The following is a 57,173-nucleotide window of genomic DNA, read 5'->3' as shown; positions in this document are numbered from 1 at the left end:
GCTGTTTGCCTGCAAAGCGCATCGCATCAAGCACTTCCTGCCTCGTTACGACACCAAGCAGCTTGCGGTGCCTATCCACGATAGGCAGCAAATCAATGCCTTCTGCGGCCATCGTATGAGCAGCGGACGTGACTGTAATATTCGGAGCCGCCGTAATCGGCTGCTTGGTCATTACCTTATCGACAGCGCTGTCCTCTGGCGTGCCAATCGCATCCTTCGCCGTCATCATGCCAACGACCTTGCTTCTATCATCCACAACGGGAAAGCGTGAATAGCCGGTTGCGCGAGATAGCTTATGGAAATCGGCTATGGTATGCCCGATTCGAAGCACGTCAGCCGGCCTGCTGAACGTAACGATATCTTCAATCAGCATAATTTTTCGTTTTATGAGCCGATCGTACATAGCGCGGTTGATCATGGAGGCTACCGTAAACGTATCATGTCTGGAGCTAATAATCGGGAGAACGCGCTCATCAGCCAATTGGATCACTTCCGCGCTTGGCTCGAAGCCGCCGGTAATGAGAACGCCGGCACCCTCCTCCAGCGCACACCGATGCGCGTCAATTCGGTTACCCACAATCAACAGGCTGCCCTCGTCGATATAACGAAGCATCGCGTCAAGCTCCATCGCGCCTATGACGAATTTATGCAGCGTTTTATCAAGGCCAGCAGCCCCTCCAAACAGCTTTCCTTCCACGATTTCGGCAACCTCGCCAAAGGTAAGCTGGTCGAGCGCTTCCCGGCGCTTGCGGTCGATCCGAACCGTTCCGATTCGCTCCTTCGTGCTGACTAGGCCTGAGCTTTCCGCTTCCTTAAATGCCTTGTATGCCGTACCCTCGCTAACGCCAAGCTCCTTCGCAATGGCGCGTACTGAAATTTTCGTTCCAATCTTAAGGCTTTGAATATAATTCAAAATCTGTTCATGCTTCGTGCTTGTTTCATTACCCGGTACGATTGGAGCCACTTCACTAACCTCCGTCCAACTTGCTATCCTCTCCCCCTATTATAGGAGAAAGCTAACAACAAGTCATGCTCGTCCCGATTCATATCACTCTTATAGCTGCCATTGCAGCAGCACCTGCTCTACCTTCAGCTTGGCGTCAATGAATTGTCCCATGTTGCCCTTTAGCTTCCATTTTTTGAATAACTGCTGTATCGTTTGCGAGTTGATGGCACCCTCAGCGCCGGACATAATGAAGGCCTGCCAATCATAATCAATCGGAATCGGATAACGGAGCGCCAAAATGAGGAATTGATTCATTTCAATGGTTTGCGCTGGAATCTCTTCATAAATGCTAGAAAACAAAAACGAGCTATGCTCGCTGTACGGTCTAGAAATAGAATCGGATTTGAGCTCAAGCACATATTCAACGATCTGGGTATGAGGGTTTACACGACAACTGAAAGAGCCGCGGGCCGTTATCGCCTTATTTACACGTTGAGACAAGCGATAAGAGAATCGGACAAGGAAGGGAACGTTGTTATAGTAAGCGCGAACTTTTCTGAAAAACTCGAATTCATCAACCACTTGCAGTCCTCCTAGCGTCACGTTTCTTCCCTTCTATATCCTATCATTTTTCACGGAATTGGTAAATTGACCCTTTATAGGTAAACTTGTCGATAGAATGATACTTTTTACACAATTATAGTAAAGAGCCCATCTATTAGTCAATGATTATAGTCACTATTTTTAATATGCTCTATAGAGCGTTGTTGATAGGCAGGTAAAGTTTTATCGTTAGGCTGAGGTGACGGTATGAGTGAGATTGCAGGGCTTGTAGGAGAAAACATTCGTCTGCTGCGCAAAAAAAGAGGGCTAAGCCAAGAGCAGCTCGCTTTCCGCGCTGATATTAACGCTTCCTATATGGGACAAGTTGAACGCGGAGAGAAAAATCCGACCATTGACGTACTCAGCAAAATCGCGCTTGCACTGCAAACGCCGCTAGAGAAAATTGTGAATGTCATATCTAGCCCGGATGCTGTAGAAGAGCCTGAAGACGAGGGTTATGCGACCAAAATTGTTCATCAAATAAACGGTCTCAGCTTGAAAGAGCAGGAAGCCGTATATAAATTTGTCAAGCAGCTTGTACAATTCAAGGACATGCAATAAATGATCCATGTCCGCAAAGGGACTGTCTGGAAAGGCACGCAGATTATAAAAAAAGAAAAATAGCGGTACAGGAATAACTCTCCTGTACCGCTATTTTTTTTCATGTTATCCAAGCATCCCTGTTCAAAGCGGGCAAATGGCTGCCTAAAGCTAACCGCGAGCCCTTCTTGTTGCCTTCTGCAGCAGCTTCTGCTCCCAAAGCAGCGCCTTCGCCTTCTTAATGCGCGCCAGTTCTCTGCGCTTCTCGTCATTCATCACCAGCGCATTGACATGCGCCGTCACGATCACGAGCGCAAACAATATCCATACGAGACCAAATACACTCATCAAGCTCCACGGCGCGCTCAGCTCAAGACGCGGAAGCGCATATACGAGCATCGCAAGCGCAATAAGCAAATACAATACATGACGGCCTTTTCCGGAAAACATCACTCTCAGCTCCTCCATAGGGTCGTAAGCGGCTCACTCTCTTGTCCGCATTACCATTCTATGAGAAGTGGACAGGGGTTATGTCTCAAATTAATCTACGATAGACTTCAGCACATCGGACATGATCCGATTGACATCCTCGAATACGACGGCAAACCGGCGCTCCGCGTCCAGCAGCTTGCCGATCAACGGATTAAGCGTGATCACCTCGTAGAGCTTGTTCATTTTCTCCATGTCCTCAGCGGACGGCTCTTCGCCAGCCATCATTTTTTGCTGCAAAAAGTTTTGGCGCTCGCGAAAATCATCAAGCATCTCCTTCGCGGCAGGATCAGCCTCAGCAGCTTCCTTCGCAGCTTTCAGCAGCTTCGCTTCCTCGCTCTCTTTCAGCGCCTTCGCTAATTCATAAGCTTTGTCATAAATATTCATTAGTCTCTCTCCATTCATTCATTGTGATGGTATATGTCTACGTTTAATCATAACGCTTAATCAAATCATGAGCCAAGTCCCTGATGGAAAAGCACATGAAAACTACACAAGCATCATATCTTTTTGTGATTCACCAAGGGGTAGATGTCCTCATATGATGAAGTAATTCGTTTAAAAAACCTAGTTGCTGACCTCTTATCGTCATCCTCCTGCTTGGAAGGAGATTTATGATGCTCAAATCAAAAGTAGCCGTACAGGTGATCAGCTCCGGCATGCTTCCGGAAGATACGCTCATGCTTGGCGAAGCCTATGTAAAGCAATGGAAGATTCCACAAGGCCAGCACATTCAATTAAAATTCGGTGCCTTCCGGCATCATGTGAAGGTTATTCCTGTTGCAAAATACGATGGCATGAGGATGAGCCAAAGCTTGGCAAGACAAATGGGCTTCACAAATGGAGCATCGATCAGGCTGCAATATAAAGCCGGGACCGCCACACTGGTGCTTGGACCATTGATCGGCGTACTCGTCAGCCGTGATTATCCGCATACGCCGGATAAGCCATTCGGTTCCATTTCCATGTTTTGCAAGGAGCTGGTAGAAGCCAGTACGGCGCAAGGCGTATTCGTTTATTTCTTCACCCCTAGCCAAATCGGCACCAGTCTGGATACCGTTGACGGCTGGATCTATTCGGAGGGCTGGCAGCGGGTTAAAATGCCTATCCCCGACGTCGTCAATAACCGCCTGACGTCAAGAAAAATGGAGAACAGACCCAGCGTACAACATTTTATGAAAGAAGTAAAACTGCAGCACGAGACGGCCATTTTCAACGAAAAGTTTCTGGATAAGGTCGAGGTTTTTGACGCGCTGAAAAAGGATGAGACGCTCGCGCGGTACTTGCCTGAATCCCATTTGCTGCGCAACTATACGATGCTGAAGTCCATGTGCTCCCGCTACAGCAACGTTTTTCTCAAACCGGTCCGCGGCAGCTTAGGCAAAGGGATCATTCGCATTACGCGGCTCGATACGAACAATTATCAGGCATTGTACGCAACTTCCGCAGGAACGCGCAGGCAGCAGCATACGAGTCTGGTAAAGCTTTTCTCGTCCATTTCCGCCAAAATGAAAACCGTCCGCTACCAGGTCCAACAGGGTCTGCAGCTGATCGAAATCCAGAAGCGGCCCGTTGATTTCCGCGCGCTTGTCCAAAAAAACGCAAGCGGCAAATGGACCCTTACGTCCATCGTCGCACGCACAGCCGGCAACGATCATTTCGTCTCCAACCTTGCCCGGGGCGGAACGCTCAGCACGGCCTTGGAGGCCGTCACAAAATCAAATCTGCAAGCCGGGCTGAGCAGGAATGAAGCGGTGCAGCGGCTGCAGCAAGCGGCGCTGAATATCGCGCGCGGTGTAGACACACAAATTCCAGCGCATTTTGGCGAGCTTGGCATCGATTTGGCGCTTGATACCGGAGGCCGCGTATGGCTTCTTGAAGTCAATTCAAAGCCGTCGAAGAACGACAACACGCCGCTGAACGACAACAAGATTCGTCCATCCGTCCGTATGATGATCCAATATTCCCGGTTTTTATCGGGCTTTTAACGGAGGCGCCTATGCAGGCTCGAATGGTTATACTCGGAATCGTCGTCGCATCGATCAACCGGAAACCCTTGGAACATGAATCGGAGCCCGCCTTGCCGGAACCCCGCTTCTGCCAAGCGCTCAGCATGGCCGGCAAACCGCTTGGCATTCATGTCTATGTATTCTCAGAAGAAAGCCTGCAGCCGAAATCTGGACAGCTGTATGGTTATTGCTATGAGCAAGGCCGCTGGGCATGGCAGCAAGTTCCATTGCCGGATATTATCTATGATCGATGCTTCTTCACCGAAGCTAATCAGCGAACCCGCTGCCAAAGCATGCTGAACAGGTTATCGCAGAAGAAACCTTTTTTGATGCTTAACGGCACTCTTCCGGCTAAGCTTGACGTCTTTGACGCACTTAAAACAGATTCCTTGCTTGCGAAGCATATGCCTGCAACGATCCCCTATCAATCTGCAAATCAGGTCAAACAGATGGCTGATCGGCGTATCGACGGCATCGTGCTTAAGCCATCAGCCGGCATGCAGGGCAGAGGGATATTGCATATCAAGCGTTGTCCGCTCAGCCGAGCAACGAAGGTGAATGGGCGAACCCGCCAGAACCGTTCTTTCTCGATGACATTTACGGAGGATAGCGAATTGGAGCACTGGATAAACCGCTTTATCAACCGCTCATCCTACCTGCTTCAGCCTTACCTTTCGCTTAACGATGAGGACGGCAAGCCTTTTGACGTAAGAACACTTATGCAGAAGGATCACACAGGAAAATGGTCGCTGACCGGGGTAGTCTCTCGTACCGGGCAAGCGGGCTCTCTAACATCCAATCTGCACGGCGGCGGTGACGCCCGCCCGGCTGCTCAGCTGATCACTGCCAAATTTGGCAAGCAAAAAGCCGAACGTTTGCTAGAGCAGATCCATACAATAAGCAAGCAAACAGCGGAACGTCTTGAAAGCAAATTTGGCAGATTTGCCGAGCTCGGATTAGATTATGGCATTGAGCCAAGCGGTCAAATTTGGCTGATTGAAGCCAATTCGAAGCCAGGCCGTTCTTCCTTTCGAATCATTAGTGACCTAGAGGCCGCGCGGCTGTCAATCGAAAGACCACTCTTATATGCACGCTTATTGTCCAGGCGCTTGTCCCCGTACTTTGCAGCCAATGAATCCACAAACGGCCGTCACCGTTTAACAAGATCCGACAACCAATTACGGCCTTTCAACGTTCAGGAGGTTCATCGATGAGTTTGACAACTTGTAACGTACATTTCTCACAGCAGTCTAATAATATCGTATATTTGTCCAGCCCTCTGTTAAAGCATCTGAAGCTTTCAGGCAAAAAGTCGGTTCACCTCAAGCTGGGCAAAGAAGTCATTACAGCTGAAATCAAGCAGTTGAACCGGCCAGGCAATCATCTGTACTTGTCATCAGGGATACGGCAGTCCATTAGAGTGCCGAAATCCGGCAATGTATACGTGCTGAACACCGGCGACAACGAGGTGCAACTCGGTCCGCTTGTCGGCATCCTAAGCGATAATGGCATACGCTCAGAAAGCAATCCTTTTGGCGGAAGAACGAATTTCATTAAACAGATCATCCGCACCGGAGAGTCCAAAGCCTACCTTTTTGGCTTTACTCCGCATGATATCAATTGGCAGCAGGAAACGGTCAACGGCTATTTTCTTGACTCGCAGGGCGGCTGGTACCGCAAGATCGTACCGCTTCCGGACGTCGTTTACAACCGCCTTCCGAACCGCAAGGCGGAAACTTCCGCCTCGATCAACGCGCTGCGCGAGCGCTTCGTGCGCCGTAAAATCCCTTTTTTCAACTGGAGCTTCTTTAATAAAGCCGACGTTTACAAGCTTCTGGATAAAGATCCCGAAGCATTGGTTCATTTGCCGGAATCCGCATCTGGACCAACCTTGGACCAAATTAAGGAAATGCTCGAAAAACATCAGTTCCTTTATTTCAAACCGACCGCAGGCAGCCTTGGAATAGGCATATACAGACTGACCTATCATCCAAAACGCGGTTATTTCGCACGGTACCGCAAGGGCAGCCAAAACGTGCTGCTTCGTTTCTCGAACTTCAGCAGCTTGATGCGGATGCTGCAAACGAAGCATGGCCATAATCTCAATCACTATGTCGTTCAGCAAGGGATCAGGCTCGTTGAGATCGACGGCTGCCCTCTCGATTTCCGCTTTCATATGCATAAGAACGGCAAAAACGAATGGGTGCCAGCAGGCATTGGCGCGAAGAAGGCCGGCCGCGGCAGCGTAACGACACATGTGAAAAACGGCGGCTCGCTTATGACACCGGAGCAGGCGCTTGAGAAAACATTCGGTGCACAGTCAAGCACCGTGCTTGAAAAAGCGAAAAAAACAGCCATCAAGCTATCCGAAGCGATCGAACGCAATTATCCGCATCGGCTAGGCGAGCTGGGTCTGGATATTGGCATCGATAAAGACGGAGAAATATGGATGTTTGAGGCTAACGCTAAGCCAGGCCGTTCGATATTCAAGCATCCTGCGCTTCGCTCGGAGGGTCGCGCTTCGATATCTTATATTTTTGAACACTGCATGTACCTTAGCCGTTTTCATGGCCAGGGAGGTAATGACTGATGGACAGCAAGCATTCAGAGGATCATGACATAAAAGGAATGCGAGCTGGCAGGACCGTACTGGCTATTTTGACGATAGATGATGACGCTCAGCTCTTCCGAGGCAATCGCAGCAACTTCGCCGATTTGATTCGTACCGGTCAATCTATGGGGTTTATTGTCTATGTAGTGACGGTCAAAAACCTTCTTCTAACGAGGAACAGCCTAAAGGGTTTCGTATACAGCGCGGAGAATGACAGCTGGCAACAGCGTCTTCTCCCGTTTCCCGACATTATTTACAACCGCATACCGCTTAGGGAGGACGAAGAGCTGCCTGCCGTCAGGCAAAAGATTGAGGCTTGCCATAAGCATCCGCATGTGAAGCTCTTTAATCCATCCTTCTTCAACAAATGGGATCTCTTCGAATGGCTGCGGCTCTCAAAGTCGACCAAACCCTACATTCCAACAACGCGCAAGCTAATAACGGTAACAGGTCTTGGCCGAATGATGCGCAAACATTCTTACTTGTATTTAAAACCTGAGAGCGGGAAAGCCGGCAAAGGCATCATGACCATTAAGGTCGAAGCCGAGACGCAGCAGCCCTATCGGTTAAAAATTCAAGAAAACAAAAAGAGCGCCACCTATCAATGCTCTTCGATCAATAAGCTGTGGAGCCGGATTCAAAAGCAAAGCGGAGGGGAAGCCTACATCGCCCAGCAGGGCATCGATTTGGCCTCCTTCAACGAACGAAGATTCGACCTGCGCGCGCTGGTGCAAAAAAACCAGCGTGGCCAGTGGGACATTACAGGCATTGGCGCCCGGATAGCCGGAGCCTCTAGCATAACTACCCATGTGCCGCGGGGCGGCATGATCGAAGATCCTGAGAAGCTGCTTGTCAACTCATTTAATGAGGAGCAAGCGCGTAAATTGTTAATAAAGGCCAAAAACACAGCGGTGCTCATCGCCAAACAAATCGAGCGGGCATCCGGGCAGCTACTCGGCGAGATGTCGATGGATCTGGGTATCGACAGCGTCGGAAACATGTGGTTTTTCGAAGCGAATTCTAAACCCATGAAATTTGATGAGCCTCATATTCGTCAAAAATCGTTGGAACGCATTTTTCATTACGGAGCTTATTTGGCTAGAATGAAATCGGAAAAAGCGGGAGGCGCGTAACATGGAGCTGGAGCTGCTTACACCAGAGGGTTGGTTGCTGGAGCAAAAAAGACTTATCGGCTTTGCCATCCGTTTTGGGGATAAGCGGCTCGCTGTCTCTACCATACATGCGCTTCGCAAGCTGGACGGTTCCTTACTTAAAGAAGCTCGCAACGGAACATTTGGCGCAGTTGCTGTGATCGCAAAGCATAGCAGCCGCATCGCTGGCTTTGGCTTTGCCGAGGACGGCGGCGAGGGAGCCTGCATGGTCGTTGTTCATCCCGAAGCAAGGAGCCTTGGAGTCGGCAGCGCCCTCGTTCAAGCGATGATAGCGCGCCTTGGGAAGCTTGCCTGCAACGTGGCGACTGACAATACGGCCAGCATGGCGCTTTGCTTTCGCCTTGGCATGACAGCCGTATCGATGCACAGAGGTCCGACAGGCAAACCGACGCTTCGATTCGAGAGAAACGACGCGCATGCTGCTGACGCTCCACAACCATTAATGAAGCTGGCTGCCGAGCTAGATGGATCGAAGGAAACGCAACAATAATCAAGCATGTACCTGCCAAGGAGCAGCGCATAAGCGCTGCTCCTTGGCAGTTTTTTTTCTTTGGCTTTCTGAGAAAACGTTATTGATGACATAAAACATGATTACAGGTCATAGCCGTTCAAGTACTATTGTTGATCCAATAAGCGAGCAAGCTCTCTGAAATCGGCAATCAGCACATCCGCACCGTCAAGCTCTGCCGCCCGGCCATAGGTCGCGTATGCGCAGCCGATCGTTTGGAGGCCATTTCCTTTTCCAGCTTCAACATCCGATGAACGGTCGCCGACCATCCAAGCGGATTTAACCCCATGATCCTTGAGCAGACGTGCTACCAGATCGACCTTGCTTGCCGTTGCGTACTCTCCCGCGCTGTACAAACCGTCAAATAGCTCGGCAATGCCTCTGTGACGTGCGACACCCTTCACATAATCCTCTAGCCCATTGCTTGCCACAAACAGCTTCACTCCGCGATCCTTCAGCTCGCGCAGCGTCTCTTCGACATAAGGATACAGCCGGCCTTCTCCTCGGATCAAACCTTCCATCTCGTATTGGAGCAGCAGAACATCCGCACGCTGACGCGCAGCCTCCGAGCTGCCTGGCATAACCTGACGCCAAATATCTTCCAGCAGCATGCCTAGGCAGCTGAGCAAACGTTCCACTGGCGGCGTCTCATGCTCGTAGAGCCCCTCCTCCCGAAGCGTCTCGAACACGCGGTGATGCACGGGCACAAGCAGCGTATCCGTTTCAAACAACGTTCCATCCATATCAAATATGACAGCCTCAGGCACTTGAAGCTTATGTTCGCTCATGATCCAAATCCCCCTTCAAAGTCTGCTCTTATCATACTGGAATAGGGGAAAGCATCGCAAGCTTGAACGCAGGTTTCTACGGTTCTTCACCTTAATCAGGAACAGCGTAAATGAATTCACGTACCGGGATGGAAAGGTTACTTATAGCTGAAAAGCGAAGCGGGAAGCATCGCGATTCTCCCGATCGCATAAGGTCCGAGATAGGCGCCGCTTGCGAGAAAAACGGGATTCTCAAGCACGCGGTGCACCTCTGTCATAAATAACGTGCCGTCCGCAATCGTCCCCAAAACGGCATCTGCCGACACAACAAAAAACAAAAAAGCCGCTGCTACGGCTATCCCGTCAAAAATACGGCTGATTGTGCCGCTCATTTTGCTAATCCATGCTATTAATGCAGAACCAACCGCAAGTCCCGCACCGATCATGATCATCATGTCCTTCACCTCTAGAATCAGGTTCGGTTATTTTAGCGCGGCTTAAACCTAAGCTCACTGCATGAAAAACAGACAAGATGAATAAATAGCATACAGGTTGTTTACATATGATAAAAGATTGAAATCCATTTGGATGGAGGGTTTGCTATGAAAAATCATTTTCGATGGTTGAACGTCATCGGCCTCGCTGCCGTGCTTATTGTGAATGGACTGGCAGAATGGCTCCCGATTAACGGCAAAACGACCGGAGAGTTATCCGCTAAATATCCCGTGCTGATCACGCCTGCGCCTTACGCTTTCTCCATTTGGTCCGTCATCTACCTGCTCTTAATCGGATTCGTCGCTTATCAGCTTAGGCAGCAGGCCGCAAGCAGCAAAATCGTTCAGAGCATCGGGCCGTGGTTTTTAATCAGCTGTCTCTTCAATTGCGCTTGGATCCTCGCCTGGCATTATGAGAAGCTGACGGCCAGCGTTTTCATCATGCTAGCGCTTCTCCTATCGCTTATTGCCATTTATACCGCCGTTCGAAGGGATAAGCCTTCACCGGCTCGCGGCGAACGTTTTTTGGTTTGGCTTCCATTCAGCATATACCTTGGCTGGATTTGCACCGCAACGATTGTGAACATCGCGGTCGTCTTGTATGCTGCCGGAAGGAATGGCCCCCTCATGACAGACATTGCTTGGACCGTTATCCTGTTAGCCGCAGCCAGCCTGCTTGCTCTTGTCATCGGCTTCAAATATCAAGATGCCGCTATCATCCTTGTATTCATTTGGTCGTTTATCGCAATTGCGGTTAAGCAGGGGCAGCAGCCCGAGGTTAGCCTCGCAGCATGGATCGGCGCAGCAGTCCTGGCAGCGGCAGCCGCCGTCCTATTAATGAAAGCGAGCAAAAGGAATTCCGCAGCGTATTGAAAATTAGAACCGAATATGTCACACTGTGTGGTGGGTGTTAGGACTAATTGCCCCTTGCAGGAAAGGACGTGACGGTTCACGTATGACAAAATGGCTGCTTCGTTCGATGACAGAATTAAGTTCGCGCAAATGGATATCCAGCTTAACCGGAAGATTCGCGCAATCGGCTGCCAGCCGCCCTTTTATTTCCCGGTTCGCTAAGACATACGGCATTAAGATCGAGGAAGCAGAAAAACCTCTATCCCAATATATGACATTAAATGAATTTTTCACTCGGCGGTTGAAGCCTGGGCTTCGCGAGATTCACGAGGGCATTGACTCGCTCGTAAGTCCCGTTGATGCTCTTATCACGGGAGCAGGGCCGATAAGCAGCGGTACAATCGTCAACGTCAAAGGTCAGGACTATACGATCGAAGAGCTTCTTAACCGTTCCCCGCGAACGGCTAATTATATGAATGGCTATTATATCGTCCTCTATTTAAGTCCGACGGATTATCACCGCATTCACACCCCTGTCAGCGGGCGGATTGTGGAGCGCGAGCATGTTCTCGGCAGAGTGTATCCCGTAAATGACTTTGGGCTGCGGCATATGCGCAGAGTGCTAAGCCGCAACGAGCGGCTGATTACGTACATGCAGCATTCTGCTGGAGAGACGGCTGTCGTCAAAGTAGGAGCCATGAATGTGAGCAGCATTCAATACGTACAGCCGTTGAGACCCGAAATGGCCAAGGGCGAGGAGCTGGCCTATTTCGAATTTGGCTCTACCGTCGTGCTGCTGCTGGAGGATGGAACGTTTACCCCGCGCGATAACGGCCTGTTAGGGATGAAGGTTCGAATGGGCGAGCGCCTGGGGGCCCTTCAAGACAATTAGCATACGCAAGCGCGTTGAACGCAAATAAAGAGGCTGTCTTCCGAGGTCATTGACCTTGAAAGACAGCCTCTTTTGCGCGCGAACATCAGATGAGCAGCAGCGCATTCTTCATTACTTACCGAATTTCTGACGGGCTGCGTCCCGTATACTGCTTGAATTGACGGCTGAAGAAAAAAATATCGCGATAGCCAAGCGCATCCGCTACCTCTGTCACATTCATCCCAGCATGCATGAGCAAATGCTGCGCCCGCTCGATTCTTGTACGAATCATATACGTTTGCACCGACATCCCGATCAGCTCCTTGAACTTCATCGAAAAATACCTTGGCGAAAGCTGCGCGCGCATCGCAAGATCCTCTACCCGGTGGGCGATGCTCGGGTTTTGCCGAACAAAGTTAGCCACCTCGTGAATGGCTTCCGTGAGCTGATTGCTTGCCTTCTTCTCAACCGGCAGCTGCTTGTCCTCTCTGAGCAAATGAATCATCAGCTGCTTGAGAACAAGCTGCGCCTCTTCCTCCGCCGCATAAGTCTGTACAAGGAACAGCCTTACATAACGGGAAAGCATATATTCGAAATCGACAGTATCGCTTAATTGCCTGTACCGATTCGGTACGGCATCGATCGTTTCGTTAATGGCAAAATGAATGTAGGATAATACGAGCGGCTTCTGCGGATTATGGGTAGCGCTTGTGTAATCGTTTGGCCTGAACAGGAAACAGCTCCCCGGTCCTACCTGATAGAGGGTGCCATTGACTTCTACTTCCCCTTCGCCGCTCCATACGTAAAATAAATCAAAATTGGCCATCGGCTTCTCGCGTCTCGCCCATCTCCAACCCGGCTCGCATACGATTTTTGCAAACGCAGGTAACAGGATGAACGATTCAGGCGAAATGTGCAGCATAGAGCAACCTCCTGTGCTAATCTATGCCGTTATCATACAACAGCACCAAACTTTTGTACAAGCTGCCCAAAAATTACGAAAAATTTTGGTTTGAGAATGGTTTGCAGCTTTAAAAAAATGTTATAATAGCACCCGACAAGCGTAAACGGCTAACGCCTGATTATACTCATTTCAAATGAATGATTTCGGAAGGATGGAATAAAGTCCATGAACCCACTTGCTCAGCAGTTAAACGAGACGTTGCAATCGGAGAGTCCGAACGTCTATGCGATGTTGTCAACCTTAGGCAAAGCGATTTATTTTCCAAAAGAGGGCATACTCAGTCAGTCCGCCGAAGCGAAGACGAAAGCAACTAAATTTAACGCTACGATCGGTATTGCAACAGAAGGCGGACAGCCGATGCACCTTAAGGTCATCCAGGATACGCTCTCTGCCTACAATCCGAAAGATATATATGAATATGCGCCGCCAGGCGGGAAGCCCGAGCTTCGCGCTGCTTGGCGTACGAAGATGATTAAGGATAATCCTTCCCTTGAATCAAAAGGTTTCGGCAATCCTGTAGTTACGAACGCACTGACGCATGGCCTTAGCATTGTAGCCGATTTGTTCGCAGATGCTGGCGATGCTGTTGTCATTCCAAATAAAAACTGGGAAAACTACGAGCTGACATTTGGTATCCGCCGCGGTGCCGAAATCGTAGAATACCCGCTCTATAATGATCAAACCCGCTTCAACAGCGCTGGCTTGCGCGAGGCATTGCTTGCTCAGAAGGATAAAGGGAAAGCGATCGTCGTGCTGAATTTCCCGAACAACCCTACGGGCTACACGCCAGGACCTACGGAAGGCGACGAGATTATCGCTGCGATCCGTGATGCCGCGGAAGCAGGAATCAATGTTGTAGCCGTAACCGACGATGCTTATTTTGGTTTGTTCTTCGAGGATTCCTTGCAGGAGTCTCTGTTCTCCAAGCTTGCCGACCTTCACCCGCGCGTCCTTGCAGTTAAAGTAGACGGCGCAACAAAAGAAGAATACGTATGGGGCTTCCGCGTGGGCTTCATCACTTACGCTTCAGCTTCGGCATCCGTTTTAGCTGCGCTAGAGCAAAAAACGACCGGCATCATTCGCGCTACGATCTCCAGCGGCCCTCATCCGTCGCAAACGTTCGTATTGCACGCTTTGAAATCGCCTGAGTTCGAAGCTCAAAAAGCAGAAAAATACGAGATCATGAAGCGCCGTGCCAACCGGGTCAAATCGTTGCTCGACAGCGGCCGATACGGCGATGTATGGGGCTATTATCCATTCAACTCCGGTTACTTTATGTGCCTCAAGCTGAGCCAAGTAACGGCTGAAGCGGTACGTGTCCGTTTGTTGAACGAATATGGCATCGGTACGATCGCTCTAGGCGAGACCGACCTGCGCGTTGCCTTCTCCTGCATCGAGGAAGAAAACCTCGAAGAGCTGTTCGATACGATCTTCAAAGCTGTTAATGAATTGATCGCTCAAAACGTATAATAAGCAAACGCCGCACACTAGCGGCCATTGCAGAATCCGAACATCGAAAAACCCCCTAAGCAGCATGTCTAACTGACGACGCTCCTTAGGGGGTTCTTTTTTTTGTTAATCCTCATCCTCATCCAAGCTGAGCTTCCTGCGCAGCCGACCTGGCCGAATAACCAAATACAGGAGCGCTGCTGCCGCCGCAACCAGCGAAGGAGCATAAACCCCCGATAAGGCTAACGGCAGAGCGACAAATAGCCAGAGCAGCGCCGCACAAATCAGCATGACCATTCGGTCAACCTTCAAATATTGCTCGATTCGCTGCTTTTCCGGCAGAGGATATACATGCTTCCAAACCGAGTGTCGATGGATATGGCGCAGCCCGCCTAGTTGAACGGCGATTAATCCCATAAAAATAACAAAGGTGATGACAGCGCCGTACCCGGACAGCGACACCGCCTCGGCAAACCAATAAATGATCAAGCAGCCGAGAAAGAGCAGCCGCAAAATAATGCCGCCCATTTCCGTCCTTAGCATGGATGCCGTATAGAGATAAACAAACGTATTCCGGCTCGAATAGGGAATTAGCCGAAGCACCCAAGTTAAATAGGATCTTTTGGCAATGCTCGATGGAAGGGTCGGTACGTCTATGAATAGTCCAAAAAAAACATAATAGCGCCTGCGCGTCCGTGCTTCCTCATCAATCAGCCTCTCCCAAGGAAAACGATGCTTGCTTGGAAGACGGTAAAGCAAGCCAAAAAAAACAACTACGAGCAAGGAAAACAACACGGCTTGCCATACCAGGCAAGTGAGCCACGCCGTAAGAATGGCAGCTGTCGCCAGCCAGCGCAGCAGACGCATAAGACGTCTCATGCTCGGCCAAGTCATCTGGCGCTCTTTCCATGCGCCCCACACATTTCCAGCTTTAAGCGCCGCTGCTGCTACTGCAAGCAGCCATCCCCCGCTAACGGCAGCACCTTGATTATAAATCGGCATGTAAAGAAGAAACACGAGTGCAGCGAGTACGAAACATGCCCTTGTTGTATAGCGGAACGACCGTCTTAAGTAACCTCCCATATTCGCTTCGCGCGGCATTAAAAATACGGTGTCCCCAAGTGCAAGCCAAGTTCGAAGCGGACTCCAGCACAGGACAAGCGTCAAAGCGATAACGCCGACTGTTGCGATGGGAAAGCTCGCTGGCATATGGTGAATCAAGTTGATATAGCCAAGAATCGATGAGATCACGATCAAGGACATAAATGCCGGAAAGCCGCTTTGCCCCATATAGCGAAAATAAGGCAGCGTTTCCTCGCGGAACGCCTTTGCCCTTTGAAGCCACATCGTCTCAAGCTTAGGTTCAGCAGTCATTAGGCTTGGCCCCCAGTAACAAGCTTATAGAAGGCATCCTCCAAAGAACCGCCGCGCAGATCCATCCCTGCAGCTTGCCTGACGTCCTCGAGCGTGCCTAAGGCGACAATTTTGCCGTGATGCATGACGATAAACCGATCGCAATACGTTTCGACTGTAGCCAAAATATGCGAGCTCATTAAAATAGCGGCCCCTTTGCGCTTCACCTCGACCAGCCGCTCAAGCAGGGAGCGAATGCCAAGCGGATCAAGCCCAAGAAACGGCTCGTCGATGATGTACAGAGGCGGCTCAGCCAGCAGCGCGTTCATGATCATAACCTTCTGCTTCATTCCTTTGGATAAGTGGGAGGCAAACGCTTTGCGCTTAGGCATCATCTGAAACTGGTTCAGCAGCTCGTCTTCCCGTGCCTCATAGTGCTTGTCCTGCACGCTATATGCCATGCCGGTCAGGCGCAAATGCTCCTCTACCGTCAGCTCATCGAACAGCACCGGCGTCTCCGGCACATAAGCAAATGCGCTGCGGTAGCGCTCCGTTTCTTGCTCCAGCGTAACGCCATCAACCTTTACCTCGCCGATCTGCGGCTTCATTAAGCCTAGTATATGCTTGATCGTCGTACTCTTGCCTGCGCCGTTCAGGCCGATAAGGCCTACCATTTCTCCAGCCTTCACCTCAAAGGAGATATCATGCAGCACAGGTCTTTTGGGGCTATAGCCGCCTGTTAAGCCATTTACCTGTAAAATAGGTTCCATCCTATCACCTTCAGCATCACAATTTGTTTTAACTAGTAAACAGCATACCGAATAATTCGCCTAATATCAAAAAAAAGGCATCACCCCAACGGGTGATGCCTCCTTAATTTTATAACTATTTGATTTCAATCGATTTTGCCGTATTATTATCGCCCTTCACCTGAACAAGCTGTCCAGCCTTAAGCAGCGAAGCGTCACCGGAAATCGCAACGTTTGAATCAACGTTATAAATGAAGACAACGGTTTGTGAATTTTCAACTCGGGAAATCGAGATCGTCGACAGTTTGGCTTGCGAGTTGAACGTAACCGAACCAATATACCCAAGCTCCGAGAATGAAGAAACGACAGGGGCCGATTTCGTAACCTCAATGAATACCACTTTATTCAGATACGTACGGACAAGCACCTCATCGCCTGCGCGCAGTGCGCTGAGTGGCGCTTTCTTATCATCGCGGAAAATGAATACATTCGAATCAATCGCCAATGCCGTTTCCGAGTTATCCGCTTTTACTACCGTCAGGCTGCCATTTGCAGGCGCTGCCTTCAGCTTGCCTGTGATCGCTTGCGCGTCGTGATCCGGCATTTCGGTATCCGTACGATCAAGCAGCGCGGCGAGCTCTGCGCGGCTAACCGGTTGATTTGGACGGAATGTTTTGCCATGCTTGTCATCATAGCCGGTAATAATCCCTTTCTTAAGGGCAAGGGCAACATAACCGACAGATCCGGCAGGAATCTCCTTAGCATCCTTGAAGTCAAGCTTCGTATTATTGAGAGCTTTGGCCTCGTCTTCCAGTTTAAGCGCTTTAACTAGTAGGATGGTCGACCATAGTCTTGTTGCATTCGCCTCCGGATTTACTTCCGTTTCCGTTTCCGAGAACAAGTCATTTTCAAGCGCGACAGCTACGTAGCCGACAGCCCAAGGATATTTGCTTTTGATTTTGTTAGCATCCTTGAATTGCAAATCCGTTTTCATCTCTTCGGCCGACTCCGCTTGAGCGCGAAGACCCATCAATCTGACGGCTGCAGTCAACGTTTCGATGCGGCTAATCTTTTGATTCGGCTTAAACGTGCCGTCCTCGTAGCCTGTGAATACACCCTTCGATGCAAGGCGCATGATGTATTCCATAGCCCATTTCAAATCATTCTCATCTTTGAAATTCCATGTAACTTTATAGTCGCCATCTTTATCTTTCTTATCGTTCTTATCCTGCTTGTCCTCATGACGGCCTTTATCATCATCACGATCTCCGTCATGTCCTTTACCTTTACCGCCATCTGCAAAAGCTGACGTTGCTCCGCCTGCAAGCATTAGCAGCGCAAGCGAGGAAATTGCTGTCTTTTTCCACATTGTTTGTTTCATTAAGAAAGCCACACTCCTTTTTCGATTAGCGGGTTTTGCCGCATTTTTTACCTTCGCCCATACGTTTCGGGTGAGGCTGATCGATTTAAGAGGGTGGCTGTCAAAATAATTTTATTTTATTTTATTGTTCCTTCTCGGCTTCGCGTTTCGCTTTCAACCATTTAGGCGCGCCCTTGTTCTTGCCTTCGCGCTTGCGCTCTACTTTTTTGGGAGCCGGCTTGGCTGCCGGCTTCGGTTTTGGAGCAGCGGCGCCCTTGATTGCAGCCTCGGGCCTTGCTTCCTTCGCTGTACCCGGAGCTTCCTTGCGCTCAATCGACCGTTTCGCCTGCTGCACGTCCGAACGTTCCGCCAGCTTCGCTTCATGATGAGCCGCGAATGGGCGCGTAGCCTCTCTCAGCTCTTCCGCTGTCAGCAGCTTTCCTCTGAACATCGTCCGCTCCGACAAATCGATGCCGAGCTGCTTACGGAATTTCTCCATAATAAACAGCTCCTGCGGCGTCACGATGGATACGACCGTTCCCGCTCGCCCCATCCGTCCGGTACGTCCCGCACGGTGCACATAATGGTCGGCATCCGCCGCCGGATCAAGTTGAATGACTAGCGTCAGTCCTTCAATATCCAGTCCGCGCGCGGCAACATCGGTCGCGAGCAGCAGCTGGCAGCGCCCATCGCGAAACCGCGCTAGCGTCGCAGCGCGGCGCTGCTTATCTGCATCGCCATACAGAGCTTCCACGGTGAAGCCCTCGTAGCTAAGCTTCGACTCCCAGTTCGAGATGTTATCCGTATCATTTAGGAATAGCAGCGCAGAAGCCGGATTCAGCAAGCGCACGAGCCGCCGTGCCGTATCGGTCTTGTCCCGTTTGTCGCTGACGATAAAATAATTGTCAATCGTCTGCGAGACGCGGTGCTCCGGCGTAATTTGGATGCGCTCCGGATTTTTCATCCAGCGTCCTTCAAAGCGTGCCATCTGATCGGGATACGTCGCGGAGAAAAACGCGATCTGCCGATCTTTGCCCACGCTATGCAAAATTATTTCGACCTCTTTCGTCGAGCCGAGCTGGAACACCTGATCCGCTTCATCAATAACGACGTTATTGACATCATTCAATCGAAGCTTGCGCAGCTTAAGCAGCTCATGAATGCGTCCCGGCGTTCCGATAACGAGCTGCGGGCGAAGCTTAAGCTTCTCCACTTGGCGCTTTAGGGCCGCCCCTCCGATCAACTGCTGAACACGTATGTTGATCGGCTCGGCATAAGCCTCCGCAACGCGTACGATTTGCATAGCCAGCTCTTGTGTCGGCGCCAAAATAATTGCCTGTATCGCGTTCGAATGCGAATTCAGCTTTTGAAGCAGCGGCAGCAAATAAGCCAGCGTCTTGCCGGTACCCGTCTGCGATCTTGCTGACACATTGCTTCCGCCTAGTAGAATCGGTATCGTCTCCGCTTGTACGTCGGTTGGCTCGACGATTCCGTTTGCCGCCAGCTTATCCGCGAGCAGCTCATTAATGCCTATTTCATTCCAAGTATACTTACTCATTCTTTAATCCTCTCTCATTCAAGCCTTTATTTTCGATTGATCAATCCGCCGAACAACAGGTCGATCGTCCGCGGCAGCAATTGATATAGCTTTATACCAATAGAAGCTGTTTTGGGCAGGTCCAGCTCAGCTTTCCTCCGCTCAATCAAACGAATGATTCGTTTGACAACGTACTCTGGCTTCATCATAAACCAATTCACATTTTTTACGTAAGAGCCGGAAGGATCAGCCAGCGAGAAAAAAGGAGTATCGATCGGCCCCGGATTAACTGCTGACACCTGTATCCCATGCTCGCGAAGCTCCATTCGGAGCGAATTCGTAAAGCCAAGCACAGCATGTTTCGTAGCGGTATAGCTGGTTGACTTTGCGGTGCCTATCTTTCCAGCGAGGGAAGCAATATTCACAATTTGTCCGCCGCCCTGCTTCACCATATGGGGGATGACAGCCTTCGTGCAGCGAACAATTCCCATATAGTTCGTATCCATCATTTGCTCAAAGCTTTCCACATTCATGCTCATAAAATACTCGAATTGCCCGTACCCTGCATTGTTCAGCAACACATCTATTTTACCGTATTTCGCAATGACGGCTTCTACCGTTTGCTTCACCTGCTCATTATCGGTAACATCCATTTGAAAGTATGAATGCTTGCCTTTAATGGCGCCGGAGATTTCTTTAAGCTTATCGACGTTGCGTCCTGTCAGCACAGGGATTGCGCCGCGCTCAGCAAGTCTTATTGCCGTAAGCGCCCCGATTCCGCTTGAAGCTCCGGAGATAAAAATCACTTTGTCTTTTAACATCCAACATCACCCATTTACAAGTTTACTTGATTGGTATTACAGACGCAAAAAAAGCTCCCTAAGGAGCCATTCCTGTGCTAAGATGCGATTAAAACTTGGATGTCAAGTTCTCCGATACCTTCCATAATGAGCGGAATCGTCAGCGCCTTTTGTGCGCTAAAGCCCGCTGATTGAGCAGACTGGATAACCTTCGGCGGCGTAATATCAACTCTAACGCCTTGGTTAAACAGCATCGTGCTGGCATTTCCGCTAATCATATTGCCAAGCTCAGAAATAGCACTCTTCACAATTTCGTCGATTTCAGAGATAACGTATCCGCCCATCATCGCAGAAACCATTTTCATAGCTACTTCTTCGCTAAGCCCGAATACAATGTCACCGTTCATCTGTCCGTTGAGTCCAATTTGAATCCAAATATAGTTCTCTACAAACTTGATATCCTTAAGACCTAGCTCTCCGGTCGCAGGACGTATTTGAACGACTTGCTCAATCACGATTTTTGCGGATTCAAGAAACGGGTTAATGTACTCTGCCTTCATAATGAAGATACGCTCCTTTTCGACAAAATTCGCGCTTTGTCTTGTTTAATTTATATTATACTTAATTCACTAGGACAAGTATACTATAAATGAATAATATACAACTAAAGAACTATAATTTTTTATTGAAAATTGTAGAATGATGGTAGGAATGGAGGTGGCTCTTCTATGCCTAACGTATGGGCTCATTTTATTTTTGGACAGCTAGTGTTTGAAAAGCTTGGAGAAAGCGCGCTTCTGCAAACCGATGAGCAAAAAAATATATTTAATATGGGCTGCCAAGGTCCTGATTTTTTATTTTATCACCGTTTTTTCCCGTGGCAGCGCAGTTTAGCCCTTAACCGTCTGGGAACTGAGATGCATAACCGGAATTGCGGGCCTGTCCTCGTAGAAATGCTCGACTGTGTCAACGGCCGGCCGGCCTGCCCTAAACGTCCTGATTCCTCCATCTTATATACGCTTGGTTTTGTTTTGCATCATATTCTAGATCGGAACCTGCATCCGTATGTATTCAGCAAATCCGGGTTTCGCAAGTGGGATCATCAGCGGTTTGAAATTATGATGGACACTGTAATTGCCAAGAAGCTGTGGGGCGTTGAAACGTGGAAAAATGCCGTTTGGAAGCATATCGATACGAAAGGTGCCTTTCCCCCGCCAATTGTAGACGCTTTCGAATCCATTGTTGCGGCGTATTACGCAGAGCTTGCTCCGCATATTCGCCGTGAGGATTGGAACCAAGCAAACCGTGATTTTACGAAAGCGCAGCGATTATTCCATGATCCGACCGGCATTCGCCGCAGGCTGACCTTCGGACAAATGGAGCCCTTTGTGTATAAAAGAGGCCCGCTGCCCTTTGATGTGTTAAATGAAGCAGAGCAGCCATGGCTAGATCCAGTTGACGGCAGCACCTATCACGATCAAAGCGTCTGGACGTTATGGGACAATGCTTTGTCAGACGCGCTTGAGGTCTTAGGCGCTATCCTCATATGGCTAAGGGCCCACGAGAGGCCTCAACATACGAAAGAGGATCGCATCCATGTCCGGCAGCTGCGTGAGGCGGCCATAGCTTTAATTGGCAACCGCTCCTACGAAACCGGCTTAAACTGCGATTCAGGAGCTGCCATCGGCTTTGCAAATACGGTATGGGCTGACCAGCCAGGCATTACGAGGGCTCCTTAACAAGAGGAGCCTTCGGCTGCCCATCTTCAGCTTACTTAATAAAGCAGAACTATACGGCTTTGCTTGTCAGGCTTCTGCGATAACGAAGCCTGATCAAGCGCAGTCGTTCATACAAAACATCTACAGGCTTGTTTAGCTGGGAAGCATCCGATGAACCGTATACCTGCTGAAGCACCGGCTTTAAATACTTATCCCCCACATCGATTAGCGCTGCCCATACGAGCTGCTGCTCATCTTCAGGCACATCAATCAACTCCCTTGCAATGAGTGGATCAACATTATAGCCTTCCAGCTCAAGCTGCTCGATCCGGTCCATCAGCTCGCGCCTTGAAAGCGCAAGCTCGGCGCCTAGCTGCTCGAGCGAGCCGCCCTCCTGCACCGTCGTTAAAATATGTTTTTTGGCTGCATGGCGATCCATCTGAGCTTTATATTTGGTTTTCTTTTGTTTATAGAGCCACTGGGTGTACGCGGCCGAATCCAGCTTATCCACTACCCATTGGAGCGGAAATTCCGTTTCACGGTTTGCTTGTGCCGTTATCTCCAACACTTCTAGACCATAGGAGGCGTGCTTCGTGCTTCCCCACCCGGGAATTTGGGCAAGCTCTTCCGCTGTCTTCGGTACAAAGGCGCTAATCATCCACAAAATTCTATTGGTTGCGATAAGATAGGCCGAGCGTTTCTCTGCCGCCGCTTTGGTTCGGCGCCACTCTCTCAGCGCGCCGAAGAGCTCCTCGCTCGCATGCAGCTCGCCATAGCATTGCAGCATCATCCCGAGGCTTCCCGGCGTTGTACGGCGATCATCCAGCATACCGTCTATGATTGGTACAAAGCCCTCTCCCATCACCTTTGCAATGCCATGCCGAAAGGAAACCATCATTTCCTCCCATGATATCCCTTCAAACCAGGTTTGCGGGTTTCCGCTACTTGCTTCTCCCTCAACCCACAGCACAGCCCATTCGCCCTGACGCTCGCAGATTGACAGCTGCGCGCTTACGACCTGATGATCATCGCTTGGCTTCTCGAACGTATTCATAAAAACGATTTGCATGGTTACCTCAATCCTCCAATAAATAGATAATTGCGAATGAATTGAACGGCAGAGAGACTGCCAGAAAACAAAAAAAAGCACCTCCTCTGCCTAAGGCAAAGGAGGTGCTTCCTCTCACGTTCAATGATTCGATTGCTTTCATGCTATCATAATGATTTCTTTATTACAAGCATTTTGTTGTTGTATAATGATTGTAATAATGGAGTGGAGGCTATACAACATGCTGTTGCCAGATTTTGATTTTATGTCCGATTCGACCGAGGATACATCTACACGTTATGTAACGTTTATCGGTCCAAGCTTAAAGCGTTTTGATCTTGCCATCACGTCCACGAGCCGCTTCTACGGCAAGAAGCTGGTAACCGATTTGCAGTTCGGCAAAACCGCGATTATCGGCCCGGATGACCTGGAAGAGGAAGGTTATTTGGAATTCACGTTTAAGCTGACGGAGGAAGAAGCCGCCGAGCTTGCTCAGTTCTTGTACTTTGTTGTAGGAACGGTGCATTTTACCGATTAATCAGGGTACACTGAAATGGTAATACAATACCATTTCAGGAGGAGTTTACTGATGGATCGGTTTATTCATGAGAATCGCCAGCCGTATACAGATGTATCGACAGTAGAATCGCAGCGTAACGATCTAATACCGGAGGAGTTCCCGGATGGTCCTTATGGCTCTGACCTGCGGATGGAATCACTAGGCAAAAGCACACCATGGCGAATTGACCAGCGGCCATCAAACCGCTTCGACTATGAAAATCGAGCGCTTCACGAGGATTTGCCGCGCGACTATCCAGGAGAAGACGAGTACGGTCATACTTTTCCAGAGGTGCATGACGAACCGTAATCAAGCAAGCGTTTAGTTTAGCACGCAGCATACAAAAACAGGTCGAAGCATATTCTGCTCCGACCTGTTTATTTTTTTATACTTATTATGCAGGGTTAAGCTCTAGGTCATCCTCATCGCCGCGATTAAACGCTTCGCGATCGAATTCACCTTCGGAGTTCGCAACAAGCAGCGCCGTTACCGTAGTACCCGTTGCATTAACTGCTGTACGGCCCATATCGATCAGCGATTCTACCGCTACTACAAGCGCGATACCTTCAAGCGGAAGCCCAACCGCAGTAAGTACAACTGTTGTAGAGATTGAAGCTGGTCCTGGAACGCCTGCTACACCGATCGAAGAGATAATGCTCACGAGAACGATAAGCACATAATCCGTTGCAGAAAGCGAAATGCCGTATACTTGAGAGACGAATACCGATACGACAGCCGGCCATACGCCGCCGCAGCCGTTAAAGTTCATTGTCGCACCCAGCGGAGCAACGAAGCTGGCGATTTTTGGCGATACGCGAAGACGTTTCGTAATAACTTCAAGATTGATCGGAAGCGTAGCAAAGCTGCTGCGCGTCGTAAAAGCTACCGCTACAGTCGGATAAGCTTTTTTGAAAAATTTCAAAGGATTAACTTTCGCGACGAACGACACTAGGCCGCCGAATACGAATACAAAATGAAGAATAAGCGCGATATAGCTTACCGCTATTAACATCGCAAGCGGCTGCAGCGTCTCCCAGCCATATCTTGCTGCCATAACCGCGATCAATGCGTATACGCCATATGGCGTGAAGCGAAGAACGAATTTAACCACTTGGTGCATAATGACAGTCGCGGATTGGATGAACGCTTTAAACGGCTGAACCGAATCCGGATTTTTTGCTCCTACTTTAACAATGGCAATCGCAATGAATAAGGCAAAAATAAGGATAGGCACTACTTTGCCGTCCGCAGCATCGCTGATCGGGTTGGAAGGCACTTGATCCAATATAACTTTGAAGAAGCTAGGTACCTCGCGAGCTTCAAAATTTTCTGGCTTCGTTAATTCAAAGCCAGCCCCTGGGTTAATTGCCGATGCGACTAGAAGTCCGATAATAGCCGCTACCCCAGTTGTCGCTAAAAACCAACCGATCGTCTTCACGCTAAGCTTGCGTAAAAACTCTATATTCGTAATCGAGATGATACTGTTGATTACAAGAACAAAAACGAGTGGAATAACGATCATCCGAATAAGATTGATATAGATGGAGCCGATCGTGCCTACGCCCTCAGTGTCCAGCTTAAAGTTGTTAAAAATGATGCCTGCAACAAGGCCAAGGCCCAGCGCGACCAGCACCCGTGTTCCAAAGCCCACCCGCTTCTTCGCCAAGAAGTAAAGGCCGCCAAGCAGCACTGCGGAAACAACCAACGTAATCCAGTTGTTTTCAATCGCTGTTAATAAGTTATTTTCCATAAAACAACAACCATCCTCTCTGTCTGTATCATATAATTGTATAGCACAAATGAACGTTGAAATTAGTAAAAATATAATTCCGATGAATTTACTGCGCTTTACTTGAAACAATATATCACCGTTAATTATTAGGTGTCAATATGATTTTTTCCTTAACAATCATTGGAATATTCCTATTTATTTCAAATACTTCGAGATTCTATAATTATACTCCGCCAAATCTAATCTATTCTTTACTTCTCCTGCCCTGACCATTTCTCTTTCTGTACGCTGCAATCGCTTCTTCAGCTCATGAAATAAAAAAAAGAGGTAATCCTAAAAATTAGGATACCTCCGTTTCGGCAGTACTATTAAACAATGATTCGCGCTTCCTTATTAAGCTTCCACAATTTTATAATTCGGCTTAACGTTATTGAAATCTTTGTTCTCTCCGCTCACCATCAAGCCCATGCCCCAATCGAAATGAACGTTATCCGTCGGAACATCCGCTGCATCCCGGTATTGGAACAGTACGTTTCTGCGCGTTCTTTCGCTTCGGTTGACGTCTGAACCATGGATGGTCAAATAGTTGAAAAAGAGTACATCCCCTGCTTTTGCCGGGCAAGGTGTGCCAGAGGATATCGGATGCTCCTTATGATTCAGGTAATGCTTGCCCACATGCGGCAGCGGTCCTTGCAAGTGAGAGCCTGGAATGACAGCTAAGCAGCCGTTCTCCTCGTCCGCATCATCCAGATGAACGCTGGCAGCCAGCATGGAGTGATCGCGATGCGGGAAGTAGGGGTAATCCTGGTGCATCGGAAATGCTGCGCCGTTAGCTGGCGGCTTTACAAGCATTTTAGAATGGTGGAGCTGTACGTTAGGACCGATGATTCCATTCAGTGCCGCTACCATATTCGGATGTACGACTGCCCGAGTGAAAGCCGCATCATGATAATGCACGTCATGGAATCCTTTTAGGACAAGCTTCTTAAGCTGGTCGGGCGGCAGGAAGTCACCTTGCCATGCATGGTTTTGCTCGCCCTGGGCAATTGCCGCCCGCTGGATGATCCGCTCAACCGCAGCTCTCATTTCCAGCACCTCTTGCTCGTTAAATACGCCTCTCACCAGCAAATAGCCATTTTCTTTGTAAAATTGCACATCCTCATTGACGATCATGTTCATTCTCCTTATCATATAATTAATTTGAATATGTTTTAATTATAGATAGGACATAGTGATTTCGTATTTGCCTGCCGAAGACAAGTTTTTGCACTATTACGCCACAGGAGCTGATGGTTCATATGTACAATTGGCCAAAAAGCGAAGAGCGCCTTAATCGTTACGCTCGCTTGCTGCAAGGTGAGAGCTTGACCATCCATGTTTATTACTGGGGGGCTGTTCAAAATCTAGCTACTAATGCTGTACATAAGCATTCTTTTTTTGAGGTCTGTTACGTTGCTGGGGGAACTGGGTTTTATGAGGAGGGCAATGTCACTTACCCTTTGCATGAAGGCGTTCTTTTTTGCTCGCGTCCGAATATCCGTCATCAAATTCGCAATGTGGATCAACTGGATTTATTGTATGCCGCCTTTGAGCTGGACGAGAAGCTCTCGAAGCCTGATGAATTCGACTTTTATAATCATGCTCTAAATACCGGACCTATTTGGATGGAGAACCAGCAGCATTCGCCGACTGCCGAGATTTGGCGTTCCCTGCTCGTTCCGAGCGAAGAATGCTTCGCGGTGCCGATCGCTTTGCTGCAGCAGCTTTCGCATGCCCTTATCCTTACTTTTCCTACAATCGTCGGAGGGAAAAATCGAAGCGCGGAAACGATATTGCCGGCTTCAAACGCAGCTATCCTCATAAACAGAGCAAAGCTGTATATTCGCGATAACCTTGGGGRAAGCTTAACGCTCTCGGAGGTTGCCCGTTATATAAATGTATCGGAACGACACTTGTCCAGGCTGTTCTCGCAGAGCGTGCATGAATCATTCTCCATGCTCGTGCGGCATGAGCGGATACGCGCCGCCGAGCAACTGCTCTCGCAATCCGCAGTGCCTATCAAAACGATTGCCGAGCAATGCGGATTCTCATCCGTTCATTATTTCTCAAGAAGCTTCTCCGAGGCCAAAGGTATTCCTCCGGCTGCCTTCCGCGTGGCAAGCCGAAAAAATACCGGACTCGATTAGCCGCGATTGGCTGCTTACAGATCATGAATCGTTATTTCGCTTCGAACCATAAAACGTGCATTTACGCCCGCTTGACCGATCCCTTTGGAAATATAGAAGGCGCCGTTTTCATTCTTATGCAGCCCTTTGTATATTCCTTGGACGGAAAGCGGGCCTTTTGGCTTGAACGCAAAAAAGAACGGCACGTTCAGCTGCTTGCCATGCAGATGACCGGCCATCAAATAATCATAGGGGCGCTTAATGGAAAGAAGCACATTCGGGTCATGTGTGATTACTATTATTGGCTTGCTGTCTTCGATCCCTTTGAAAGAGGGGCGAACGCGGCTATGATGCGTACAATCGTCATCGATGCCGACAAGCTGAAAATCATCAAGCGTGATGTTCTCATTGCGAAGCACGGGAATGCCATGCGCCTGAAACAGATCAAGCAGCCTTTTTAGGCGCGGGAGCTCATAATCGTGATTGCCCAGCACCGCATAGACGGGAATGCCGCAGTCCGCAATCACTTTAAGATAATAACCCGCGCGCGGAAGAAAACGTTCCTTGTACGTGTAATCACCTGTCAGAAAAATATAATCCGGCTTAGCCGCCTCGATTTCTTGCCGAATACGCTTCGCGCTTATACGCAGCCTGTCTACGTGCAAATCGCTAATTTGCACTATGCGCTTGTTGATGCCGATGGGGTGGCTGACCTTTTCGATTTTGAGCCACTGGGTTGGGAAGATGAAGAGCAGGTATAAGAGAAGCACGAATGCTGCCAATGTTAGTATAATAGCCAATTGCGCCCTCCTAATCGGTGATTCTGCTTTTGCTCCTATTTTTTCGAGCTATTTTATTAGTATAGTAAAGATGAGGCTATAAAGCTACTTGGAGCTGATTGCCTAGCAAGCTGCTGAACAGTCCCTTCTTGTCCTCTGCGAGCATCATGAAATGGCCGGCCTGCACGATTTTTCCATTATCGAGCACGATAACCTGATCCGCATTGCGAATCGTCGTCAGCCGGTGCGCAATGACGATGACCGTCATTCTCCCCTTTAACCGCTCAATTGCCTCTTGAATCTTGGCTTCATTTAAGCTGTCAAGCGCGCTGGTCGCTTCATCGAGGATGAGGATGGACGGCTTTCTTAAAATCGCTCTAGCCAAAACAAGCCTCTGACGCTCGCCTCCAGATAGACGAATGCCGCGATCGCCGATAAGCGTGTTTAGACCTTGCGGAAGCATATGAACAAACTCAGCGGCTGAGGAGAACTCCATCGCTTCCCACATTTGGGCCTCACTCGCTTGCGGATCAATCATCAGCAAATTATCTCTGATGGTTCCGTGGAAGAGAAACGGCTCCTGCGGAACGTAACTGATCGATCTTCTAATCGACAATAAGGCTGCATCCGTAAGCCCCTTGCCGTCTACGAGCACTTGGCCGAGCTCGGGCTTTATCAAGCCCATCATCAAGTCGACCAACGTGCTTTTGCCGGCACCGGATTGCCCTACGATCGCGGTCATGCTATTTGCTTCAATTCGCAAATTAATCGCTTCGAGCGTGAAGGTGTGCTGCCTCTGATCATAACGGAAGTATACCTGCCGGCATTCCAATTGCTGCTCCAGCTTTAGCGGCATAATATGCTCGCCACCCAGCTCATCCACATCCATCAATTCCTTGGCAGCGTTGCAATCCTCCTGAAGCTCCATTAATGCTTTAAAGGCTGGCAAGGAGGAGGCGATTTGCTCCATGTTTGCTTGAATGCCCGTGAAACGAGGCCATAGCCGCGAGAAAATAACCATAATCAGCAGCAAATAGCCGCCTTGATTCTCAAATAATAAGACGGATCCAAATACAAAAGCAGCGATCATTATAGCTGAAAACAGCTTGTAAAGGAGCTGCGAATTACTTCGCACCTTCGAATTTTCATACCGTTCATGCGCGATCTTATCGGACCAATCCAGCAGCCAGCGGTAGCGGGACGATTCAAGCAGATTGCTTTTAATATCCTTCATGCCGTTAAAGTGATCCGTAATGCCCGATAAATAGTTTTGTGCCAGTTCGGTCGTGACCGAGCCTATTACTCTGGATTGCTTGATAAATCTTCTGGAGAGGAATGCCACAGCGAGTCCGCAGCATAAAACGAACAAGGTCATTTTGACCGATAAGAGTAAAGCTAATCCAATTTGAATAATCGTAAAGGCGACCGAAGCGATCAACTGTAAAAAAAGAAACGCTCCGTTCGTGACGCGAGCAAGCTCGCCGGTTAACGAATTAATGAGATCCGTCTTCCGTCTTTTCATAAAGAAGCCCCAATTCGCTTGCAGCAGCGCCTTGTAAATTTCTAATCGTATTTGATTGACGAAACCTGTATGGATTCTGATTTCCCTTAAACTTAAATTACGCCCAATAATGCCTTGTGCCGCAACAAGCAAAATGAATAAGGCTAAAATAATGAGCAGCGCTCTTTCTTTAGGAAGGTCCTGCAGCGTTGATAACAATTGAAGACCGGGGATTGAAGCCAGCGGAATATCTACAATGCCAATTACACTAAGCAATGGAGCTAACAATAAAATGCCTGCGCCATCGAGAATACCAACTAGCATCATCCCGACAAGATTGATGTAGAGCACTTTTCCGCCGTAGGCATGCAGCTTTCTAGTAAAATATAATAGATGATTCATCGCTTCATCACTTTCCGTATTTAATAATGGACGACTTTGGCAAATATGCCCGTAACCGCAAACCGGTCCATCTCTTCCGCCCCTGTCACGTACAAGGAGCCGCTTCGCAGCCAGGCGTGGGCAATCATTTTTCCTGCCTCGTCCTTCGCCGTTCCAAGATATAACGTACTGCTGATGCCGCGCCTCTCCAGCATTTTCATGCCGGCCAGCGCCCGAGCCAAGCATTTGCTCTCCCAAGGCGTATGGCTGCTCGCAATATGAATGGCGTGGCGGATATGAACAAGGGATCGCCTGTGCTCGGCCGATGTCTCGCTCCCCGTTTCTTTCATATATTGCCCCAAGGTTGGCGCAATCTTCGAGAAGGGCTGGTGCATAATTCGTATTCTAGCCCAGCCGAGGAGAAGGGTTGCTTCAATTAATAGAAGAAGAGTCTTAACATCCAAAGTAAGCAGCGCTCTCAATCTCATCATCTTTCCCATAGGCTCACCGCATATCTATTCTTTTATATGAATAAGTCGCTCTTCCAGCAGGTGAGACAGAAAGGACACCACTTGCTCCTCGCATACTTCCCTTGCTACTTCGAATTGCTCAAGCAATGCTTCAATTACTTGCGATATCGTTACCGGCACCTTAAGCAAATCCCAAATTTGGCTCCCCATTACGCCAAGATTATAATATTTTCCATTCTCAATGCTCAAGATGACCTTCTCACCGCCCATATCGCTTACGATATTGTTCTCGTCTTGAACGACGAGCTGCTCCAGAAATAAAGCTTGAATGGTAATGGCGTGGTTTTTTGTCATGTATTATTCCTCCGCGGATATGGTTTTTAATATGAGCTGGGTGAGCTGCGGTGCCGTAAAGCCTGTCTGCGGCCTTTCCAATCGATAAATAGGGAGTTTAGCAGCAAGCGAAGCGGAATTTGTAAAATGCCACCGCGTAAGATCCATCTTTTGCACCAAAAACTGCCTATAGGTATGCCGGAATAAAATATCGAGCCGCTCCAGCTTCGGAATAAAATGAATGCCAACCTCGGAAACGTCCGACTCCGATTTCACAAGCTCAAACACGCCGCCAAGCGGCATGGGGCTGCTGCAAAAGTCGGAATCTACCGGGATGCAATATTTATTTTCCCGCCCATAAATGGCTCGAAGCTCATCATTATTTACGCCGAAAGCGTCTAAGCTTTGCTGCCAGAGCTTCTGCTGCGGATAAGCCGGTATAACGAGCGGCGGTTGATCCGAAGCAAGTGAAGAAACCGCGATGACATCGTCGCTGAGCAGTGAATAACCACAGCTTATCAATGCCGACGCTAACGTCGATTTCCCCGCTCCCGAATGACCTACAAAGGCATAAGCTTTACCATTGATTGCAATGGCACTCCCATGCAAAGGATAGAGGCCACGCTGCAGAAGCACCGCACCGATACAGGTCCCAAGCACGTATAGCCGGATCAAATCCTCATCGGCTCCGACGATAGGAGAAATCGTGATCTTATTTCCGCCTTCTATTCGAAATAATCCAGCATCCGGCATATATACCGATACGTTGCGTTCCTCCACAACAAAGTCGTAGGGCTCGAAAGGTACCGTTTCCTTAATAAAGCTATCGACGATGATCTCCACATCGGTTCGCTCGCCGATCTCGCTCACTTTGGTCAGCTCCGGCAAGGCCAGCTCGCTTTCTATCGTAAGCCCAAATGCGCGATATGCCATTTTTGTCTTCGTTGCCATCAATGTCCTCACTCCATCAATCTCTGGTTAAAAAGCTAGAAAGCCCTTATACACCTTATGTACAAGGGCTTTCTTCACCAATCGAATTCATAATGCCTTAGCTAGTAAAACGTGGCTTTTCAGAATGTTGGCCAGGTACGTAAGCCTCATCTGTGAACGGACCGTTTTTCGTGGAAGCCGCAGTCATATGTACATGAAGGACCTCTAGCTCAGGTTTATTCCATTGTTTTTTCGTTTGCATATATTGTCACCTCCCTTCAATTGAATTTTTTTAGAAAACGAAAAACGATAAGGCTGCGCATTAACAATCTATAATTCGGATCAGCCGCATGCCTAGACTGAGTGCCTTCCTCCAGTCCCGACAGCGCCGAACGGATTACCTTGCCATCAACGAACTCCATAAATAAGCGATCTTCGCTCATTTGCCGCAGCTCATCCTTAAACGATTGCCATTTAGGCAGCATGCGATGAACCCAATCCGCTCCTTGCACCCCGCGTATACGCTGATTAAGCCTCACCTCATCGGGCAGCAGCTTATCCGTAGCACGTCTGATCAGAGCGCGGTCCATCCCATCCTGAACGTATTGATCCTCCGGCAGCGACAAGCAAAAGCGAATGACCCTGATATCATTGGTCGGGTCGCGCTTCCAAAGGCCGTGCCTGAGCGACAGCTTTGCCGAGAGCGTATTGCCTGCATTCCAATGAAATACTTCATTGAAATGGCTTTTTCTTTCCTCATACACATCCCTTGCAGCGAACCAGCCTGATTCATCGATGCCATGCTCGCCCAGCCGATTGAATACATCCGTTTTCCTTGCAAAATCGGGATGGATCATCATCGGATAATGGTATGTATTTTGCAATGGCCGCAATTGTTCAATTAGCGGGAATGCCGCCCGGCTAACATTTGAGAACACATGCGCCCGGCCAGAGCCGATATTGAGGCTGTACTGGCGCATTTCCCGAAGCAGCCTAACCCATTTCATTTTTTTGAGCAGCGTTGCGTAATAAGGAATGGCAGATCCCCATGAGATCGACAAATTGCCTCTGCCCCCATTAAGCAGCACCCCTACCCCCTGCTCCTGTGCCTTCTCGAACATGCCTCTCATCCAGAAGGAGTTCTCAAAAAACTTATAAGGCATTTCCATAATATCTAGAAAACCGTCGATCTCGGAGTAGGAGTCTCTTCCCTGAAAGTCGAGGTAGTGCTCCTCGATCCCCCCGACATGCTCGACAGTTGATTCGATAAGCGGCCTCTCATTTGTCATCATATATTTTGCTGTGTAGTCGATAAAATCAGATGTTGGCACGTAGCTGAACGTATGCAGCTTTTTATTTTGCGGTCGCAATGCCCTTGATGCAAAACTTACGATCGAACCAGAATCCAATCCGCCGCTTAGCTGTGCTCCAACGTGGCGATGCGTCCGCAGCCTTGAGGCAACCGCTTGCCCAAACACCTCTTGGAACGCTTCAACATACTCAGCATCCGTTTTAAATCGCACCCGCTCATCCGCAGGAAACTGATAATATCTCGTTATCGTTATCCGCCCGTCTTGAATCGTAATGCTGTGAGACGGAGGCAACTGCTCGATATTGCGATAAACCGTTGCGGATGCGTCTGCTGCGTCTACCATGCCAGCGATCGCTAGAAACTCGGCAAGCCAATGTTCATTCAGCGTGCGTTCCATTCCAGGAAGCGCAAGCAGCGGCTCTATCGTTGAGCAAAAGGCAAACCGTTCAGCATTCCGCTGATAATAAAGCATACGGCTTCCAGAGAAATCTCTAGCGCCAAACAGCTTGCGGTTGCGAATATCCCAAATCATAAAAGCAAAATCGCCAGCCAAATATTTAGGCACATCATCGCCATACTTATCGTAAGCTAGCAATATCAGCTCGCTATCGGTCATCTGGCTTCGTCGGTGCAGATCCACCTGCAGCAGGTTAAACAGCTCTGTCCGGTTATCGATGATGGCGTCCGCGGTTATAACCAGCCCTCTTTCGGAATCAGCATACGGATTTCGCTCGCCGACCGACTCTGGTGTGATCCACTGGTTATGGCAGCCAAGAAAGATAGATTCCTCATGCCAGGCCTGAGCCGCATCACAAGGGTAACGGGATAAAGCTTCCATTAAGGAGCCGCCTTGCTTCCATGCATGACTTCCTTGATCAGTTAGAAAAACTCCTGCGATGGCGCTCATCGTTTCCTCCGGCCAGACATCGAAATCGTTCGATATGAAGAACAATTTTCGAAAATCATTTAATGTAATAACAGTTCTTTATAAAGAACATATTTGCATATTACACCTGATAAATGGCTTTGTCAATCAATTTTTCTACGGTATCTTGCAAAAAATATTACATTTTTGTTCTTTATTAAAAACAACTTGTCGATTTATACCGTAATCATTTTTCCGATCCGCAAATGGCTGTTCATAGAACAAAATGAGCCGGTTTTTCAACCAAAAATATCCACTTATTAGCGATAATAAGCGGATACTATTGAAGGTATTAAAAAATAAATGATGTTAAAGCTTACTAGCTTTCGCAATTAACATTTTTTCGTTATAATAGTAGTGGTCTACAACGATGTGATAACGGAGGAGTTTCTTATGATCGGAGAACGTATTCAGATGCTGCGCAAGAGAAAAGGCCTTTCCCTAACGGAGTTATCCCAACGGGCAGGCGTCGCAAAATCTTACTTAAGCTCCATTGAACGAGGGCTCCAGCAAAATCCTTCGATTCAATTTCTCGAAAAGGTAGGCGCGGTATTAAACGTGACCGTTGAAGAATTTCTAAATAACGACGAAAAAACTGATCGCAAGCCCGATCATCTTGACAATGAATGGGCTGACTTAGTTAGAGAGGCAATGGCCTCTGGCGTAAGCAAGGATCAGTTTAAAGAGTTTCTTGAATTCAATAAATGGAAAATTAAGCGCGAATAGCGCTTTTTCCGCTTTTATACAGCAGTTTCCTGCATATCATCCTTCTTGCTTTCCTCAAGGCATAGCAGAACCTTCCGCACATCTTCCTTGCTGAACCCCAAAGAACGTGCATTCATGATTAATGCTACCCACTCCATATCCAAGTCCTGATTGTCATCTGAGTTTATAAGTACCATTTTCCCATGTCCCCCATTCATTTTGGGACGGTTGCACCACTGACTCCATGCGTTTAAGGTGCCCAGATACTAAACGCATTTCAACGTCTCCCTATGCTTGTCATTCACTTATAGATGTATTATAAATCACCAATATTGCGCATGCTGTCGCTTCATGTCTTACAAAAATGATAGATAAATACATTTTTTGTCGAATGTAATTAAGCAATGTTAAAGGTTATAGAGTTTATGTACTAGACTCCGTTAGGTCTGATCAACTAACTTAGAAAAGGCTTCCCCCTATTGCGCCGCTTTAATGTACGTGGATGCTTCAAGCTCGGATACGTGATACGTTTCTTCTTCGAAGCCGCCCGGATTCGCATACTGCCACCGCCAGGAGTCTTTGCACATCTCTTCAATTCCACGCGCAGCAGCCCAGCCCAGCTCTTCATTTGCCTTATGCGTGTCCGCATAACAAATCGCAATATCGCCCGGCCTGCGGTCAACGATTGCATAAGGAATGCTCCGCCCCGATGCCTTCTCAAATGCGGCGATCATCTCCAGCACGCTGTAGCCGCGGCCGGTGCCAAGATTGTAAATATCTACTCCTGATTTTGTCATGACTTTTTTTAGAGCCTGCACATGCCCGAGTGCCAGATCGACGACATGAATATAATCCCTTACGCCTGTTCCGTCTACGGTTGCGTAATCATTGCCAAAAACGTTCACTTGGGCAAGCTTCCCAACAGCTACCTGTGTAATGTAAGGCATCAAATTGTTTGGAATGCCATTCGGGTTCTCGCCGATTCTTCCGCTAACGTGGGCGCCAATCGGATTAAAATATCGCAGGATCGAAATCCCCCACTGCTCATTCGACTCTGCTAAATCCTGCAAGATTTGCTCCAGCATAAGCTTCGTCCTGCCGTATGGATTCGTCGCTCCAAGCGGAGAGCCTTCCGCAATCGGAACCTGCTCCGGGCGGCCGTACACCGTTGCAGAGGAGCTAAATACAAGTTTATGCACGCCGAATTTTTTCATGACTTCACATAAAATTAAAGTGCTTGTAATGTTGGTATGGTAATAAGAGAGCGGCAATTGAACCGATTCGCCGACAGCCTTAAGGCCGGCAAAGTGAATAACGGCTTCAATGGAGTGCCTAGCGAATACGCTCTCCAACCCGCTGCGGTCCATAAGGTCCATTTTGTAGAAGGTGAACGTTTTGTTCGTAATTTCTGCGACTCGATTTAATGAAATATGGCTGCTGTTGGACAAATTATCGACGATAACGACCTCAAATCCCGCTTCCAGAAGCTCCACACATGTATGACTCCCGATATAACCTGCACCGCCAGTAATTAATATCGCCATTTCATTAACCCCTCTCAATTATTCATTATAAAGTACATTTAATTCTTAATAAAGAACATCTTATTAAATAAATTCCCTGCATCGCAAACAAACTGCAGGGAAGTATTTTCTTGATTAGTGGAAGAGATTAGGCGGTTCCAAGATCCGTATTATCCTCTAGCCGGATATAAGGTGTAGTGCCGGTTATCGTTATGCCTTTAAATACAGACTTCGCAACGGTTACCGACTGATTTTGACGGAGCCAGTTGAAGTTGAGTTTGCTATTGTCAAAGTAGGAGTGGGCGATAATGGCCTTTTTGGCATTATCCGCTTTCCCGACAGAAGCATTAATAAAGGTGGTTCCGGTTACAACAGCATTGCCGTCCATGACAAGCCCTAAGCTTTGGAACAAACCGTTGCGTAGGGTAATTTGCCTCATATACTTCGTATCGCTTGATCCAAGCTGGATATCCGTGCTGCCAAGCAGCGGGGTTTTTGCTCGCATAAATTCACTGTTGCTAATATGGCACCCTTCAAACCTTGCGGAGCCTTCAATGAGCGTAAGCCCACTTACGACGGTCGGGCGTCCAGCATAATCTGCAGGAACCAATAGAGATAAATCGTAATTTTTTATCGTTATATTATCAATCACCGCACCAGCAGCCAGCAGATTAAAGTTTGGCGTGAGCGCGTTATCAGAACGCCAGTCCCGCTCCACCGTTATATTGGATAAGAAGCATCTACCGTAATTGTACCTGCTAAGATTAAAACCCGGAGTACCTGCATCCTTAATGGTAACCGGAGCACCTCCCAGCGTCTCGGAAACCTGAAAGCCTAGTGAAGTAACATTAACGGTATAATACAATTTATCGACGCTGATTCCGGTCGGAATTTTGCCGATCCATTGCTCAAACGATACTTGCGCTCCGTTGCCTAGTCCATGTGCCGTTTTGAACGTGAAGGTTCCAGCAGCTGCATTTACCGTTGGCGAGCCTAAATAGCCATAGACGCTTGAACCATAAACCATACCGTCTTTAATCTGGCAATTTTGCACGACTGCTCCTCTTACATCCAGCAGCTTTAAATTCCCTTTTTGGAAAACAGCCCCGTTCACAAAGTTATCGCCTTGTACCCACAACTCGCAGCCATTAAAGGAGTTGTTCACATATTTGACGTTTGGGAAATTTGGATTCGAGCTCACACCGCCAACATTATTGCCTTCAAAAGTATTTCCGTCTACTACAATATTGGTACCGTCGGCATTAACGAAGTGTCCGCGTACGTTGCTGTAGATATAATTGTCTTCAACATGAATGCGGTAATTCAGCTCCAGTCCGTTCGGACGCTCTGCTGATTTATATGGGATATTGGTTTCGCTATACATCGACTCGATATCAATACCGAACATAGGCGGCGTTCCATTTCGAAAATTCGTCGTTACGCCATCGTTATCATAGCCGATATGATGGATCTTGTTTCTATAGATATGAGTATCGTTTGAAGCGCAAATCGAAATCCCTTGCCTTCTGCAATGGTGAATATGGCAATCATGAATCAGAACATCTTGACCCATTTGCTCCTGCGTATATAAGGCTGGATCAAGCTGGTATTTTTCGTAGCCAGTTAAAATCCCATCTCCCGTGCAATTTGAAATGTCCATATTGGATATTTCTATCTGGTTGGAGCCAAAAGAACCAATTCCATAACCGCTTTCATGCGTATAAAAGGAATTATCGACCTTGGCGCGTATATCAGCAATTTGGCTGTCGGTTAAAGGCGCGGTAAGCGGTATAACAAATACCATTTTATTGTTTACGCTTATATCTTTCATTTCGTCAAGAAACCACCCTCGCCCCCCAGAACTGGCAGGCGCAAAAACACCGTTCGTGCGAAATCCAACAAGCGTAGCACTAGAAACAGTATCTTTATACTGATAGAATCGATATCCTGTAGCGCTCACACCTGGTATGCTCCACAGCCTGAAGCTAGCAAGAAGGCCTGGGTTGGCATAACGGTCAATCACCTCACTGCGTACCGAGTTCGGGTCATTATTAAGCGTACCGTCCGCATTTACGCCGCCTCTGACAAACTTCACCGCAATCTCGTAAACATGCTCCTTCTTATCCCCTATCAACTGGCCGCCTGAAACCTTTGCCTTCGTAATCCCTCTCATTTCAATGATGGAATAATTTGGGGACGAATTGCCCTCTAGCTTGATTATACAGCCTTTTGCAAGCTCAAGATGTATCCCGCTTTGCATTTGGATTGCTATGAGAGTATTAGGATCGAGTCTAACACTGTAGATACCTCTAGAAAGAATGACATGTATAAAACCTTCAGATTTGGCCCATGCGATTGCGTCATTGATCCCCTTCGTTGTCTCAGCCGCATTTAAACCTGCATTATTAATATGAAATCGATCTAGTTCTATTAAATAGGCTGCCTGGTCACTCATAACCTTCACCTCCATTTACAACCAGCATATGTGCTTGTCAGGGAAGGGTTACTTATTTCCGCTAACCTCCAAATGACGGCTGCGCTTCAGCAGCAAGGCACGAAGTTTAGGAATTTTACTCAAAATAGCCTCTGCAACGCCAAGCAAGTATTTAAATTCTTCCGTTCGATGAAAAACAGCCGCATAGATTGCATTTATTAATAGGAAGCAAAGCGTGCCCCTCACAAGCAGCCAGAACAATCCTCCGGCAGGAAGGAAGGAGCAAATATATGCAGCTGCAGCTGCGGCAATAACGGCAATGATAGAGTAATAGCCATACCGAGTAAAATATAGCTTTAATGGCTGCTTAAATACTCTTTTATAGACAAAATAAGGAGTGGTCCAAAACGGGACGAGCAGCGCGCTGACAAGCGTACCGATGAATATCCCGGCAATTCCCATTCGCTGCACAAGGATGAAGGAAATGCTCAGGTTTAATGCAGCCTGGCACAAAGGCGCAAATCGGTCCTCATGAAAGATGCCGGCGGTCGTTTTGAGCATCGTAATGGAGTTGCGCATCCCCCGCTCATAAAAGGTTATGATTAATAGAAGAACAACTAGCGGCCCCATCACGAACTCCGAACCAATCCATACTAAAATCAGCGGCTCAATAAATAAATAGAGCATAATCGCAAGCAAGGAGTACAGCCAAAAGTTCAGCAGCATCGTCACTTTAAATACATGAAATACCTTTTCCTCGCTTTCCTTCGCCACCAGATTGCCCAAGCTGTGGTACATATTCGCAAACACCTGATTGATAAACGTGCGGCAAAGGTCGATAAGCATTTTATAGTTCGAATAAAGACCGACTGCCGCTACACTTATAAAGGAAGAAATAAGAATGCTGTCTACGCCGAAAATAAAATAAGTGCCTATATTTTGCAGCAAGATAGCCTTCATATTTTTAATGAAATTTGCCTTCGTATCCGGATCAAGCTTCGTCTCTTTTTTCTGCCTCAGAAACGGATACATCCGGTCCACGATCTTGGCTAAAATGATGGAGCTCATAAGCGACACGACGCATTCGATAATTAAGTAAAAAATAAACTGCTGCGTAAAGTAGAGAATCGCGATTTTCGCGCATACCGAAAGAATCGATGAAACGGAAAAAACAGCCGTTACGATATAGTTTTTTTGATTTACATTCAAAAATGAGTATTTATAAATGAAAAGGTATGGCGTGACCGTATTGATTAAAAACAGCAAATAAATGAAGCTAATATTTTCGACGCTTGTATTTTTAATAAACACATCAAGGAACGGCATAATGGATAGTCCCAGCAACAGCACAACGCCCGCTATGACCAAATACGCTTTTTTGTAGAGATTCATGAGCGCCATAATTTTTGGCCTATCATTATCGGCTACCGGCTTATACAGGTTGTATACGATACTGGAGCCGATACCGGCTTCCGCCAAGGAGAGCATGGCAAGTATGCTCGTAAACAGCCCATTGATACCCAAATACTCAATGCCCAGGCTATTAATGAAAACTGTGCGCGATACGAAGCTTAAAATCGTAATGATGATTTGGTTGCCTATACCGGCGGTGATATTTAATAATGAGCTCTTTACCCGCATGTTGATCCCCTATCTTCGTTTATCCGACCTTTGAACGCTGGCTGGCGTTAATGATGCGAATACAGAACCCTTGCGTAAAGGGCAAAATATTAAATAACATGGAATATACGCCGATATCCTTTGTGTCCCCTTGCGAGAAATCAACTGCCCCGCTCCGTCTTGTCACCTTCATGAGGTAATGCACCGCTCGCCTCGCCCCTTCAGCACATGGCTCTGCCAGCTCCTCCACTTGCGAGGCTTGAAGCAGAAACCAGCCAAGCGTCGCCGTTGTAGACGAATCAGCCCTTGACTCTCCACGGCTCACTGTCCACGTCCAATTGCCGCCAGGCGCTTGAAAAGCAAGCACGGTCCGGGCAAATTTCTTGACCATTTCCGTAAGCACAGCCTTAGACTCATGAGAAGCTGGCAATTCGCGCCAAGCATCAATCAAGCCAATTGCGAACCATCCGAGTCCACGTCCCCAGCCATAAAGCCCAAGCGGCAGCCTGTTACCGAGGTGATAGGCATGGCTAGGAAGGTAATGGTCTTCCAACATGCCGTAACTTTCGTATTCCGTCAGTTGTTTGACAGCTAATCGAACGCATTCCGCTTTGTTATATCTCGTGCCGTAGGCGATTAAGAACGGACAAATAAAGCCGATCGTATCTACATAGCGGTAATGCTTCATCGACTTCCGATACGCAACCGTTCCATCCTCGCCGATATGCGCTTTAATGAGCTCCCAGGTGTAGTCAAGCGCAGCTCGATAACGCTCTATATCAACCGTTTCCAGCTTCAAGATTGCATAGCTGAGTATCGCTGCATCTACATGTTCAGGCTTCTGTTTCCAGTCGCCGTTGCTATCAAACTTAGAGTTAAGATAGGTTTTGATTTCTTCCGTCGTCAGCTTGCTCGCATCTCCGCGCGCATATTCCACGAGCCCGAGCAGCAAGGCTGCTTCCTGCCAGTGCTGTATCGCACTTTTGGTATAATTGCCTCTCAGCATGTCAATGACGACAAATCTCGTATTATCCGTTACTTTAATTTTCGGCGTATGGTTGAGCCATCTCGTGCCCGCCTTAGTAATCGACGCATTCCAGCGATTCGTATCCGTATAACGGCCAATATGAATTCTGCCAAACCAATCCATGAATAGCGGTACCATATCAATTGCCGCAATGATAAACGCCAAAGCCAGCAGTAGAATGCTTATTAGTTGGAATAAAATAATAACAACCCCTTTAACTAACTAATCCATTGATACAATTTATGTATTTCATCCTCTGTCCCTAAAGCTTCCTTCTGAAGATTATGTACGAAGTGATTCCTCAGAGATTCGTCGTCAATAAGCCTTTTAATTCCTTCATAAATAGAGGCAGCATCCTGATTGACGATCAATCCATTTTCCTCATGTTTGATCTGATCATAAATAACGGTGAAGTTAGTTGATACGATTGGCTTCTTTAATATTTTGGCTTCCGTAATCGTTAAACAGCGGCCTTCATAAATAGAGGTTTGGACATATAAATCACATTGCTTGATGTAGGGGTAGGGGTTCTCCTGCATGCCTGTTAATATTAGCGTACGCTCCAAGCTTTTTTCCTTAATCAACTGCTCCAGCTTTGCTCTTTCCTCCCCCTCGCCGATGATATACCATTTGATCGAGTAACCTGCTTGAACTAACCTGTCGCAAGCTTCAACAGCTAAGTCAAAGCCCTTCTGGTGAATCAACCTGCCTACCGACGCAATGATAGTTTCGGCTCGAGGCAGTTCAATCGTGTCGACCGACATGTCGATAATGGCAGCAGGCGATACAATATTATGCATCAGCTCAATTTTATGCTCAAATCTAGGGAAGCGTATCTTTAGCAGTCTGACGCATTCTTCCGATACGGTCACGATTACGTTTAACTTATCAAAAAAATGCTCGTCAATTGCCGGGTCCATGCCTAGCTTGTCATAATCCGTATGAATAAACCCTATCTTAGTTCTGGCCTTCACCTTGTCTATGACAAAATAAATAGGCGTTTTCTCCAAATAACCAATGGCCGCATCATATTCTTTGTCGAGATCAAAAAGTGACTTCGCGAGATACCGCCAAACTTTTTGCTCGCTCTTAGCAACATTCTTCTCCGTCCGGAACACATAACCCGCACCTATTCGTGCTGCCGCAAGACGAAAACGCCTTTGCTTAACACAGTCAACAACCGCTGTTTTGATAGACATATCAAAATAAGGATAGAAATCAGGCGCATCCAAGACATTTACTTCCCGAGGCAGCTTCTTAAGAAATACGCCTTCGTGCTTAAACAAAAACAAATCCACCTCATGCTTCGAATAATCAATCGTTTGAAGCAGCGAGATTAACGATTGCTCTGCACCGCCGCAATGGAGACTATTCATGACGAACAAAAGCTTCTTCTTCATCGCCAATCCACCTATCCAAGAAGCTGATACAGCTTCTCTATTTCTTCTTCGGTTCCTAACTGCAGAAGAGACAAATGCTCAGACAACCTGTTTCTTATCCCCTGCTCATGCATCAGTCTTCCAATCCCTGCTGCGACGGCTTCTGAATTCATATCTACAATCAGCCCCTCGATGCCGTCTTCGATCTGATCCTTAGCGGTGCTGAAATTCGTAACCAAAATCGGCTTGCTCAAAATTTTCGCTTCATCAATCGCAATGGCTTTTCCTTCGAATTTGGACGTTTGCGCATAAATATCCGCCTGCTTGATATACGGATATGGATTGGGCTTTAAGCCGAGCAGCTTAAAATGATTTTCCAGACCGTTCGCAGCTATCAATTCCGTCAGCTTCTCTCGCTCGTCGCCTTCGCCGATAATATTCCACTGGAAGCTCCAGCCGTTATCGACGAGCCTTCTGCACGTTTGTATCGCCAGCTCAAAGCCCTTCTGCTCATGGAGCCTGCCAATAGATAGGATGACAAACTCGCCTTCCTTGCGGTTATAGACGTCAGCGGTATCCTTATTCGCCAAATGCTTGATTACCTTAGGAGATACGATATTATGGATGACTTGCACTTTGTGGTGCTGATCCGGGAATCTTTTTTTCAATATGCTTGCGCATTCTTGCGAAACCGTCACGATGTGGTCCAGCTTATCGAAATAGTTAATATCAAAAGCCGGATCTAGGCCAAGCTTGTCATAATCGTTATGAACCCAGCCTATCTTTTTGGCCGCATCAACCTTTTCCACGCAAAAATAGATGGAGGTTTTCTCCAAAAATCCGATAGCCGCATCATATTTCTTGTTGATTTTGTTCAAGGAGCTCGCTAGGTATTTCCACCCTCCCTGCTCCCTTGGGCCAACTTCCTTAGTCGTATGATTAGTGACGCTGAACATTAACCGACTATAGGCTATACCAGCGCTCCCGCTGCCTATCAACTGCCGCACTGAGCTAAGAAGCGGCTGCGTAAACTGGCTATAGCTGTCGTTGAGCGGCAGCACGTTTACCTCCTCAGGCAGCAAATCCATAAAGATTCCTTCATGGCTGAGAAGAAATAAATCTACATTAAATTCGTCGTAATTGATTTGCGAGAGGAGATTGACTAAGCTGCGCTCTCCTCCTCCAGCCGACAGGCTGGGCATAACAAACAGTAAATTTTTTTTCATACGCACCTCATGCAAGCTCTTTTAAATATTCAACTGCCTTATAGGACATTTGTTTAATGTCCGGTATAGCTTGCTTCAGCCTGCTTTTAATTTCTTCTTCTTCCCTAATCATTTCATCATAATGGTGGATAAGCTTGCTGCTGCTGGAAATCTCGTCAATGCCGAGCACAAGCTTCTCTTCGTTAAAAATATCCTGCGCAATTCCCTTCGATTTCACGCTGTAACCAAGCACCATCGTCGGAACGTAATTCGAATAGGCAGCAATCGTTGCATGTGTCCTTGCACCGATGAAAAATCGCATCCTTGAAATATATCCCTTGTACTGAATGGCAGTTAAGTGATCTGGAAGCAATATAACGCGGTTCGTTGCTTTAAATTCTTCATAGAACTGCTCCAGCACCTCATAATCGTTATTGCCTCCTTCGATCACATGAGGCGTTAATGCTATTGTCATGTTTGAAGTTGCTAAAATATGCTTGATCAGCTCACTAACTGCTTCTCGTGATTTTTTATTTCGTTTCCATACGAGCGGACTAAAGTTAATTCCAATTGTATTGCCTTCTTGCCAGCCTTTAGGCAGCGGAAGCTGCTCCTGCTCCATTGTAAATGCCGGGTCTGCACCAAGCCTGACATTTTGCAGACCTTTACTTTGGAGCATGCCATAGGTTAACGTTTCACGTGCGATAATTAGGTCGAACAGCTTTAAATCCTCCAGCTTTCTCTCGGACATATCCTCTTCTCCAATCGAACAGCCCCATAGCACCAGTTTCTTCCCTTGCGCCTTCACCCGCCGGTCGATTTCATACCAGTTCGGCTGCTCACCGTAGCAGTAGTTATCGCCGCCAATGGACAAGCAGACATCAACGTCCTTGATCCGGTTAATAATGTTTTGCTCAATAACGCCAAGCGCATACGTTTCATCCTGACGCAGCTTGAATTGCAGTGAGGCCACGAACCAGTCCAGCGAATACTTTTTTATACTTGACTTGGAGCCGTCATAGATGCCGTCTAATGTGGAAATGACCTTATCTGTTTGTGGTTTTTCTGAGGCTAAATATATTTTTGATCCGACGATTTTTTCTTTAATTAGCTTAGTAGACGATCGAACGATCGCTTCGCAGCCTCTATTTAGGCTGCCTCCATGCGCAAACATCATAATTTTCATGTTTAATCCCCAACCTTCACTCGTTTTATGAATTTCTTAATCTGCTATAGGTGACTGCGCAATACAAACCAATCGTCGATCTTGCCTTCACCATGCTAATAACGAAACGTTCATAACGTCCCAGCGATCCCTGCATTTCATCCCAGTACAGTGGAAGTGCCTCTCGTACTTGGCTGCTGCTAATCATTTTCCTCACGTAGCTATACCTTTTCATAAAACTCATATCCTTGCTTGGTTTGAAATAAACGTAAATATAGGAGACCAAGCTTTTGATAAGTCTTGTAGACTTTAGTTGATGTACACTTACACTTTGGAGCATTTCGGTGTAAATAGGAGGAGGACTCAACCGATAAACCTCGATTGCTTTGCCAAAGTAGTCCTTATCCTTAATGTTGCGAGTAGCGCTACCTTCTACTTCCCGATAATGGTAGCCTGTATATTTCACGTAGATCATCGTTGATGCATAACCGTAGAGCAACATATTAAACATGCCATCCTCACCCAAAGCCATGCTCACCGGGAAAACGATTTGATGTTCAACGAGCATATCGGTCCGATATATTTTGTTCCACACTGCGTTCAAATCATCTGTTTTAAGCAAGTAAGGCATAATCGTTTGTACAATATAATCTCGATCCAGCAGCTCATCGCTCGGAAAAGAATAGCTCGTAATAACCTTGCTGCCCTCTAATTCGCTTTCGAAGTTGGAGATGACAACATCGCAGCCATGCCGCTCTGCTGCAGCATAAAGCGTTTGGTACATATCCCTCTTGACGTAATCATCCGCATCGACAAAACCGACATATTCACCGGAAGCGACTCGCAGACCCGCGTTTCTGGCTGCACTGACGCCTTGATTCTCTTGATTAATCAGCTTTATTCGGCCGTCCTTTTTCTTGTATCTCTCGATGAGAAATCTGCTATTGTCGGAAGAGCCGTCGTTGACAAAAATAAACTCGCAAGCGTGCAGCGTCTGATTGAGCAGCGACAATATGCATTCTTCCAAATATTTCTCAGCATTATAAACGGGAATAATGACACTTACTTTATTTCGCAAGGCATTCCTCACCTTCCCTTCCGCTACGAGTGCTAGACGATAATTTGATAGAGTTTATCAAGCTCATAGCTATTGCTGTAATCCTTGTCCTTAATATTGCTTACGAGCGCGCTTCTAAGCTCCTTGCTGCGGTAAAGCTTCTCGATCGCATTCGCTATTCCGTCCGGGCTGCCCTCGCAAATGATGCCATCCACACCGTTCTCAACTTGGCTTGCGGCTGTAGGATAGTTTGTTATAATGACCGGCTTGCCTAATATTTGCGCTTCCGTTACCGTTACCGCTTTCCCCTCGTACCTGGAAGGTTGGACGTATAGATCGCATGATTTTATGTATGGATATGGATTCTTTTTTTTTCCCAGCAGCACGAACTTATGCTCCAAGCCGTATTCGGCAATGAGTGACGTTAGCTCCGCTTCGAACCCGCCGTAACCGACGACATGCCATTGCAAATGGGTTAAGCCTTTATCATGAAGCTTCCTCAGCGCCTTCACTGCCATATCAAAACCTTTGACGTATGACAATCTGCCTACCGATACGATTTGGAAGGTCCCGTTCGCCGATTGATTGATGTCCAGCGTATCTTCCGCCATTTTTTTAATAAATTCGGGAGAGGTGATATTTTCGATTTGGGTAATTTTATGTTTAAGCGACGGATAGGTCTTCAGGAAGGATTCGGTGCACGCTTCAGAAATGGAGGCGATATAATCAAACTTATTCCAGACCGCCAAGTCCAGCTTATGGTCAATTTCCAGCTTGCTGTAATCGGTATGAATCCATGCGATCTTCCGCTTTGTCTTCACCTTGTTAGCCAAAATATCATGGGGCCATGCATAACTAACCGTAAGGTCATAGGCCTTCTCCAGCGGTGGAATAAAATAAGACGAATACTTGCTCGCGAGCTGCATTTGTATATAACCTGCGCCCTCGTTCAGCCTTTTTCTTCTCGCTTTGACGGAAGCTAGATTTTTGGAAAACATTCTAATCATGACCGCCATATAATGCCCTTCGCGAAGGCACTGCTTAACCGATTTTCGAAATACGGTATATTTGCTTATTTCCGGCAGCACGTTGACTTTGCTCGGAATGAGCTCCATAAATTCTCCCTGATGGCTGCAAATCAATAGATCCACATCATAGGTATCGTAATCAAAGCATTCCAGCATATTGATCAGGCTTCGTTCAATACCGCCGATTTCCATATCATAAACAGAAATTAAAATTTGCTTTTTCATATCGATTCCTTTACTTGAAACAGAGTATTTTTAGCTGCTTTCGGTTCCTTATAGCTTATATGCTTGTTTTCTCTTTTATTTAAAAATAAGGTGTCTGCCGGAACGGTGCCCTTCACGACGCTTCCTGCGGCTATTACCGCATTATCGCCTATGAAAGTATCTCTGAGGATGACAACGTTTGATCCCACCCACACGTTGCTGCCGATAATGACTTCGCCCCTCAGCAGATGATCCCCGGACTTATCCTTATAGTTATGGTCATGGTCGTTAATGCACACATTAGGGGCAATTTTTGTCCCGCTCCCAATCGATATCTTGTTGACGCAATTGATGTTGCAGTTGTCATTGATAAATACGTTGTCGCCCAAAATCAGCTGGCCTTCGAAATCGATTCGTATGCTGGCGTTTTTCCGTATATACACAAATCGGCCGAACGTAATTTTTGCCCGTTTATTGAATATTTCAATCGTACTGTTTGCTTGTATGGAGAATAAGGATGAATGGATGTTTCTGAAATATAGCAGCTTGTAAAATAGTCCCCGCAGCACGCCTACCAAATGGGACTTATTCATCGCTATCGTACTGATCAAACCTCTGCTACGGAATTGCGTGAGCAGCGTACCCGCTATTTTCCTCAAAACATTCATCGTTATTCTCCTTCTTCAAACATAATTGCTATTACTCAAGCTCTCTGGCCTCAGCCTTTAACGAGCTTTTTCTGTTCTTTCTCCACAACCACAAAAACGGACGGAGCGGAAAATACAAGAAGTGCAGCGCCTTAGGTAGCGGAAGTGTTTCGGCATCTTCCGGATAAGGGAACATAAAGCTTGCGACAAACTGTATTTTTTGCGGAACCGTCAGCAAGGTGAACAAATACCGTTTGTGGAAGCGTCTTATCTCTTCCGGTATCGGGGGAGAATGCAAATTGACCAGCCGATTTACATAAAACATAGCATCCTCCGCGAGCCAGTGCGCTTTCCTTCCCGCAAGGAGCGGCTTCATCTCAACGCGAAGAGGCAAAGACAACAATCGTGCCGCAAGCAGCAGCGCTTGCCCGCCAATATGGGAATAGCTATGCTTTTTCAGCAGCTTGGTAAGCTTCGGCCAATCCAGCTTCTGATTAACCAGCTGCTTGATGTCGAGCAGCCAGCGAAGTCGCGACCAGCCGTGCCGGGCACCGTGAGATACGAGAAACATAAACAAATCTTCTCTTCCCAGATAATAAATCGGACGGCTGATCAAGGCGCTTTTGCGTTTTCGGCTCCAAAGATCATTAAAGCTCGGCTCCTTGGACGGTGCCGGATTTAGCCGCCAGTGCAGCTCGACCTTGATTCCCTTCTTCGGATGCACGAAAGTCGTATGATGATGTCTCCACTTCCAATCCTTGAGCACCGAAACGATATATTCATCCTTTTCGTAGCCAAGGGAAACTAGAAGCGCTTCTGCAAGGTCCAGCTCCTTGATTGGAATAAGGAGATCGAGGTCACAAGAAGTACGCAGCGATACATCTCCATATAAATCAGCAGCAATGACCGGCCCTTTCAAAAACAGCGATCGAAGTCCACGCTCAGAAAATTCCTTAGCGAGCTGCTCCATCTCACCGCTTAGCGTGAGCATCTGGAGCGTATTGCGATAATAGTCACGCTGAAACATTTGGGTGACAAATATCGGGACCTCCGCTGATTTCAGTTCCTGAAGCTTGCGATTGACAGTAGGGAACACCCGGTGATGTCTGGCTAGCTCAATAAATCGATCCCAATCCGCGTTTTGCAGCAGCTCCTGATAATCAAAGGACTGATCGGCCTCATCATCTGACGAGAGAAAGGCAAGCATTAAGCGCATTTCGTCAGAAAGGTCTTCCTTATGGAGAGTGACGTTGTTATTCATGAATATCTCCTTCATGCTAATTAGCCAATAACGAACAAAATAGAAATTTTGTTCTATAAAACGAACACAAGTACAGATTATCACCTTCCCTAATTTCTGTCAATCGTCATTGCAGAAGTTCACTATTCTTTTACAAAAAAAGAGATAAATCTGCTAGAATGAAAGAGTTCTTCGGTACGATTTAACAAACAAGGAGGCGAAATGTGATGGAAAATATAATCGTATATGGAGCTGGCGGTCACGCGAAGGCCGTTATTGATACGATAGAGAAGGAAGGCAAGTATCGAATCGCGGGCTTGCTGGATGACAATAAACCGGCTGGCACTAACATATATGGCTATGCTGTTTTAGGCGATAGCAGCTGGATTGGAGCGAACCTCGATACGATCAGCAGCGGTATCGTTGCCATCGGGGACAACTGGTTCCGCTCGAAGGTCGCAGCAAAGATCTCTGCTATTCATCCGCGCTTTACCTTTATTACTACCATCCATCCCGCTGCCTCCATTGCAAAAGGCGTTCGGATTGGAGATGGAACAGTCATTATGGCTGGCTCAGTCATAAATAGCGATTCAACGATTGGCGAGCATTGCGTCTTCTATTCCCAAGCTCTCGCCGATCATGATTCCTCGCTCGGCAGCTTCGTTACGCTCGCTCCAAAAGCGGGAACAGGAGGCAGCGTCAGCATTGGCGACTATTCCGTTATTTCCTTGGGTGCGAACATTATTCATGGCAGAACGATCGGAGAGCACACGGTCATAGGTGCCGGCTCTACCGTCCTATCTGATATCCCATCTTATCAGATCGCTTATGGTACGCCTGCGAGAGTCATTCGGTCACGCGAGAAGGGCGACCGTTATCTTTAGCCCTTTGCTTAAGCCGATTGGATGCTCTTCTCAGCCGTTCTATCGAATACGCTATTCATGCAATCAACGACTCTTACTTGATCGATAATCGACATATTCGAACCGGACGGCAAACAAATGCCGCTCTGGAATAAACGCTCGCATACGGACTCGCCGCCTTCATGGGCGTAGAATCGGCAGCCTTCAAAGAGCGGCTGCAAATGAAGCGGTTTCCATAGCGGCCTTGCCTCAATATTGGCAGCTGTCAAAGCATCCAGCAGCTCCCCTGTCGTAGATCCTATCTCCTGCTCATCAATGATGATCGCCGTTAACCATCGATTGGAGTTTGTACCGGTTAGCTCGGGCATAAAGCTGATGCCTCTGCGATCCGAGAACGCCCCCACATAGTTTTCATATACCGCTCTTCTTGCTGCCACCCGCTCATCCAGAACCTCTAACTGCGCTCTGCCAACGCCTGCCAGCAAATTGCTCATCCGATAATTGAAGCCCATGCTGCTGTGCTGATAATGTGCGGCAGCATCCCTCGCTTGCGTAGCCAGAAAACGTGCCTTTCGCAGCAGCTCTACATCATTTGAAACGAGCATCCCGCCGCCCGAGGTTGTAATGATTTTGTTTCCGTTAAAGGAATAAATGCCGAATTTGCCAAAGGAGCCGCTTTGTTTCCCTTTATATGTGGAGCCTAGCGATTCCGCAGCATCCTCGATGACAGGCACCTCATATTGCTCGCAAAGCTCCATAATTTCGTCCATCTTGGAAACCTGCCCGTACAAATGAACGACGATAACCGCTTTCGGCAGCTTACCCTGGCGTTTGGCATCCTCAAATGCTGACTTCAACGCCTCTGGCGACATATTCCACGTTTCCGGCTCGGAATCAATGAAGACCGGCTCTGCCCCGCAGTAACGGATCGGATTGGCGCTTGCCACAAACGTAAAGCTTGAGCAAAATACCGTGTCACCCGCGTGAACGCCAAGCAGCTGCAGCGATAGATGTATAGCTGCCGTGCCAGAGCTGACTGCCACCGCGTCCGCAGTGCCAGCATACGCTGCCAGCTGCTTCTCAAAAGCGTCTATATTCGGACCAAGCGGAGCTATCCAGTTGGATTCAAACGCCTCATCGATATAACTTCTCTCCTTCCCGCTCATATGAGGAGGGGATAAATATATTTTTTTCATTTCATTTGCAGACACTTTGCCACACATCCTTTATTCTTTTTTTGAATAAAAAAAACCATTCACTCAAGCTAAACCGCTGCTTAAGAAATGGCTTTATCCTTCACTATGGCTTGTCGTACCTTGAAACGTCGGCATCGTCACATGATTGGCATTCGATACGCCTTCTGAGCGTATGACCTTCTTCACCGTCAGCAGCAGTATTTTAAAATCAAGCGCCAAGCTTTGATTCTCCACATACCATACGTCGCGCTCAAACCGCTCTTCCCACGAGACTGCATTTCTGCCGTGAATCTGTGCCCAGCCCGTTATGCCGGGCTTGACGAGATGCCGCTTCGCCTGCTCTTCATTGTACAGCGGCAAATACTCCATAAGCAGCGGACGTGGCCCAATGAGGCTGAGCTCTCCTTTGACTACGTTAACCAGCTGAAGAAGCTCATCCAGACTAAATTTGCGCATTAGGCTCCCAAAGGCCGTAAGCCTTAAGTGATCCGGCAGCAGATTGCCCAAGCTATCCTTCTCCGAGGTCATCGTCCGGAATTTATATACGTAGAAGGGAACGCCGTGCTGCCCTGGCCGCTGCTGCTTAAATACGATGGGCGAGCCAAGCTTAAAGCGCACCAATATCGCAGTAGCCGCAATAATTGGCGAGAGTACTACAAGCAGAATAGTTGAGACAATAAGATCAAACAGCCGTTTTATCATCAGTATGGACTCCTAATTCAAACTAAAAGCTTATTCGCTCGATGTCAGCATCCGTCTCATTTTTGAGATCATTTTGGGACCGACAACTCGGCTTACAACTCTCTTCACTTCTCCTCTGAGCCTTACGTGAGCGGGAAGCCAAGATTGCGCAAAGTGATGTATCGTGTAGCTGTCATTCGTGATGTAATTTCCTCCGTTAATATAATCATAAGGGCTGAAATAGGTGCGCGGATAAAAGGTTACGCCGTTGCGCAGCACTTGATATTCGCCGTTCAGCTTAAGATCATGCCGGCTGCAAATTTCGGTAATGACTGCCGTATTGGTCGTCATGTCAAGCGAGCCGTCTGGAAGGCGGAAGCTGCGGCTGCTGTAATCATCGAGCAGTTCTTTAATCCACGGATGCCCCTTTGCCGCTCCCATCGTGCCGGATTGCAGGAACGTCTGATCCTCGAAGCCAGAGAAGGCTTCGTGCTGAAGGAATGGGTTCAGCGGCTTAATCACCTCGACATCCGTATCCAAATAAATGCCGCCGTGCTTATAAAGCGCGTATAAACGAACATAATCGCTTACGAAAGCATATTTTTTTGCCTCATAGGCTTCCTTCACATAGCGATTGGAGGAAATATCGAAGCTGTCCTCATTCCACTCCATCACTTCGTAATCACCTAAATGCTTTTGCCAGCTGCGCATGCATTTTTCAATCTTCCTTGGCTTCTCTCCCCGCCCGAACCAGCAATAATGAACGATACGCGGAATTTTGACTACAGCATTCATTTACATCCTCCTAAAACGGCCATTTTATGTAGTCACTTCTGTAATCCAGTCCCAGCGCAATGACGCTTTCATAGAAGTAAAATAAGAAAAACGCTACTAAGATAACGATATAGACAAGCTTCTGATCCTTCTCACGGAATACTTTAATTAACCAAGCAATTAATATGAGCTGGTATAAATTGAAGTAAATAGCCATTCTTGCGAAAATCCAATTTTGAGTCGAGATAATCATTAACACGACGCCAACTAGCGAAATATTAACGATAATATCAGACTTTGGAAAAATGCTTCTAAGCTTTTCTCTGCCAAAATAGGCGATAACAATCGGTATAATCCAGACAATTGCTCTTAAAACATTAGCTCCGCCTTCGTCAAAAGATTCATAGGAGCCGTATTGAGTGTCTTTTATCGCTGTGAATAAAAGCTCGGAAAATTCATTGAAGCCAACGACAATTAGAACAGCAAGCCCAAGGAGAATAGCGGTTGTTCTTGTCCACGCTTTTCTTCGCACAATAAAGTAAATGGGGATCATAATGAATGAACTTTGATGAATGAAAGAAGCGAGTATAACGATGAGTATGTATGGCTTCCACTTGCCTTCTAGCAGAAACTTTGTAGCAGTCAAGACGATGGCGGCAGCCAAAAACTGTCTCATCCCGTTCATCGAGATCGTAAACGTTCCCGTAGTAATATATAAATATACGCTAAGCTCAAACAATCTCGTATATTTATACAACACCATAACGATAAGCAGGTTGGTCACTATTCCTGTCGTCAATATGAGAATCTGCGGATCATCCGATAGCTGCTTCAATAGCATTTGCAAAATATTAAAGCCGATATCATTGCTGTCTTTGATAGACGCCCAGGTGAAATTCCCTATAGAATAACTATGCATATATAGAAAAGTATCACCTATATTTGCTCGAAGACCAGATACAAGAGCAAGCGCCAGAGCAACGATAAGGGCTAGAAGCCTGTTCGGTTTGATCAGTGAAGGGGCGAGCCCTGCTGGTACTGAAAAGTATCTGGCCGCTAATGAGACTGAGAATACGAAAACCAGCGTCATCCACAGTATCGACATTTTATTCGTCCCTTCCTATAAGATCATAATGAACTGCAGCCTTAATGATTTTGCTTTACTACTGTCGCTTTATTTGTGTTCTGAATATAAAAGTAAAGCATTACGCCAAACGGAATCGCGAGCAGCGTTACCCATTTGCGCGGAGACTCCCTTAAAAAACGTTTGTTGCGGATAATCAAGCTGCTGGACACATAATGAATAGCTTCACGTATTCTGCCTTTCCAAGACGGCGCGTAAGCCATCGCCACTTTTCGAAAGAAGGAGAAGCCGCGGGGATTCTTTTTATATTGGTTTATCATGTTCAAGCTCGATCCATCCTGCCGATATTCAACGACACATAACACTTCATTCAAAATTAGCAGAGGATAATCCTGATCGATTAGAATGTATTTGTAAGATAACGGACAATATTTCTCGCCGGAAAATATCGGGTATGGCGGGTATTTTCTCGTTAATTCCGAACGATAAACGAGTTTTTTGTCACCCTTTACCTGATGCAGAGCGTAGAGATCAGTTAGTGTAGAAGACTCCAGCCGCTCTGGCAGCACGGTGCCTATAACCTCGAGGTTTTGAGACACGTCTAGTCCAACAATGCCCGCAAAACGATCATTTCCTGCCTTCCCCCAAAAATTCGTTATTTTCTCGACCGCATCATCTGCCATATAATCATCCGAATCTATACATACATTAAGTTCTGTATCAATGCGTTCATAAGCTGCATTATGAGCGCCATGCATCCCCTGATTCTCTTGAAAATGATAGCGGATCTCCACTTGATTCTCCTCTATCCACCCAGCTACCAGTTCCCTTGTTTGATCCGTTGAGCCATCGTCAATTATGAGCCATACAAAGTTTTTACAACTTTGGCGTTTCAAGCTCTCATAGCAAAGATGAAGCGTATATGCCCGGTTATAAGTAGGCGTAAACACAGTCAACATCGGCTTCAATTGTATTCCCCCCCTTACACTAAAGCTGCTCCCGACATCTGCTCCATATAATAGTCAGACAGCCATTTCGCCATAGTAGACGTATCGTATCCATTTTTTCTTAAAGAATCAGCTGTATCGGCATGCTCGCGGGATGTATTGGATATTTGCTCAGCCCAATACTCGGGAGATTGCTTTAAGCTAATAAACTGCAGCCTGCCTGTGACGTCACTCTCCGTTGTAATCGTATCGGATATCACGCATCGAAGACCTGCAGCTTGAGCTTCAATCAGCACAACCGGCAACCCTTCAAATAAGGAAGGAAACAAAAAGATGTCGATTCCCTGCAGCAGCTCCGATATATCATTTCGGACCCCGAGCAGCTTGACATGCTCCGATAACCCTAGTCTTTCTATCTTCTTCTCGATCATTGTCCGCAGATGCCCCTCGCCTGCCAGGACAAGCATGGAATTAGGCTCCTTGTCATGAACGGATTTAAATATATCGATCAAAAAATCATGATTTTTTTGTTCGTTGAATCGGCCAATGTGTCCGATAACCAAGCGATCCCCAGCAGCGATCTCGGCTCTTATCGCTTCGCGAGCGACAGCGTTGAAAGAAAATTGTTTAACGTCAACAGCGTTATTAAGCACAACCACTTTTCCGGAATCTGCGATCCGTTTTCCAAACAGCCATTTTCCTGCATTTTTAGAGCAGGCAAAATAGCTGCTGGGATTATCCTTCATCGCCAGCCTTGCGTACATGCGGAAGGGCAGCTTGATGTCGAGGCCCAGATCGCTCAAATGACTATGCGTGATCCGGCATGGAACGCCTGCTTTCTTCGCAGCCTTTAGTATAAAACTGCTGTTTTCATTAATATGGGCATGCACGACCTGGTAATTAGGATGCTCCTTAAAAAACAAGTCTAGCAGCCGAAAGTATGATGAATAATTGCCTGGCTTGATTTGCGGCATACGATATATTTTCCCGCCTAGCGCTGCAATTTCTTGATCATAATGACCATTCTCTGCGCGATGAACGATGAAATCAAACTGAATTTTGCTTCGATCCATTTGGCGATAATAATTCATCAGCATTGTTTCCAATCCGCCGCGATTCATAATCGTTACCACTTGCAAGATTCGAACCGGTCTCAACAGTAGTCCTCCCCGTATTTCTTATTCGCATCCAATTGATGGAAGTCAGCATAAAGTAAACAGCGAGCGAAAATTTTATTTTTGCGCATACAAAAAAAGCCTTCCATATGAAAGGGCAATAGCTTATATCAAACTGTTTAAAAGACTGATTGTACCTGCTGCCGTGCAGCATCGTATGCAGTGCTTTGAGCTTCTTCCCGAAGGAAGCAGGCTTACCCTCGCTCATAATATTAAGTCCCAGTCCTACGACATTCATACAAATGCGATTATAGAACGCCGTTTTGTACTCATCATTCAACTGCTTTTCTGCTATAAACGTTTGAATAGCGGCATAGAGCCTATCAAATTTATAGGGAAGCGCAGCATTATAGGTTGATGTGATCGATTCCGTGTTCGCTCGCCAATAATGGTATAAAGGCCGATTTAGAAAAACAAACGATTTAGCATAATAGAAAGCATGAATATTAAACAATGTATCCTCATTGCTTCCGATGATGTCAAGATCCATAAATTTCAGCATGTGATTTTTCAGCAACTCAGCGCGATACAGCTTGGACCAGACCGTTCCCCAAGCATCCAAATTTTCCGGACTAGCCAGTTCCTCTTTTAAAGGGCCAACTAGCCGCCTAAGCAATTTCTCTTGAACCTCGTCAGATCGATATGTTTGTTTGTCTGCCATATCAAAACGTTTTTCCTTCGCGTGCGTCCCAAACTCACGAACGTAGGTACACATCGCTATATCACTGTTTTCCTCAAATGCTGCAAGGTACAATTGCTCGTACATGCTTTCCTCGACCCAATCATCAGGATCAACAAATCCAATGTATTGTCCTCTTGCCGCCAAAACGCCATCGTTTCTGGCTGCAGACACGCCTCCATTCGCTTTATCGATAATCGTCAATCGCGAATCGTGACGGGCATATTTCTGTAAAATCTCCATGCTGGAATCACCTGAACCGTCGTTGACGGCAATAATTTCGATATCGGTTAGGCTTTGGCCAAACAAGCTTTGAAGGCATCGCTCCAAATAATCTTCCATGTTATATATAGGCACGACGATACTGACTTTGGGATTCATTTTGTTCCCCCACCATAAACGGTTTATAAATGTCATTTAGCTCTTTCTTAACTTGTATCAAGCTATACTTCTGAACGATATGCATGCTTTGCATGCCCATTAGCTGTCTTAGCTCAATCGACTCGCTTAGCTGCTTCAACCTTTTTGCAAATACAGCCACGTCATTCTGATCGACCACATACCCGTTTACGCCATCGCGAACAAGCTCCGTATGGCCTCTATTCGCGGCAGC

58 protein-coding genes and 1 riboswitch (2 of these 59 only partly in view) are annotated in these 57,173 nt (G+C 47.3%); of the genes, 15 read left to right on the top strand and 43 right to left on the bottom strand.

Features of this window, described 5'->3' with window-relative positions; genetic code table 11:
* Together ADU23_RS16435 and ADU23_RS16430 are read right to left on the bottom strand one after the other, a co-directional pair.
* Positions 1–955, bottom strand: partial view of a DRTGG domain-containing protein gene (locus ADU23_RS16435; RefSeq protein ID WP_053377674.1) — the 5' portion only. Its footprint begins 398 nt before the window's first position; the window shows 955 of its 1,353 coding nt (coding positions 1–955); its start codon is at positions 953–955; its stop codon lies off the left edge, out of view.
* A gap of 99 nt (positions 956–1,054) precedes the next feature.
* Positions 1,055–1,549 (bottom strand): hypothetical protein, encoded by a 495-nt coding sequence (locus ADU23_RS16430; RefSeq protein ID WP_141680355.1) that lies wholly within the window; start codon positions 1,547–1,549, stop codon positions 1,055–1,057.
* 207 nt (positions 1,550–1,756) lie between these two features.
* Here ADU23_RS16430 and ADU23_RS16425 point away from each other — a divergent pair, with 207 nt between their 5' ends.
* Positions 1,757–2,110, top strand: a complete 354-nt coding sequence (locus ADU23_RS16425; RefSeq protein WP_053374713.1) for a helix-turn-helix domain-containing protein — start codon at positions 1,757–1,759, stop codon at positions 2,108–2,110.
* Positions 2,111–2,260: 150 nt separating this feature from the next.
* Here the strand turns inward: ADU23_RS16425 and ADU23_RS16420 are convergent, their stop codons facing one another.
* Together ADU23_RS16420 and ADU23_RS16415 are read right to left on the bottom strand one after the other, a co-directional pair.
* A complete protein-coding gene (locus tag ADU23_RS16420; protein ID WP_053374712.1) occupies positions 2,261–2,539 on the bottom strand; it encodes a hypothetical protein in 279 nt (92 codons plus the stop codon).
* A 90-nt stretch (positions 2,540–2,629) separates the two neighbouring features.
* Entirely contained in the window at positions 2,630–2,965 is a 336-nt protein-coding gene (locus ADU23_RS16415; RefSeq protein WP_053374711.1) for a YlbF family regulator, read from the bottom strand.
* Positions 2,966–3,195: 230 nt separating this feature from the next.
* On the opposite strand from ADU23_RS16415, the gene ADU23_RS16410 reads away from it, so the two are divergent.
* Genes ADU23_RS16410 through ADU23_RS16390 form a run of 5 tightly spaced genes read left to right on the top strand, consistent with a single transcriptional unit; the run spans position 3,196 to position 8,860 of the window.
* Positions 3,196–4,566 (top strand): YheC/YheD family endospore coat-associated protein, encoded by a 1,371-nt coding sequence (locus ADU23_RS16410; protein ID WP_053374710.1) that lies wholly within the window; start codon positions 3,196–3,198, stop codon positions 4,564–4,566.
* 11 nt (positions 4,567–4,577) lie between these two features.
* Entirely contained in the window at positions 4,578–5,801 is a 1,224-nt protein-coding gene (locus ADU23_RS16405; protein ID WP_053374709.1) for a YheC/YheD family endospore coat-associated protein, read from the top strand.
* The gene (locus tag ADU23_RS16400) at positions 5,798–7,177 is read left to right on the top strand and encodes a YheC/YheD family endospore coat-associated protein (protein WP_053374708.1); all 1,380 of its coding nucleotides are present in this window, start codon (positions 5,798–5,800) and stop codon (positions 7,175–7,177) included. The genes ADU23_RS16405 and ADU23_RS16400 overlap by 4 nt, the downstream gene beginning before the upstream one ends.
* Positions 7,177–8,331 carry a YheC/YheD family endospore coat-associated protein gene (locus ADU23_RS16395; protein ID WP_053374707.1) on the top strand — a complete coding sequence of 385 codons (1,155 nt, stop codon included), beginning with the start codon at positions 7,177–7,179 and terminating at the stop codon, positions 8,329–8,331. The genes ADU23_RS16400 and ADU23_RS16395 overlap by 1 nt, the downstream gene beginning before the upstream one ends.
* A gap of 1 nt (position 8,332) precedes the next feature.
* Positions 8,333–8,860: a GNAT family N-acetyltransferase gene (locus ADU23_RS16390; RefSeq protein ID WP_053374706.1), complete on the top strand. Its 528-nt coding sequence runs from the start codon at positions 8,333–8,335 to the stop codon at positions 8,858–8,860.
* Between the two features lie 125 nt (positions 8,861–8,985).
* Here ADU23_RS16390 and ADU23_RS16385 read toward each other — a convergent pair whose 3' ends face one another.
* Both ADU23_RS16385 and ADU23_RS16380 read right to left on the bottom strand, forming a co-directional pair.
* On the bottom strand, positions 8,986–9,666 hold the full coding sequence (locus ADU23_RS16385; protein WP_053374705.1) for an HAD family hydrolase: 681 nt from the start codon (positions 9,664–9,666) through the stop codon (positions 8,986–8,988).
* 137 nt (positions 9,667–9,803) lie between these two features.
* A complete protein-coding gene (locus tag ADU23_RS16380) occupies positions 9,804–10,100 on the bottom strand; it encodes a hypothetical protein (protein ID WP_053374704.1) in 297 nt (98 codons plus the stop codon).
* 147 nt (positions 10,101–10,247) lie between these two features.
* Between ADU23_RS16380 and ADU23_RS16375 the strand changes: the two genes are divergently transcribed.
* A complete protein-coding gene (locus ADU23_RS16375; protein ID WP_053374703.1) occupies positions 10,248–11,012 on the top strand; it encodes a tryptophan-rich sensory protein in 765 nt (254 codons plus the stop codon).
* Between the two features lie 82 nt (positions 11,013–11,094).
* Positions 11,095–11,883: an archaetidylserine decarboxylase gene (gene asd, locus ADU23_RS16370; RefSeq protein WP_053374702.1), complete on the top strand. Its 789-nt coding sequence runs from the start codon at positions 11,095–11,097 to the stop codon at positions 11,881–11,883.
* 115 nt (positions 11,884–11,998) lie between these two features.
* Here the strand turns inward: asd and ADU23_RS16365 are convergent, their stop codons facing one another.
* Positions 11,999–12,784 carry a helix-turn-helix domain-containing protein gene (locus ADU23_RS16365; RefSeq protein WP_053374701.1) on the bottom strand — a complete coding sequence of 262 codons (786 nt, stop codon included), beginning with the start codon at positions 12,782–12,784 and terminating at the stop codon, positions 11,999–12,001.
* 207 nt (positions 12,785–12,991) lie between these two features.
* Here ADU23_RS16365 and ADU23_RS16360 point away from each other — a divergent pair, with 207 nt between their 5' ends.
* Positions 12,992–14,296 (top strand): aminotransferase class I/II-fold pyridoxal phosphate-dependent enzyme, encoded by a 1,305-nt coding sequence (locus ADU23_RS16360; protein WP_053374700.1) that lies wholly within the window; start codon positions 12,992–12,994, stop codon positions 14,294–14,296.
* A gap of 105 nt (positions 14,297–14,401) precedes the next feature.
* On the opposite strand, the gene ADU23_RS16355 is transcribed toward ADU23_RS16360, so the two are convergent.
* From ADU23_RS16355 to ADU23_RS16330, 6 genes are all read right to left on the bottom strand, one after another.
* The gene (locus tag ADU23_RS16355) at positions 14,402–15,649 is read right to left on the bottom strand and encodes an ABC transporter permease (RefSeq protein ID WP_053374699.1); all 1,248 of its coding nucleotides are present in this window, start codon (positions 15,647–15,649) and stop codon (positions 14,402–14,404) included.
* Positions 15,649–16,398: an ABC transporter ATP-binding protein gene (locus tag ADU23_RS16350; protein WP_053374698.1), complete on the bottom strand. Its 750-nt coding sequence runs from the start codon at positions 16,396–16,398 to the stop codon at positions 15,649–15,651. Before ADU23_RS16350 ends, ADU23_RS16355 begins: the two co-directional genes overlap by 1 nt.
* 115 nt (positions 16,399–16,513) lie before the next feature.
* A complete protein-coding gene (locus ADU23_RS16345; protein ID WP_053374697.1) occupies positions 16,514–17,758 on the bottom strand; it encodes an S-layer homology domain-containing protein in 1,245 nt (414 codons plus the stop codon).
* Between the two features lie 121 nt (positions 17,759–17,879).
* Positions 17,880–19,295 (bottom strand): DEAD/DEAH box helicase, encoded by a 1,416-nt coding sequence (locus ADU23_RS16340; RefSeq protein WP_053374696.1) that lies wholly within the window; start codon positions 19,293–19,295, stop codon positions 17,880–17,882.
* Between the two features lie 26 nt (positions 19,296–19,321).
* On the bottom strand, positions 19,322–20,095 hold the full coding sequence (locus ADU23_RS16335) for an SDR family NAD(P)-dependent oxidoreductase (protein WP_053374695.1): 774 nt from the start codon (positions 20,093–20,095) through the stop codon (positions 19,322–19,324).
* Positions 20,096–20,172: 77 nt separating this feature from the next.
* Complete coding sequence (locus ADU23_RS16330; protein ID WP_053374694.1) at positions 20,173–20,634, bottom strand: chemotaxis protein CheX; 462 nt, start codon at positions 20,632–20,634, stop codon at positions 20,173–20,175.
* 168 nt (positions 20,635–20,802) lie between these two features.
* Here ADU23_RS16330 and ADU23_RS16325 point away from each other — a divergent pair, with 168 nt between their 5' ends.
* A complete protein-coding gene (locus ADU23_RS16325; protein ID WP_053374693.1) occupies positions 20,803–21,813 on the top strand; it encodes a zinc dependent phospholipase C family protein in 1,011 nt (336 codons plus the stop codon).
* Between the two features lie 49 nt (positions 21,814–21,862).
* Here ADU23_RS16325 and ADU23_RS16320 read toward each other — a convergent pair whose 3' ends face one another.
* Positions 21,863–22,861 carry an HRDC domain-containing protein gene (locus ADU23_RS16320; RefSeq protein WP_053374692.1) on the bottom strand — a complete coding sequence of 333 codons (999 nt, stop codon included), beginning with the start codon at positions 22,859–22,861 and terminating at the stop codon, positions 21,863–21,865.
* Positions 22,862–23,081: 220 nt separating this feature from the next.
* Here ADU23_RS16320 and ADU23_RS16315 point away from each other — a divergent pair, with 220 nt between their 5' ends.
* Both ADU23_RS16315 and ADU23_RS16310 read left to right on the top strand, forming a co-directional pair.
* A complete protein-coding gene (locus ADU23_RS16315) occupies positions 23,082–23,378 on the top strand; it encodes a DUF3055 domain-containing protein (protein WP_176707761.1) in 297 nt (98 codons plus the stop codon).
* A gap of 51 nt (positions 23,379–23,429) precedes the next feature.
* On the top strand, positions 23,430–23,708 hold the full coding sequence (locus ADU23_RS16310; RefSeq protein WP_053374691.1) for a hypothetical protein: 279 nt from the start codon (positions 23,430–23,432) through the stop codon (positions 23,706–23,708).
* A gap of 85 nt (positions 23,709–23,793) precedes the next feature.
* On the opposite strand, the gene ADU23_RS16305 is transcribed toward ADU23_RS16310, so the two are convergent.
* Entirely contained in the window at positions 23,794–25,149 is a 1,356-nt protein-coding gene (locus tag ADU23_RS16305) for a dicarboxylate/amino acid:cation symporter (protein ID WP_053374690.1), read from the bottom strand.
* 375 nt (positions 25,150–25,524) lie between these two features.
* A complete protein-coding gene (locus ADU23_RS16300; protein WP_053374689.1) occupies positions 25,525–26,304 on the bottom strand; it encodes a phytanoyl-CoA dioxygenase family protein in 780 nt (259 codons plus the stop codon).
* A gap of 125 nt (positions 26,305–26,429) precedes the next feature.
* Here ADU23_RS16300 and ADU23_RS16295 point away from each other — a divergent pair, with 125 nt between their 5' ends.
* A complete protein-coding gene (locus tag ADU23_RS16295; protein WP_053374688.1) occupies positions 26,430–27,317 on the top strand; it encodes a helix-turn-helix transcriptional regulator in 888 nt (295 codons plus the stop codon).
* Between the two features lie 14 nt (positions 27,318–27,331).
* Here the strand turns inward: ADU23_RS16295 and ADU23_RS16290 are convergent, their stop codons facing one another.
* The 7 genes from ADU23_RS16290 to ADU23_RS16265 all read right to left on the bottom strand — a co-directional run bounded on the left by ADU23_RS16290 (position 27,332) and on the right by ADU23_RS16265 (position 33,909).
* On the bottom strand, positions 27,332–28,096 hold the full coding sequence (locus ADU23_RS16290) for a metallophosphoesterase (protein ID WP_053374687.1): 765 nt from the start codon (positions 28,094–28,096) through the stop codon (positions 27,332–27,334).
* 76 nt (positions 28,097–28,172) lie between these two features.
* A complete protein-coding gene (locus ADU23_RS16285) occupies positions 28,173–29,978 on the bottom strand; it encodes an ABC transporter ATP-binding protein (RefSeq protein ID WP_053374686.1) in 1,806 nt (601 codons plus the stop codon).
* Between the two features lie 20 nt (positions 29,979–29,998).
* Positions 29,999–30,457 (bottom strand): lasso peptide biosynthesis B2 protein, encoded by a 459-nt coding sequence (locus ADU23_RS16280; RefSeq protein ID WP_053374685.1) that lies wholly within the window; start codon positions 30,455–30,457, stop codon positions 29,999–30,001.
* Positions 30,458–30,472: 15 nt separating this feature from the next.
* Positions 30,473–30,781 carry a lasso peptide biosynthesis PqqD family chaperone gene (locus ADU23_RS16275; RefSeq protein ID WP_053374684.1) on the bottom strand — a complete coding sequence of 103 codons (309 nt, stop codon included), beginning with the start codon at positions 30,779–30,781 and terminating at the stop codon, positions 30,473–30,475.
* A 3-nt stretch (positions 30,782–30,784) separates the two neighbouring features.
* Positions 30,785–31,711, bottom strand: a complete 927-nt coding sequence (locus ADU23_RS16270; protein WP_157265821.1) for an aldolase — start codon at positions 31,709–31,711, stop codon at positions 30,785–30,787.
* 97 nt (positions 31,712–31,808) lie between these two features.
* Positions 31,809–31,952 (bottom strand): paeninodin family lasso peptide, encoded by a 144-nt coding sequence (locus ADU23_RS32810; RefSeq protein WP_141680353.1) that lies wholly within the window; start codon positions 31,950–31,952, stop codon positions 31,809–31,811.
* Positions 31,953–31,968: 16 nt separating this feature from the next.
* The gene (locus tag ADU23_RS16265) at positions 31,969–33,909 is read right to left on the bottom strand and encodes a lasso peptide isopeptide bond-forming cyclase (RefSeq protein ID WP_053374682.1); all 1,941 of its coding nucleotides are present in this window, start codon (positions 33,907–33,909) and stop codon (positions 31,969–31,971) included.
* Positions 33,910–34,320: 411 nt separating this feature from the next.
* Between ADU23_RS16265 and ADU23_RS16260 the strand changes: the two genes are divergently transcribed.
* Positions 34,321–34,653: a helix-turn-helix domain-containing protein gene (locus ADU23_RS16260; RefSeq protein WP_053374681.1), complete on the top strand. Its 333-nt coding sequence runs from the start codon at positions 34,321–34,323 to the stop codon at positions 34,651–34,653.
* Positions 34,654–34,667: 14 nt separating this feature from the next.
* Here ADU23_RS16260 and ADU23_RS32805 read toward each other — a convergent pair whose 3' ends face one another.
* The 12 genes from ADU23_RS32805 to ADU23_RS16205 form a co-directional block, all read right to left on the bottom strand.
* Positions 34,668–34,829 (bottom strand): anti-repressor SinI family protein, encoded by a 162-nt coding sequence (locus ADU23_RS32805; RefSeq protein ID WP_231637417.1) that lies wholly within the window; start codon positions 34,827–34,829, stop codon positions 34,668–34,670.
* Positions 34,830–34,845: 16 nt separating this feature from the next.
* Positions 34,846–34,927: riboswitch (cyclic di-GMP riboswitch) on the bottom strand.
* A 181-nt stretch (positions 34,928–35,108) separates the two neighbouring features.
* A complete protein-coding gene (gene galE / locus ADU23_RS16255) occupies positions 35,109–36,176 on the bottom strand; it encodes a UDP-glucose 4-epimerase GalE (RefSeq protein ID WP_053374680.1) in 1,068 nt (355 codons plus the stop codon).
* Between the two features lie 127 nt (positions 36,177–36,303).
* The gene (locus ADU23_RS16250; RefSeq protein WP_053374679.1) at positions 36,304–38,610 is read right to left on the bottom strand and encodes a right-handed parallel beta-helix repeat-containing protein; all 2,307 of its coding nucleotides are present in this window, start codon (positions 38,608–38,610) and stop codon (positions 36,304–36,306) included.
* Between the two features lie 48 nt (positions 38,611–38,658).
* Positions 38,659–40,230: a lipopolysaccharide biosynthesis protein gene (locus ADU23_RS16245; protein WP_053374678.1), complete on the bottom strand. Its 1,572-nt coding sequence runs from the start codon at positions 40,228–40,230 to the stop codon at positions 38,659–38,661.
* 19 nt (positions 40,231–40,249) lie between these two features.
* Positions 40,250–41,437, bottom strand: coding sequence for a glycoside hydrolase family 88 protein (locus tag ADU23_RS16240; protein ID WP_053374677.1), 1,188 nt, complete (start codon positions 41,435–41,437; stop codon positions 40,250–40,252).
* 17 nt (positions 41,438–41,454) lie between these two features.
* Positions 41,455–42,636, bottom strand: a complete 1,182-nt coding sequence (locus ADU23_RS16235; RefSeq protein WP_053374676.1) for a glycosyltransferase — start codon at positions 42,634–42,636, stop codon at positions 41,455–41,457.
* Between the two features lie 11 nt (positions 42,637–42,647).
* Entirely contained in the window at positions 42,648–43,841 is a 1,194-nt protein-coding gene (locus tag ADU23_RS16230) for a glycosyltransferase (RefSeq protein WP_053374675.1), read from the bottom strand.
* Between the two features lie 7 nt (positions 43,842–43,848).
* Entirely contained in the window at positions 43,849–45,006 is a 1,158-nt protein-coding gene (locus ADU23_RS16225; RefSeq protein WP_053374674.1) for a polysaccharide pyruvyl transferase family protein, read from the bottom strand.
* Between the two features lie 25 nt (positions 45,007–45,031).
* On the bottom strand, positions 45,032–46,063 hold the full coding sequence (locus tag ADU23_RS16220; RefSeq protein WP_053374673.1) for a glycosyltransferase: 1,032 nt from the start codon (positions 46,061–46,063) through the stop codon (positions 45,032–45,034).
* A gap of 32 nt (positions 46,064–46,095) precedes the next feature.
* Entirely contained in the window at positions 46,096–47,295 is a 1,200-nt protein-coding gene (locus tag ADU23_RS16215) for a glycosyltransferase (RefSeq protein WP_053374672.1), read from the bottom strand.
* On the bottom strand, positions 47,292–47,942 hold the full coding sequence (locus tag ADU23_RS16210) for an acyltransferase (protein ID WP_063846023.1): 651 nt from the start codon (positions 47,940–47,942) through the stop codon (positions 47,292–47,294). The genes ADU23_RS16215 and ADU23_RS16210 overlap by 4 nt, the downstream gene beginning before the upstream one ends.
* Positions 47,943–47,973: 31 nt before the next feature.
* A complete protein-coding gene (locus ADU23_RS16205) occupies positions 47,974–49,182 on the bottom strand; it encodes a nucleotidyltransferase domain-containing protein (protein ID WP_053374671.1) in 1,209 nt (402 codons plus the stop codon).
* 206 nt (positions 49,183–49,388) lie between these two features.
* On the opposite strand from ADU23_RS16205, the gene ADU23_RS16200 reads away from it, so the two are divergent.
* Positions 49,389–50,045, top strand: a complete 657-nt coding sequence (locus ADU23_RS16200; RefSeq protein WP_053374670.1) for an acetyltransferase — start codon at positions 49,389–49,391, stop codon at positions 50,043–50,045.
* A gap of 8 nt (positions 50,046–50,053) precedes the next feature.
* Here the strand turns inward: ADU23_RS16200 and ADU23_RS16195 are convergent, their stop codons facing one another.
* The 8 genes from ADU23_RS16195 to ADU23_RS16160 form a co-directional block, all read right to left on the bottom strand.
* On the bottom strand, positions 50,054–51,220 hold the full coding sequence (locus tag ADU23_RS16195; protein ID WP_141680366.1) for an aminotransferase class I/II-fold pyridoxal phosphate-dependent enzyme: 1,167 nt from the start codon (positions 51,218–51,220) through the stop codon (positions 50,054–50,056).
* A gap of 93 nt (positions 51,221–51,313) precedes the next feature.
* Entirely contained in the window at positions 51,314–51,919 is a 606-nt protein-coding gene (locus ADU23_RS16190; RefSeq protein ID WP_053377671.1) for a sugar transferase, read from the bottom strand.
* Between the two features lie 33 nt (positions 51,920–51,952).
* Positions 51,953–52,696, bottom strand: coding sequence for a glycosyltransferase (locus ADU23_RS16185; protein ID WP_053374668.1), 744 nt, complete (start codon positions 52,694–52,696; stop codon positions 51,953–51,955).
* A gap of 10 nt (positions 52,697–52,706) precedes the next feature.
* Positions 52,707–53,780: an EpsG family protein gene (locus tag ADU23_RS16180; RefSeq protein WP_053374667.1), complete on the bottom strand. Its 1,074-nt coding sequence runs from the start codon at positions 53,778–53,780 to the stop codon at positions 52,707–52,709.
* 41 nt (positions 53,781–53,821) lie between these two features.
* The gene (locus tag ADU23_RS16175) at positions 53,822–54,727 is read right to left on the bottom strand and encodes a glycosyltransferase family 2 protein (protein WP_053374666.1); all 906 of its coding nucleotides are present in this window, start codon (positions 54,725–54,727) and stop codon (positions 53,822–53,824) included.
* Positions 54,728–54,741: 14 nt separating this feature from the next.
* Positions 54,742–55,863 carry a glycosyltransferase family 1 protein gene (locus ADU23_RS16170; RefSeq protein WP_053374665.1) on the bottom strand — a complete coding sequence of 374 codons (1,122 nt, stop codon included), beginning with the start codon at positions 55,861–55,863 and terminating at the stop codon, positions 54,742–54,744.
* The gene (locus ADU23_RS16165) at positions 55,754–56,941 is read right to left on the bottom strand and encodes a glycosyltransferase (RefSeq protein WP_063846019.1); all 1,188 of its coding nucleotides are present in this window, start codon (positions 56,939–56,941) and stop codon (positions 55,754–55,756) included. The genes ADU23_RS16170 and ADU23_RS16165 overlap by 110 nt, the downstream gene beginning before the upstream one ends.
* Positions 56,904–57,173, bottom strand: the 3' end of a protein-coding gene (locus ADU23_RS16160) for a glycosyltransferase family 4 protein (protein ID WP_053374664.1). The gene runs 897 nt beyond the window's last position; 270 of the gene's 1,167 nt are visible here — the last part of the coding sequence; its start codon lies beyond the right edge, outside the window — the gene reads right to left on this strand; it ends in the stop codon at positions 56,904–56,906. The genes ADU23_RS16165 and ADU23_RS16160 overlap by 38 nt, the downstream gene beginning before the upstream one ends.

It is taken from the genome of Paenibacillus sp. FJAT-27812 (assembly GCF_001273905.1).
GTDB lineage: Bacteria > Bacillota > Bacilli > Paenibacillales > Paenibacillaceae > Pristimantibacillus.
This window is presented reverse-complemented; position numbering and strand designations above follow the sequence as displayed.

Bases quoted from the DNA above. Each gene is read 5' to 3' on its own strand.
- ADU23_RS16360 (WP_053374700.1), top strand. From the start codon at position 12,992: ATGAACCCACTTGCTCAGCAGTTAAACGAGACGTTGCAATCGGAGAGT.
- ADU23_RS16410 (WP_053374710.1), top strand. From the start codon at position 3,196: ATGCTCAAATCAAAAGTAGCCGTACAGGTGATCAGCTCCGGCATGCTT.
- ADU23_RS16195 (WP_141680366.1), bottom strand. From the start codon at position 51,220: ATGAAAAAAATATATTTATCCCCTCCTCATATGAGCGGGAAGGAGAGA.
- ADU23_RS16320 (WP_053374692.1), bottom strand. From the start codon at position 22,861: ATGCAAATCGTTTTTATGAATACGTTCGAGAAGCCAAGCGATGATCAT.
- ADU23_RS16390 (WP_053374706.1), top strand. From the start codon at position 8,333: ATGGAGCTGGAGCTGCTTACACCAGAGGGTTGGTTGCTGGAGCAAAAA.
- ADU23_RS16380 (WP_053374704.1), bottom strand. From the start codon at position 10,100: ATGATGATCATGATCGGTGCGGGACTTGCGGTTGGTTCTGCATTAATA.
- ADU23_RS16165 (WP_063846019.1), bottom strand. From the start codon at position 56,941: ATGAATCCCAAAGTCAGTATCGTCGTGCCTATATATAACATGGAAGAT.
- ADU23_RS16340 (WP_053374696.1), bottom strand. From the start codon at position 19,295: ATGAGTAAGTATACTTGGAATGAAATAGGCATTAATGAGCTGCTCGCG.
- ADU23_RS16285 (WP_053374686.1), bottom strand. From the start codon at position 29,978: ATGAATCATCTATTATATTTTACTAGAAAGCTGCATGCCTACGGCGGA.
- ADU23_RS16185 (WP_053374668.1), bottom strand. From the start codon at position 52,696: ATGAATGCTGTAGTCAAAATTCCGCGTATCGTTCATTATTGCTGGTTC.
- ADU23_RS16210 (WP_063846023.1), bottom strand. From the start codon at position 47,942: ATGAATGTTTTGAGGAAAATAGCGGGTACGCTGCTCACGCAATTCCGT.
- ADU23_RS16315 (WP_176707761.1), top strand. From the start codon at position 23,082: ATGCTGTTGCCAGATTTTGATTTTATGTCCGATTCGACCGAGGATACA.
- ADU23_RS32805 (WP_231637417.1), bottom strand. From the start codon at position 34,829: ATGGTACTTATAAACTCAGATGACAATCAGGACTTGGATATGGAGTGG.
- asd (WP_053374702.1), top strand. From the start codon at position 11,095: ATGACAAAATGGCTGCTTCGTTCGATGACAGAATTAAGTTCGCGCAAA.
- ADU23_RS16355 (WP_053374699.1), bottom strand. From the start codon at position 15,649: ATGACTGCTGAACCTAAGCTTGAGACGATGTGGCTTCAAAGGGCAAAG.
- ADU23_RS16305 (WP_053374690.1), bottom strand. From the start codon at position 25,149: ATGGAAAATAACTTATTAACAGCGATTGAAAACAACTGGATTACGTTG.
- ADU23_RS16375 (WP_053374703.1), top strand. From the start codon at position 10,248: ATGAAAAATCATTTTCGATGGTTGAACGTCATCGGCCTCGCTGCCGTG.
- ADU23_RS16350 (WP_053374698.1), bottom strand. From the start codon at position 16,398: ATGGAACCTATTTTACAGGTAAATGGCTTAACAGGCGGCTATAGCCCC.
- galE (WP_053374680.1), bottom strand. From the start codon at position 36,176: ATGGCGATATTAATTACTGGCGGTGCAGGTTATATCGGGAGTCATACA.
- ADU23_RS16180 (WP_053374667.1), bottom strand. From the start codon at position 53,780: ATGTCGATACTGTGGATGACGCTGGTTTTCGTATTCTCAGTCTCATTA.
- ADU23_RS16265 (WP_053374682.1), bottom strand. From the start codon at position 33,909: ATGAGCGCCATCGCAGGAGTTTTTCTAACTGATCAAGGAAGTCATGCA.
- ADU23_RS16325 (WP_053374693.1), top strand. From the start codon at position 20,803: ATGCCTAACGTATGGGCTCATTTTATTTTTGGACAGCTAGTGTTTGAA.
- ADU23_RS16300 (WP_053374689.1), bottom strand. From the start codon at position 26,304: ATGATCGTCAATGAGGATGTGCAATTTTACAAAGAAAATGGCTATTTG.
- ADU23_RS16235 (WP_053374676.1), bottom strand. From the start codon at position 42,636: ATGAAGAAGAAGCTTTTGTTCGTCATGAATAGTCTCCATTGCGGCGGT.
- ADU23_RS16245 (WP_053374678.1), bottom strand. From the start codon at position 40,230: ATGCGGGTAAAGAGCTCATTATTAAATATCACCGCCGGTATAGGCAAC.
- ADU23_RS16310 (WP_053374691.1), top strand. From the start codon at position 23,430: ATGGATCGGTTTATTCATGAGAATCGCCAGCCGTATACAGATGTATCG.
- ADU23_RS16385 (WP_053374705.1), bottom strand. From the start codon at position 9,666: ATGAGCGAACATAAGCTTCAAGTGCCTGAGGCTGTCATATTTGATATG.
- ADU23_RS16420 (WP_053374712.1), bottom strand. From the start codon at position 2,539: ATGTTTTCCGGAAAAGGCCGTCATGTATTGTATTTGCTTATTGCGCTT.
- ADU23_RS16395 (WP_053374707.1), top strand. From the start codon at position 7,177: ATGGACAGCAAGCATTCAGAGGATCATGACATAAAAGGAATGCGAGCT.
- ADU23_RS16230 (WP_053374675.1), bottom strand. From the start codon at position 43,841: ATGAAAAAAAATTTACTGTTTGTTATGCCCAGCCTGTCGGCTGGAGGA.
- ADU23_RS16215 (WP_053374672.1), bottom strand. From the start codon at position 47,295: ATGAAAAAGCAAATTTTAATTTCTGTTTATGATATGGAAATCGGCGGT.
- ADU23_RS16225 (WP_053374674.1), bottom strand. From the start codon at position 45,006: ATGAAAATTATGATGTTTGCGCATGGAGGCAGCCTAAATAGAGGCTGC.
- ADU23_RS16250 (WP_053374679.1), bottom strand. From the start codon at position 38,610: ATGAGTGACCAGGCAGCCTATTTAATAGAACTAGATCGATTTCATATT.
- ADU23_RS16425 (WP_053374713.1), top strand. From the start codon at position 1,757: ATGAGTGAGATTGCAGGGCTTGTAGGAGAAAACATTCGTCTGCTGCGC.
- ADU23_RS16275 (WP_053374684.1), bottom strand. From the start codon at position 30,781: ATGACAAAAAACCACGCCATTACCATTCAAGCTTTATTTCTGGAGCAG.
- ADU23_RS16345 (WP_053374697.1), bottom strand. From the start codon at position 17,758: ATGAAACAAACAATGTGGAAAAAGACAGCAATTTCCTCGCTTGCGCTG.
- ADU23_RS16365 (WP_053374701.1), bottom strand. From the start codon at position 12,784: ATGCTGCACATTTCGCCTGAATCGTTCATCCTGTTACCTGCGTTTGCA.
- ADU23_RS16280 (WP_053374685.1), bottom strand. From the start codon at position 30,457: ATGGGAAAGATGATGAGATTGAGAGCGCTGCTTACTTTGGATGTTAAG.
- ADU23_RS16400 (WP_053374708.1), top strand. From the start codon at position 5,798: ATGAGTTTGACAACTTGTAACGTACATTTCTCACAGCAGTCTAATAAT.
- ADU23_RS16200 (WP_053374670.1), top strand. From the start codon at position 49,389: ATGGAAAATATAATCGTATATGGAGCTGGCGGTCACGCGAAGGCCGTT.
- ADU23_RS32810 (WP_141680353.1), bottom strand. From the start codon at position 31,952: ATGCAAACGAAAAAACAATGGAATAAACCTGAGCTAGAGGTCCTTCAT.
- ADU23_RS16205 (WP_053374671.1), bottom strand. From the start codon at position 49,182: ATGAATAACAACGTCACTCTCCATAAGGAAGACCTTTCTGACGAAATG.
- ADU23_RS16260 (WP_053374681.1), top strand. From the start codon at position 34,321: ATGATCGGAGAACGTATTCAGATGCTGCGCAAGAGAAAAGGCCTTTCC.
- ADU23_RS16415 (WP_053374711.1), bottom strand. From the start codon at position 2,965: ATGAATATTTATGACAAAGCTTATGAATTAGCGAAGGCGCTGAAAGAG.
- ADU23_RS16405 (WP_053374709.1), top strand. From the start codon at position 4,578: ATGCAGGCTCGAATGGTTATACTCGGAATCGTCGTCGCATCGATCAAC.
- ADU23_RS16330 (WP_053374694.1), bottom strand. From the start codon at position 20,634: ATGAAGGCAGAGTACATTAACCCGTTTCTTGAATCCGCAAAAATCGTG.
- ADU23_RS16270 (WP_157265821.1), bottom strand. From the start codon at position 31,711: ATGGCAACGAAGACAAAAATGGCATATCGCGCATTTGGGCTTACGATA.
- ADU23_RS16335 (WP_053374695.1), bottom strand. From the start codon at position 20,095: ATGTTAAAAGACAAAGTGATTTTTATCTCCGGAGCTTCAAGCGGAATC.